The organism is Cupriavidus basilensis (genome assembly GCF_000876015.1).
Classification (GTDB): Bacteria; Pseudomonadota; Gammaproteobacteria; order Burkholderiales; family Burkholderiaceae; genus Cupriavidus; species Cupriavidus basilensis_B.
On the sequence record NZ_BBQM01000013.1, the window covers coordinates 226,778 to 283,934 of the forward strand.

The following is a 57,157-nucleotide window of genomic DNA, read 5'->3' on the forward strand; positions in this document are numbered from 1 at the left end:
CCGTCGCGCACCAGCGTCCGCAAGCTGGCCTGAGCCGCGGCTGGCGAATTGCCGAACCCGCCCGCCATCGGCCGGCGGGTTTTTGTTTTCCGGCATCGCCGGTTTCCGCTGCGACGCGTTGCCGCATGGGGTTCGGTGGCAACTGTGGGGCAATTGCATCACCCGCGGCAAGACCGGCCGCGAAAAAGAGAAAGGGCAAGCGCGGAACGCTTGCCCTTTGTCTGCTGGCCGTACCGGAATGATGGTTCCGGTGCAGCCGGCTATTTCGGCTGATTCGTGAGATCAGGCCGGCTTGATGGCGGATGCCTGCAAGCCCTTCGGACCTTGCTTCACTTCAAACGTGACGCGCTGACCATCCTTGAGCGTCTTGAAGCCCGAACCCTGGATTTCCGAGAAGTGCGCAAACAGATCCGCACCGCCATCGTCCGGGGTAATGAAGCCAAAGCCCTTGGTCTCATTGAACCATTTGACCGTACCGGTTGCCATGTGAATTTCCTTTCGAAGCAAGTTCTTGTACACAACGCAAACAACGCTAACAACCGCTCAAGCACGCTAAGTTCTCGTAGTTACCGAACGGATGCCGACGAGGTTGACACGACTTGACTCGACTGTAGCGGGCATCATAACCAGTTTGTCTAGTTGTGTCATGTGCGGCGAAAGACGCACTATGCCTAATGTAGGCGGATTCCATGCCGCATTTCAAGCGGAAATCTTTCATTTCCATAACGCGGAATGTTTCAGCTAATTTTATATTAAAAATATAAAATAAAAAAACAGTTGAGCCGGCACGTCACTTTGTCTACAGTTGCGCCTAGGGTTAATCGCGCGCTTTCAGCGCTGAAAGAGAGGTCGCAAGTGCCAGCTAAAATCATCACGGTCTTCAACCAAAAGGGCGGATGCGGCAAGACGACGGTCAGCATGCACCTCGCGGGCACGCTGGGCCTGCGCGGCGCGCGCGCCATGCTCGTGGACATGGACGAGCAGGGCACGGCAACCCGCTGGGCGGCGCAGGCCAGCGACGAACGTCCTTTTCCGGCTTCGGTGATCGGCCTGGCGCCCTCGGGCGGGGCCATGCACCGGGAAGTCCGCAAGTTTGTCCAGGATTACGACTACATCGTGGTGGACTGTCCTCCCGCCGTGCATTCGGCCGCGCCGTCGAGCGCACTGCTGATTTCCGATCTGGCGATCATTCCCGTCGTGCCCTCGCCGCCCGACCTGTGGGCAGCGGTGGCCGCCAAGACGCTGGCCCAGCATGCCCAGGTCCAGAATGAAACGCTGCGGATCCGCGTGATGGCCAATATGGTGCAGCGGCGCGTATCGATCGCGCGCCAGGCCATCGAGATCCTTGGCGACGATGCGGATGTGCCGTTGATGAATGCGATGATCGGCTCGCGCTCGGCGTTTCGGGAATGCCAGGCGATCGGTTGTACCGTGCACGGTGTGGCCGGCGCGCGCGAGTCGGTGCAGGAAGTCGACCTGATGGTCGACGAAGTATTGTCTTTGATTGAGCAATAGGTATGGCGACAAAACTGAAGAGCCTCAAGGCCGGCATGTTGGCCGGCATGGCGGCGGAGAAGACGCGGGGTGATTCCCTCGACCGCTTCGCGCGCGCCGAGGCCGCGATTTCCCAGCATCCGAACGGACTGCTGCAGGCGCGCTCGCGCGAGGTCAGCCCGATTTTCAGCGCTGAAAGTGACCCGGCGAAGGAGGGCGGCCGCGTCCTGATGAAGGTGCCGCTGGCGCAGCTTCACGACAATCCATTCAATGCGCGGCGCATCTACGACCCGGTCGTGGTGCAGGAGCGGGCCGCCTCGATCGCCACGCATGGCCAGAAAACGCCTGGCCTGGCCACGCCCGACCCGGCGCGCCCGGGGCATTACATCCTGATCGACGGGCATTATCGCAAGCGCGCGCTGGCCTCGGCCGGCAAGCTCGAGATGGAATGCTTTATCGAGAGCGACGTCAGCGATCTCGATTTCTACCGCCTCTCCTTCCTGCTCAACGAGCAGCGCTCCGACCAATCCGCGCTCGACAACGCCATTGCCTGGCGGCAACTGCTGGACGAAGGCAAAGTCCAGAAAGAGGAAGATATATGCGAATTGACGGGCATGTCCGCCGGCACCGTCAACAAGACGCTGGCGCTGCTGCGCCTGCCGGAATCGGTGCTGGGCGTGATGCGCGAGCGGCCGGCGGCGATCGGCATCGCCACCGGCTATGAACTGACGCTCTATTGCAAGATCGTCGGCGAGGACCGCACCCGGGATCTCGCCACGCGCATCATGGTGGAGGGGCTGTCGAGCCGGGAAGTGGAGGCCATCCGCAAGCAGGCCCAGGACGGCAAGTCGCGCAAGATCAAGGAAATCAGCCGCCAGTACAAGATCCGCAGCGACGCCGGCCAGTTGCTCGGCACCATCAAGGAGTGGGATTCCGGCCGCGTGATGCTCGACGTGCAGGTCGGCGACCGTGCCGCGCGCGAAGCCCTCGTCGAAGTCCTCAAGGCGCGTTTTGGCCTGGACAAAACGGCTGGCTGAGAAGCCGGCGGGGGAGGCCGCGGATGCGGGCTCCCCCGCCAGAACACCCCGCCAGAACACCCCGCCAGAACACCCCGCCAGAACACCCCGCCAGAACACCCCGCCAGAACACCCCGCCAGAACACCCCGCCAGAACACCCCGCCAGAACACCCCGCCAGAACACCCCGCCAGAACACCCCGCCAGAACACCCCGCCAGAACACCCCGCCAGAACACCCCGCCAGAACACCCCGCCCAGATTAAGCAACTCCGCCGTCAGCGGCACCATCCCCGACATCCGACGCCACCGAAGCACCACCCCCACGCGAAACCACGGGCTTCATCCGTGTCCGCCGCCCGGCCAGATCGCGAGGCGAGCGGGCCGCAAATTCTCCATCCGCTTCCGCCCGATAGCGCTCTATTGCCTGGCTGAGCAGCGCATGCAAGCCCCGGACCGAATATCCCGCGCCGGGCGAACTGTCGGCCTTGCGCCGTGCCCGCCCGGTCGGCGGCAGGCGCGGCGGTCCGACCAGGACGATGGGCTGCCCAGCGAGTGTGTCCCAGTCCAGCCCCCGGTCGTGCCAGTGGCGCACCAGCGCCGCGCGCGCCGCTTCGTCCAGATCATTTTCTGGGAAATACTTGTCCGCATCGCCCGCCGCGCCAAGCTGGTCGCGCCGGAATTCCGCGAGCTCGGCAAAGCCGATCGGCACCGCCTGCAGCACGCGCACGGCGGCTTCGGCCGCGCGGTAGCGCAGGCCGTCGTCCGCCCGTGCCTGGGCGGACAGCCAGCCCAGGAAGCGGTCCAGCGAATCGGTCTCCAGCGCCGTGCCCGGCCGCAGCGGGGCCTCGCGCCGGGTACGCGCGCGCGGTTCCGTACGCGCCCGCGGCTCCGGTTGCCAGACATGGGATGCCACATGGCCGCGAAGCTGCAGCCATTCGAACAGGGCGCCCAGGATGCGCGACGCATGCAGGACGCTGCTCTCCGAAAGCGGCCCGGTGAACGGCCGCCACGCCACCGAATCGCGCGGCGCGCGCGGGCCGACCCAAAGGCGCTCGGGGGCCGGCTGGCGCAGGAAGGCGAGGTAGTCCTGCCGGTCCTGCGCGTCGAGCGCCGCCAGCGGCTTGCGGCGCGCCGTGGCGGCCCACAGCAGAAGGCGCTCGGCTTCTTTGCGATAGGCCAGCCAGGTACTTTGCTGTGATTCATTTGCAGCCAGCCACGCGCCGACGGCAGCAAGATCGCTCGAAAAAGTGCTTTTTATCGCACTCGAAGGCTCGCCATCGGCTCCGCGAACCGGCTCCCGCATCAGCTCGAACGGCACCAGTTGCCGCAGGCCCGGCGCCAGCACGGCTTCGCCGAGCTTTCCCCGCGCCCCCACGTGATCGCGCAGCAGCGGCGCGCCATGCTCGTCCCTGACGATATCCCGATGCTCGGCAAGCCAGCGGTTGATGGCTCCGCCGGCAAGCGCGCCGATGCGCGGCACCGAGCGCCACCAGGCATTGCCGTGACGGTTGGCAAGCTCGACCAGAATATGTAGATTCGATATCTTCTGCGCGCGCAGGCGCCGCGCCAGGGCAGGGGAGAACCACAGCTCGATGCCGTGATCGGCCCGCGGCCGCGCCGTGCCCAGCCGCTCCAGCTCCGCCAGCGCCTCGACGCGGCGGTCCATGCCGCGGTTGGAGCGCCCGGGGCCCATTTCCAGCAATTCCGCCAGATCGGGGCGGCTGTGGAGGTGGGCAAGCTGCACCATGCGGTCGCGCAGGCCCAGCAGCACGCGCAGCGCGGACTCCCCGCCGGGGTCGTCGTCGCCGTCGTCGGACAGGTAGCGATCGGCCACCATCGTGGCCGGCATGCCCTGGACATAGGCCCGGACCGCGGCAAACTCACTGCGCGTGAGTGTCAGGCTGGGCACTTTGGCGGATTGCATGGCGTGAGCCCCGATTTGGGGCTAAGGTATTGATTCATAAGGCACTTGAACAGTCACCAAATGCATCCGGGTAGAAATGCATAGTGAAATCTAATGCCGATAATTATAGCCCGGATTATCCCGAAACCCGCAACGCCGGCGGGAACCCGCTGCCGAAACCGGCGCCCGCCTCTCCTGTTTGCGCCCCGTTGACCGGCCCGCGCCGGGTGTAACCCTGACTTGCAATCATGTGTTGCAGTGCATATGCTCTGACCAGAGTTAGATTTTTTTAACTCTGACTTAAGAAGTATCGAAGAAGCAACGAAAGCGTAATAACAACGCAAACGGGGCGATCCGTAGACGGCACCAAGGGACGTCAGGCACGCAGCGAACCTGGACGGGCACGCAGCGGCAGTCGGGAGCCGGGCCGGATCGTAGGGAGGCGCATCCACAGGATAGTGGGGCGTTTCCGACAGCATGTGCGGGTTGTCGCGGGGCTCGCCATGCAGCAACAAGAAAGAGAGCGGCCATGGCCACCATCCTCTTGATCGAGCCTCATCCACTCCTGCGCCTGGGTCTGCGCCATCTGCTGACGCAAGCGGGCCTGCATGGCGATCTGGTCGACATCGACCCGGGTTCCCTGCCCTATCCTGCCGAATGGCTGTGCCACGCCGATTTGATGATCTACGGCCTGTCGCCCGATCCCGCCACGCACTGGCAGGAAATGGAACAGGCCTGCCGGTCGCTGATGCCGCGCCGCGTGCTGGTGCTGGCCGATGAAGTCTGCACGCCGCCCGGCGCCGGCGAACTGCCCGGCAATGTGCGCGGCCTGTTGTCCAAGGCCTGCAGCGCGGACATGCTCGACGCCGCCATCCGGCTCGTGCTGGCCGACGGCGAATGCTTTCCCGCGCGGGCCCAGGCGGCGCGCGCTGGCGAGCAGCAGGCCTTCTCGCGGCCCGCGGCGCAGGCCGCGCCCGCGCCGGACAACCTGCACCGGTTCGGCGGCGGCATGTCGCCGGACGGCGAACGCGAGCACCCGGCGCGCGCGGTGCCGCCCGGCGGCCCCGCCGCGTCCGACCCCGAGACGCCCTCGGCCGGCTCGCACCTGCTCAACATCACCGAGCGACAATATGAAGTGCTGGCACTGCTGGCGCGCGGTTATCCCATCAAGACCGTAAGCCGGCTGCTCAATATCTCGGTGGCGACGGCCAAGACCCACGCCTGCACCCTGTACCAGCGGCTGCAGGTGCGCAACAAGGGCGAGGCGGTCTACGTCGCGCTCCAGCGCGGGGCCAAGCTGAGCTGGCCGGGGCCGGCACCGGCCCTGGCCACGCGCGGCGCCGGCCAGCCGCCGGTGGAACTGGTCAGCGTGTCCCAGGCTGCCTGACGGCACGGCACGGCACGGCGCGTCCGCCCGCGCGCATGCGCGGCGGCGCCGGCCGCCGGCGCCTCTCCATCCTCTGCGGTACGCCGCCTCATCCGAAAGCATGAGGCGGCGCCCGGCCGCGCTTGCTACGCTGGTTCCCAACTGAAGTCTCTGCGCGCGGCCGGCGCCGTGCCGGCGCGCGACCCTCCCAACCCGCTGTCACCTCTCCCGATGACAACGCTCCTGCTTGCCCACAACATGATGCTGCGCCGGGGGGTGCTGCGTCAGCTGCGCGAATTGTCGGCGCTCGCTCCGGTCCTGTCGCAGACACCCGAATGGCTGCTCGAGGCCGCGCCCGCGGACCTGCCGCGCGGCCCCATCGATTTCGCGCTGCTCGACTGCAGCGGCACCGACGCCGATCCCTTCCGGTTGCTGCATGCGCTGAGCACGCGGCTGGCGCCGCGGCGCTGGCTGGTCATGAGCGAAACCGTCGACCCCGTCTTCACCGGCCACGCGGCCTATCTCGGCGCCAGCGGCTGCCTGGCCGTGCCGGCCTCGCCCGAGCAGACACGCGCCGCGGTGGCGCTGGTGCGCGCCGGCGGCCAGTGTTTCCCGCGCCGGGGCTTCGCCATGCCGCTGTCTTCCCCCATCGGTTCAGGTGGGTCTACGGCAAGGGGATGAGGCGCCGGCTGGCACGGCCTCCTATGCTGAAAGCGCGCGGATAACGAAGCCGGGACAGCCAATGTCGATCCGGCCGGCGCGCGTTGCAGAGGGGGTCGTATGGAAAACGGGCTGGACATCCTGGTCGTGCGCGGCTTCGCCGTGCCCGAAGGCCGGGGCAAATGGGCGTGCTGCTATGAGATCAGGCTGACCACCGGGCGCGACGGGCCGCTGCTGTACCGCGGCGAGCTGCACGGCCGGCGCTACGCCTGCGAGGCCGCGGCGATTGCCGCGGCCACCTTCGCCGGCGAGCAGGAAGCGCGCCGCCGGGTGGCGGCGGTGCGCGACGGGCTGCTCGCGCGCCATGAATACTGTGTGGTGGTGGCCGGCGAGCAACCGCGCGAGCCGGCGGCCGGCTGAGCCGCCGGGCGGCTGCCGGCACGACGCGCGCGCCACCGCGGCAGTCGCGGCAGCCGCGGCCGACATGGCGGGATAACGGGAGGGCGACGACGAGCGCGTGCTCGGGGGACCGGAGCGATCCGGTGCGCAGGCCAGGCAGGCTTGCGCGCACGCGCGGTTCGGCCGCAGCGCAAGCTGCGCCGGAACTTGATGGCCACGGTCGAGCCGTCCGGCAGATACGGCACGCCGTGGCCTGTTCTTTTTCTGGCGCGGGCGAAGGCCGCCGCCGGCGGGATCGGCCTGGCGCCGCGCAAAAAAAAGAGTCCGCCGACCGGGGGACCATGCGGACTCCAAGCGGCCTGCCCGATTCCGCTCGGACAGGCCACTCTCCGACGATAGACAAAGCATGCCGGCAACTGTATCGGCCAGAAGCAGCATTCGCCGCCCGGTGCCGGCGCGCGCCGGCGAAACCCGCCGGCCCGGCGCATGCGCCGCCGCGCCGTGCTGCGCGCGGCGGCGCGGGCCGCGCCACCCTGGCCGCTTCATGCTTCCGGCTGGGTTGAGACAAGGCGGGATCAAGCCCGGACGAGCGCGGCGCCAGGGGAAACCGGCGCCGCCGGGGGCAGGGCGGCGGCCCGACCGGCACGGCGCGGATCGCGGGACGCGGCCGCGGCAATCGTGGCACCCGTAGTAACCATGAAAGGCAACTGTGATACTTTGCCCGCGTACCGAAACCAAACCTCACCACGGCCATCCCGATGCACTGGCATTTCATCTCGCGCTTCGGCGAAACCTCCCTGCTGCTGCCCTGCGCGGTGCTGATCGCCATCTGGCTGCTGTATGCGGGCGCCTACGCCGGCGCGCGCCGCTGGCTGCTGTCGTTCGGCTCCGCCGCGGCGCTGGTGCTGGCGTCGAAGCTGGCCTTCATGGGCTGGGGCATCGGCTGCGAGGCGCTCAACTTCACCGGCTTTTCCGGGCACAGCACGATGGCCGCCTCGGTGCTGCCGGTGATGCTGTACCTGGTGGTGCCCGCGCGCCATCCGCGCCTGGCGCTGGCCGCGTCCGGCGCCGGCATCCTGCTGGCGCTGCTGGTGGGCGTCTCCCGCCTGAAGCTGCAGGCGCATTCCGATTCCGAAGTCATCAGCGGGCTCGCGCTCGGCTTCGCCGCGAGCCTGTCCTTCATCGCCTGGAGCGCGCGCCCGCGCCGCTCGGCGCCCGCGCTGGCGGCGGTGATCCTGATGGCCGTGATGCTGGGCGTGCCGGTCGCCGGCGTGGCCGCGCCCACGCATCGCTGGCTGGAGATCCTGGCCACGCGCCTGGCCGGGCGCGACAAGCCGTTCCAGCGCGGCCAGTGGCGCGAATGGGCGGCCCGGCACGAGGGCGCCGCGGTGTTCGCCTGCGCGCCGCCGGACCAGGCCGCGCGCTGAGCGCTTAGGACGGCAGGGCGGGAGAGGGCGGAGCGCGCGCAGGGGACGCCACGGCGCCCCTGTGTGTGCCAGCAAACAGACGGCCGGGCCCGCGCGGCGCAACCATGATCTGCATCACTGGTCCGGCCTGCCGGATGGAGGCAAATCATGTCCGCGATCCGCGCCTTCGTGGGCGAGCGCCAGGCTGCGCTGCAGATGCTCTACCGCTTTGCCGATGCCGCCATCGTCGCCGGGTGCGGCGTGGCCGTGGGCGAGCTGCTGTTCCCGCACGGCCTGCGCAGCGCCGCCCCGGTGCACGGCTTCATCACCGTGCTGTGCTCGGTGAGCACGCTGCTGGTGTTCCCGGCCTGCGGCCTGTACAACTCCTGGCGCGGCCGCAGCCGCATGGCGCTGGCGCTGCGCACGCTGGCCGCGTGGGGCGCGGTCTGCATGCTCGGGCTGATCGCCGCCTACCTGATGCACCAGTCGGCCGCGCTGTCGCGGCTGTGGTCGATGAGCTGGCTGCTGAGCGTGGCGGCCATGCTGCTGGCCTCGCGCGTGGCGCTCTATGGCATGCTCGGCAGCGTGCGCGAGCTCGGCATCAACGCCAAGCGCGTGGTGATCCTCGGCTACGGCTCGCTCGGCCACGAGATGTACCAGCGCGTGGGCAGCAACCGCGGCGCCGGCTACAACGTCGCCGGCATCTACGACGAAGGCATGCAGCCGGTGCCCGCCGGCGTGACGCGGCTGGAGTCGCTCGAACAGGTCTGCGCCTTCGTGCGCAACAACGGCGTGCGCGAAATCTGGCTGACGCTGCCGATGGCCGCGTGCCGCGACCTGTACGACGTGGTCTCCCATTTCCGCAACGACCTGGTGGACATCCGCTGGGTGCCCGACATCATGTCGGTCGAGCTGCTCGGCCACCGCTTCAGCGACTTCCTCGGCCTGCCGGTGATCGACCTCAACAGCCCGCCGCAGTCGGGCATCACCGGCCTGCTCAAGGCCAGCTTCGACCGCGTCTTCGCGCTGGCCGCGCTGGCCGGGCTGTCGCCGCTGTTGCTGGCGATCGCCGCGGCGGTCAAGCTGTCGTCGCCGGGGCCGGTGCTGTTCCGGCAGGCGCGCCTCGGCATGGACGGCAAGCCGTTCCACGTCTACAAGTTCCGCACGATGGTGCAGCACCGGGAGCGCGGCGTGACCCAGGCCGTGCGCGGCGACGCGCGCATCACGCGCGTGGGCGCCTTCCTGCGCCGCACCAGCCTCGACGAGCTGCCGCAGTTCTTCAACGTGCTGCGCGGCGAGATGTCGGTGGTGGGCCCGCGCCCGCACGCCATCGAGCACAACGAGATCTACAAGGAAGTGATCGACCGCTACATGCTGCGCCACCGCGTCAAGCCCGGCATCACCGGCTGGGCGCAGATCAACGGCCTGCGCGGCCAGACCGACACCGTGGACAAGATGCGCCGGCGCATCGAGTTCGACATCTTCTACATCCGCAACTGGTCGTTCCGCCTGGACCTGCACATCATCCTGCGCACCGCCCTGCACGGCTGGACCGGCAAGGCCGCCTACTGAGCACCGCCGGGCATCCGCCCGGCAAGCACCGCGCGCGCCGGGTGCTCGCGTTCGCCGTCCGGCGACATGCCGCCGCCGCGGCGGCGCGAAGTTGGTGGGCCAGCGCACCGAAGCCCGATGGCGGCTGCGGCCCAATGATGAAACCCGATCATCCTCACCGAGGAGTAACAGAGATGAAGGCAACCATTCGACAAATCCTCGCCGAGGTGGCGCGGCTCGACGTATCGGTCGAGGCGCTCGACGACCAGGCCGATCTCTACGAAGCCGGCCTGTCGTCGCTGGCCACCGTGCACGTGATGCTGGCCATCGAGAATGCGTTCAACATCGAGATCCCGGATGCGATGCTGACCCGCCAGCTCTTTCGCAGCGTGAATTCGCTCGCCGCCGCGGCCGAGCAGCTCAGGCAGCAGCAGGAGGCAGCATGAGCCCCCCGCTGGCCAGCGTGGAGCTGGCGCGCCCGGCCGCGGTCCATGCCGGCACCGCCGGGCTGATGGCCGCGGCGGCCCTGGCCGCCGCCGAGGCCGCGCTGCACGCCGACCGCGTCGACTGCGACGCCGCCTTCCCGCACGAGGCCTTCGCGGTGCTGCGCCAGCATGGCCTGCTCGGTGCGATGGTGCCGGCCGCGCACGGCGGCGCGGGCGCCTCGCTCGACACCATCGCGGCGATCTGCCGCGTGCTCGCTGCGGGCTGCGCGTCGGCCGGCATGATCTACGCGATGCACCAGATCCAGGTCGCCTGCCTGATCGAGCACGGCGGCGGCAGCCCCTGGCACGAGCAACTGCTCGGGCGCATCGCCGGCGAGCAGTTGCTGCTGGCCTCGGCCACCTCGGAAGAGGCCATCGGCGGCGCGCTGCGCAACAGCGGCTGCGCGGTCAACGTCGACAACGGCCGCTTCCACCTGCTCAAGATGGCGCCGACGATCTCCTACGGCGCGCACGCCGACGCGATCCTGGCCACCGCGCGCCGCCATGCCGACGCCTCGCCCTCCGACCAGGTCATGGTGTGCCTGCTCAAGCCCGACTTCACGCTGGAAAGCCTCAGCACCTGGGACACCCTGGGCATGCGCGGCACCTGCAGCAACGGCTTTCGCCTGGAGGCGCGCGGCGCCTGCGAGCAGATCCTGCCGGTGGCGTTCGGCGAGATCGCCGACGGCACCATGACGCCGGTCTCGCACATTCTCTGGGCGTCGCTGTGGACCGGCATCGCCGGCGACGCCGTGCAGCGCGCCAAGGCCTTCTTCCAGGGCCAGGCGCGCGCGCGTCCCGGCTCGCTGCCGCCGTCGGCCACGCGCGTGGCCGACGCGGTGGCGATGGTGCAGATGATGGAAGGCCGGCTCGAACTCGCGCTGGCCCACCAGCGCCAGCGCCACGCCGGACTGTCGGTGTCCGCGCTGTTCTCGCTCGCGGCCGAGATGAACGGGCTCAAGACCAGCGTCTCCGCGCTGGCCATCGAGGCGGTGCAGCAGGCCATGATGATCTGCGGCATGGCCGGCTACAAGCACGGCACGCCCTACAGCCTCGGGCGTCATCTGCGCGATCTCTGGTCGGCGCCGCTGATGATCAACAACGACCGGATCCTGACCAACACCGCTAGCCTGCTGCTGGCCGAGCGTTCGAGCTGAGGAGCACCACATGGATGCCAACGTTAGCGTGGACAATGCCGGCGCCGCGCCCGCCACGTCCGCCGGACTCGCCGAACCCGCCGGGGATGCCACCGCGGCAACGCCCTACGGCGACCCGCAGGCCGGCCAGCGGCGCTACCAGCAGGCGCTGATCGCGGCCGGCCTGCTGATCCCCAGCGGCGTCGACGGCGTGTACGGCCGCAGCGCGGTGTTCGAAGCGATTGCCGACGGCCTCAACGTGGCCGTCAGCGCGCTCGGCGCGGACCAGCGCGCGGAAGTGATGCGCTTCCCGCCGGCCATGTCGCGCAAGGACTTCGAGGCCAGCGGCTATCTCAAGAGCTTCCCGCAGCTGGCCGGCACCGTGCACAGCTTCTGCGGCAGCGACCGCGACCACCACCGCCTGCTGGCGCGGCTCGAGGACGGCGAGGAATGGGCCGACGAACAGCGCCCCACGCGCGTGGTGCTCACGCCCGCGGCCTGCTATCCGATCTACCCGGCGGTGGCGCGGCGCGGGCCGATGCCGCCGCAGGGGCTGGTGGTGGACGTGCTGTCGTACTGCTTCCGCCACGAGCCGTCGATCGACCCGGCCCGCATGCAGATGTTCCGCCAGCGCGAGTACGTGCGCCTGGGCAACGCGGAGCAGATCATCGCGTTCCGCCAGCTGTGGATGGAGCGCGGCCAGCAGCTCGCCGGCCTGCTCGAGCTGCCGCACGAGGTCGACGTCGCCAACGACCCGTTCTTCGGCCGCGGCGGCAAGATCGTGGCCGACAGCCAGCGCGAGCTGAAGCTCAAGTTCGAGCTGCTGGTCCCCATCAACGAGGGCGCGCCGCCCACCGCCTGCATGAGCTTCAACTACCACATGGACCACTTCGGCCAGGTGTGGGAGCTGCGCACCGCCGACGGCGAGCCGGCCCACACCGGCTGCGTCGGCTTCGGCATCGAGCGCCTGACGCTGGCGCTGCTGCGCCACCACGGCTTCGACCTCTCGCAGTGGCCCCGCGGCGTGCGCGCCACGCTGGGAGGGCTGTGATGCTCGTCGCCCCCCGTACCCTGGAGCGCGTCGCCCACGTGTCGCACGCCCTGCACAGCGGCAATCCGGTCTGGCCGCAGACCAACTGCTATGTCGACCTGTGGATCGAGCTGCTGCACGGCTGGGCGCTCGATCCGGTGGCGGCGCTCGGCTTCACCGTGGCGCAGGATTTCGAGGGCGACCAGTTCACCTTCTTCAAATACCCGCACGACGACCTCGAGCGCCTGTACGGCGTGGTGGTGCAGGAACTCTCGCTGTACGAGTCGATGGAGGCGCGCGTGGCCGCGCAGACCTGCCGCGGCCACGTGGTGCTGCTCGAGGTGGACAGCTTCTACCTGCCCGACAACCGCGCCACCACCTACCGCCGCGAGCACAGCAAGACCACCATCGGCATCGACGTGATGGTGCCGGACGCGCAGTCGGTCGGCTACTACCACAACGAGGGCTACCACGTGGCCAGCGGCGAGGACTACGACGGCCTGTTCCGCCGCCTGCCGGGCCTGGCCGGCGACGTGAACCTGCTGTTTCCCTACGCCGAGGTGGTGCGACGCCGCTTCCCCGCGCTGGAAGGGGCGATGCTGGTGCGCGCCGCGCTCGCGCTGCTGCGCAGGCACCTCGCGCGGCGCCCGCGCCAGAACCCCATCGCCGCGTTCCGCACCGCGTTCCCGGCGCACCAGGAAGCGCTGATGGCCGGCGGCGAGCAGGTCTTCCATCCCTATGCGTTCTGCGTGCTGCGCCAGCTCGGCGCCAACTTCGAGCTGCTCGGGCAGTACCTGCGCTGGCTGGCCCAGCACGGCCAGCCGATGCCGGACAGCATCGCCGGCGCGTGCCAGAAGATGGCCTCCGAGGCGATGGTGATGCAGTTCCGTCTGGTGCGCTCCGTCATCAGCCGCCGCGTGGACCGCTGCCTGGACTGCCTGGACCAGCTCGAAGCCTCCTACGAGGCGGCGGTGCCCGCGCTGGCCGGCTACGTGGGCGAAGCCGAATACTGACGCGCCCGCCGGCCATGCACGCGCCGCTCGCACTCGCGCCGGTCCCCGGGCGGCCCGCCTGCCGGCAGCCGCTCGCGCACGGCTGGACCCTGCTGGAGACGCCCGCGGGCGCCGCCGCCTCGCCGGCGGCGCTGGACGCGCTAGACGCGCTGGCCGGCCGCGCGCCGTGGCTGCCGGCCAGCGTGCCCGGCACCGTGGCGCAGGCGCTGCAGGCCGCGGGCCGGTGGCAGGTCGGCGCGCCGCGCGCGCTGCACGACCACGACTACTGGTATCGCGTGCCGCTGTCCGGCAGCGGCGTGCATCGCCTGCGCCTGCATGGCCTGGCCACCATCGCCGAGGTCTGGCTCGACGAGACGCGCGTGCTCGACGCGCACAACATGTTCACCGCGCACGAGGCCGAGCTGCATCTCGACGGCAGCCACGTGCTGTACCTGTGCTTCCGCGCGCTGCACCGCTGGCTGCGCGGCCAGCGCGGGCCGGTGCGGTGGAAGCCGCGCCTGGTCACGCCGCCCTCGCTGCGGCTGGTGCGCACCACGCTGCTGGGCCACATGCCGGGCTGGTGCCCGCCGGTCCATACCGTGGGCCCGTGGCGCGGCATCGACCTGCTGCCGCTCGACGCCGCCAGCCCGCTGCTGACCGCGCGCTACGACCTGCACGCCGCGCTCGACGCCGATCTCGCGCGCGGCACGATCCGCCTGTGCCTGCGCGGCGTGGCGCCGCTGCCGCCGGGCGTGCTGCCGATGCTATGCGCGGACGGGCGCGAGGCGCCGCTGGCCGCGGTGGACGCAGGCCCGGGCGGCATCGCCTACGAAGGCGAGCTCGCCATCCCCGCGCCGCGCCTGTGGTGGCCGCACACGCATGGCACGCCCGAACGCTATGCCGTGCAACTGCGGCTGGGAGAACTGCGCATCGACTGCGCGCAGGTCGGCTTTCGCCGCATCGAAGCCGAGCGCGAGACACCGCAGGGCGACGAAGGCTTCGCGCTGCGCGTGAACGGCGAGCGCATCTTCTGCCGCGGCGCCTGCTGGACCAGCCACGATCTGACCGGCCACGCCGATGCGCCCGCGGCCGTGGAAAAATGGCTCGCGCTGGCGCACGGCGCCGGCATGAACATGGTGCGCGTGAGCGGCGTCACCTGCTACCAGGGCGAGGCCTTCTTCGATGCGTGCGACGCGCTCGGCCTGCTGGTCTGGCAGGACTTCATGTTCGCCAACTTCGACTATTCGGCCGATGCCGAAGCGGCGCGCCCGCTGATGGCGCAGGCCGCGCGCGAGGTCGGCGAATGGCTGGCCGCGCACCGCCACCACCCGAGCGTGGCGGTGCTGTGCGGCGGCAGCGAGGTCGAGCAGCAGGCCGCCATGATGGGCGTTGCCGCCGCGGCATGGCGCCAGCCGCTGTTCGACGAGATCATCCCGGCCTGCCTGGCGCGCTGGCATCCCGAGGCGGTCTACGTGCGCAATTCGCCCAGCGGCGGCGCGTGGCCGTTCCAGCCCGACAGCGGCGTGACGCACTACTACGGCGTGGGCGCCTACCAGCGCCCGCTCGACGACGCGCGCCGCGCCAGCGTGCGCTTCACCTCCGAATGCCTGGCCTTCGCCAACGTGCCGTGCGCGCGCACGCTGGCCGAGGCGCTGCCGGTGCCGCCCGCGCACGATCCGCGCTGGAAGGCGCGCGTGCCGCGCGACGCGGGCAGCGGCTGGGATTTCGAGGACGTGCGCGACTTCTACCTGCGCGAGCTGTTCAAGGTGGACCCGCCGCGCCTGCGCTACGAAGACAGCGCGCGCTACCTGCAACTGTCGCGCGCGGTGGTGGCCGAGGTCATGACCGACGTGTTCAGCGAATGGCGCCGCGCCGGCTCCACCTGCGCCGGCGCGCTGGTGTGGCAGTTGCAGGACCTGCTGCCGGGCGCGGGCTGGGGCATCGTCGACGCGCTGGCGCGGCCCAAGTCCGCGTGGCACGCGCTGCGCCAGGTGTGGCAGCCGCTGCAGGTGCTGCTCACCGACGAAGGCCTCAACGGCATCCACCTGCACCTCATCAACGAGAGCGCCGCGCCGCGCGCGGTGCGCCTGCAACTGCAATGCTGGCGCGACGGCGAGACCGCGCTGCTCGACGTCACGCGCGAGCTGTGCCTGGCGCCGCGCGCCACGCGGCGCGTGAGCGGCGCCGAGCTGGCCGGCGCGTTCTTCGATTTCACCTATGCCTACCGCTTCGGCCCGCGCCAGCACGACGTGGTGCGCGCCGCGCTGTTCGATCCCGCCGACGGCGCCTTGCTGAGCCAGGCCTGCTACCTGCCCGACCGCAGCGCGGCCGCGCTCGAGCCGCCCGAGCTGGCGGTGGCGGTGACGCGCGAGCACGGCGACTGGTGGCTCACGATATCGGCGCGGCGCTTCGCGCGCTGGGTCCACATCGAGGATGCCACCATGCGCGCCGAGCAGGACTGGTTCCACCTCGCGCCCGGCAGCCGCCGGCGCGTGCGGCTGCTGCCCGAGGCCGGCCCCGATGGCGGAGTGCGCGGTGCGGGCCCGCCCGGCGCCGCGTTCATCCCGATGGGGGAGATCCATGCGCTCAATGCGAGACGCGCGCTTGCCTACAGTGCGCCGGGCGCCTGATGCGCCGCGCTCGCACCATACTGCCCGCCGCGCCGGGGCGGCGTCCGCGCGGCATTGGCCCTGCCCCGGCAATTGCTCTCAAACCTACCGAAGGATGACCGGGTTTCAACCGTGCGGCTACTGTTGGCAGGCCCACATATAGCCCTTAATGAAGACACAGATGCCGCACGAGCCAGGGTCACGGAATAGGCGGCCGGCGCGGGTCCCGCGAAGTGCGCGGACCGGCTCCGGTGTTAAGTGTTCGTGCGGCTGGTCACGGGGAGAGGGAAATGATCAGTCAGCGTTCGGATCTGCACGTCAATCATGTGCTGGGTGCCTTGCCGCGCAAGGATTGGGAGCTGTTGTCGGCGCATCTCGAGCTGGTGCGCATGCGCGCCGGGCAACTGCTGACCGACTCCGGCCAGCGCATCCATCACGTCTACTTCCCCACCACGGCCATCGTCTCGATGCTGTCGCTGCTGGAAGACGGCGCCACGGTGGAGATCGCCGCCATCGGCAAGGAGGGGCTGGTCGGCATTCCGGTGCTCACCGGCGGCGACACCATGCCGTGCCGCGTGGAAGTGCGCACGCCGGGCTTCGCCTACCGCCTGTCCGCGGCCACGCTCAAGCAGGAGTTCCTGCATTCGCCGGCGATCCAGCGCGTCACGCTGCTGTACGTGCAGGCCGTGCTCACGCAGATCGCGCAGACCGCGGTGTGCAACCGCCACCACTCGCTCAACAAGCAACTGTGCCGCTGGCTGCTGCTGGCGCTCGACCGCATGGCTTCCAACGAGCTGGTCATCACGCAGCAGGTCATCGCCAACATGCTCGGCGTGCGCCGCGAGGGCGTGACCGAGGCCGCCGGCAAGCTCGAGGACCTCGGCCTGATCCAGCACAGCCGCGGGCACATCACCGTGCTCGACCGGCATGGCCTGGAAGCGCATTCGTGCGAGTGCTACAAGCTCGTCAAGCGCGAATTCGATCGACTGCTGCCGGCGCTGGCAACCGTCTGAAGCCGGCGCGGCCGATGGCCGACGGGCAATGGGGCGAGCATGGCCGACGGGTCGGCCGCCCAGGGAGAATGCCGTGAACAGGTTGTTCTTTGCCGGCGCGACGCCGGCTGCGAATGCGCCGGCGCAGCCGCGCGCGCGCGGGCGGCGCGCGCTGCTCGACCACCTCGGCTGGATCGTCGGGCTCGCGGTTGCCGGCGGGGTGGCCGGCGCGCTGGTGGCGCTGTCCACGCCGCCGCGCTACCGGGTCGAGGCGCTGGTGCAGATGGCGCCGCGCAATGCCGCGCAGGGCAATGTGTCCGCGGCGCAGTTCGATGCCGGCATGCTGACCAGCCGCGCGGTGGTCGGGCCGGTGGTGGAGCGTCTGCGCCTGGACGTGTCGGCCGCGCCGGTGCGCGCGCCGCTGCTGGGGGCGCTCGCCGAGCGCCTGGCCGAGCCCGGCCGCGTGCTCGCGCCGTGGCCCGAGGGCCTCGGTTACGCCTGGGGCGGCGAGCGCGCGCGGGTGGACAGCCTGTCGGTGCCCGAGCGCCTGCTCAACGTGCCGCTCACGCTGGTGGCCCAGCCCGAAGGCCGCTACCGGCTCTACGCGGGCGAGGCCATGCTGCTCGACGGCGCGGTCGGCGAGCCCGCCGCGGGCAACGACGTGGAGCTGCAGGTCGGGCAGCTCGACGCGCGGCCCGGCACGCGCTTCGAACTGATGCGGCGCGATCCGCTGTCGGTGATCGACGCCATCACCGGCGAGCTGGTGGTGGACGAGCACACGCGCGACGCCGGCACCGTGCGCATCGCGTGGCGCTACCCGGACCGCAAGCTCGCCGCCGCGCTGGTCAACGGCGTGGCGCAGTCCTACATCGACAGTCAGACCAGCCAGCGCCGCGACGACGCCGCCGGCAGCCTGGCCTTCGTCACCAGCGAGCTGCCGCGCGTGCAGCGCGAGCTCGAGCGCGCGGAGGCGGCGCTCACGCGCTACCGCGCGCGCAGCGGCACGATGGCGCCCACGCAGGAGGCGCAGTCCTACCTCAACGGCAGCATGGACTACCAGCGCCAGATCGCCGCGCTGCGCCTGGAGCGCACCCGCCTGCTGCAGCGCTTCACCACCGACAGCAACGAAGTGCGCACCGTCGACACGCAGATCCAGGAACTGGGCAAGGTGCGGCGCGACATGGATTCGCGCATGCAGAACCTGTCCGAGACCGAGCGCGAATCGGTGGCGCTCACGCGCGACGTCAAGGTCGCCGAGGACATGTACATGACGCTGCGCAACCGCGAGCAGCAGCTCTCGCTGGCGCAGTCCGACCGCTCCAGCACCATGCGCATCGTCGACCCGGCGCTGCCGCCGGCGCGCCCGGACGGCCCGGGCCCGCTGCCGCTGGCCGGCGGCGGCGCGCTGCTCGGCCTGTGCCTGAGCCTGATCGGCGTGGCCGCGCGCCAGCGCCTCAAGCCCTCGGTGGCCGACGCGGCCGACGCCGAGGCGCGGCTCGGCATGCCCATGCTCGGCGAGATCGCCTTCAGCAGCGAGCAGGCCGAGCTCGAGCAGCAGGCCGAGGTGCATCGCCGCCTGGGCATGATGATGGGGTTCGCCGGCGCGCCCGGCCCGCGGCTCTACGCCCCGGCGCCCGGCACCGCGCTGGCCGAGCCCGGCGAGTTCGCCTCCAGCGAGGGCGACCGGCTGCTGCGCTGCGGCCTGCACGACCGCTTCCTGCTGGCGCGCCGCTCGCCGCATTCGGTCGCGGTGGAAGGCCTGCGTAGCGTGCGCGCGGCGCTGCATTTCGCCGTGCGCAACGCGCCCGACTGCGTGCTCGCGGTGACGAGCCCCGCGCCCGGCGCGGGCAAGACCTTCGCCGCGGTCAACCTCGCGGTGCTGTTCGCCGAGGCCGGCCAGCGCGTGCTGCTCATCGACGCCGACCTGCGCCGCGGCAGGGTCGCGCACTGGTTCGACCAGGCGCCCGAGCCGGGGCTGGCCGACCTGCTGGCGGGGCGCGCCGATCCCGCCACGGTGGTGCGGCCCACGGTGGTGTCCGGCCTGTCGCTGATCACCGCCGGCGCCACGCCGCCCAACCCGTCCGAGCTGCTGATGATGCCCGCGCTGGCCGAGACGCTGCGCATCTGCAAGGCGCGCTTCGACCTCGTCATCATCGACACGCCGCCGGTGCTGGCGGTGGCCGACGGCACGCTGGTGGCCAACCTCGCCGGCGCCACGCTGCTGGTGGTGCGCGCCGACGTCACGCCGGCCAGCCAGGTCGACGAAGCGCTCAAGCGCCTGGCGCGCGCCGAGGCCCGCCTGGCCGGCGGCATGCTCAACGGCGTCACGCGCCGGCGCAGCAACCGCGCGGACTTCGCCGCGATGAACCCGTACCTGGGCCTGCCGCTGCCGCCCGCGCGGCCCGAAGCGCTGGCGCTGGAGGCGCGCGCCGCGCCCGCTCCGGGCGCGGACCAGCATGGCTCGATGCCGGCGGCCTGACGGCCCGCGGCATGGCGCGGCGGCCGGCAGCGTACCCGTTTCTGCGTGCCCGCGGGCAGGCCGCGAGTGGGGCGCAAACGTGGTGCTTTCCGGCCCCGCACGCGCGCCGGCAGCGGGTTTCGGCGCCGCCGCCGGCACGCGCGCGACAACAAAGCGTACCCGTTTCTGCGTGCGCAAGATGCCAGGGGCCCAAGCCCCGTTTTTCATTGGGAGAGGTGATGAAACCGGTCTTGTTCGAAGGATGCGCCGGCTGGCTGCATGAAGCCGCGGGCAGCACGGGCGTGGTGCTGTGCAACCCGCACGGCCACGAGGCGATGTGGTCCCACCGCGCGTTCCGGCACCTGGCCGACGACCTCGCCGCGGCCGGGGTGCCGGCGCTGCGCTTCGACTATCCCGGCACCGGCGACGCCGCCGGCAGCGGCGCCGAGCAAGAGCACATCGCGTGGTGCGTGCACGGCATCCTGGCCGCGGTCGGCACCCTGCGCGAGCAGGGTGGCGTGGAGCGCGTGGTGCTATGCGGCCTGCGCCTGGGCGCCGCGCTGGCGGTGCTCGCGGCCGAGGCGCTGGCCGCGCGCGATCCCGCCGTGGTGGCCGGGCTGGTGCTGCTGGCGCCGGTGGTAAACGGGCGCAACTACCTGCGCGAACTGCGCGCGCTGCATACCGGCTGGCTCAACAACGTGATCCCCGACATCGCGCAGGCGCCGCCCGCCGACGGCGCGCTCGACGTGCTCGCCTACCGCTTCCAGGCCGACACCGTGGCCGCGCTCGAAGGCCTGCGCCTGGCGCGCCGCAAGGGCTGCCCGGCGCCGCGCGTGCTGCTGCTCGACGCCTGGCCGGGCACCGCGTCGCCGGTCGCAGAAATGGGTACGCTTTACCGCGCGTCGGGCGCCGAGGTCACGCTGGACGGCTTTCCCGAGTACGCCGGCATGATGCAGGCGGCCGAGTACGCTCGCGTGCCGGAGGCCGCCTGGCAGGCCGTGCTGGCGTGGCTCGGCCCGGTGCCCAGGGCCGCCGCGCGCGCCGCGCCGGCGGCGCAGGAGCCGCGCCCGGCGCTGGAGTGGGAGGTCGACGGCGTGCGCGAGCAGCGGGTCTGGCTGGACCACGGCCGCCAGTTCGGCATCCTGTGCCAGCCGGCGCGGCGCGCGCCCAACGGCGTGGCCATCGTGTTCCCGAACACCGGCGGCAACCACCACGTCGGCGACGGGCGGCTGTTCGTCATGCTGTCGCGCGAGCTGGCGCGCCGCGGCGTGACCGCGCTGCGCCTGGACCTGTCGGCGCTCGGCGACAGCCCCGCGCCGGCGCGCCAGATGAGCATCCCCGCCGTATACGACCCCTGCGCCTGCGAGGACGCCAGCGCCGCGGTGGACTGGCTGCGCGCGCAGGGCCTGCGCCGCGTGGTGGTCTCGGGCGTATGCTCGGGCGCCTACATCAGCCTGCACGTGGCCCTGCGCAACCCCAACGTGTCAGGCGTGGTGCTGGCCAACCTCGCCAAGTTCCGCTGGGACGAGGCCGACACGGCCGCCGCCAGCGAGCGCGTGCAGTCCATGCGCGGCTACGCCGCCGCGGTGCGCCGCGTCGAGAACTGGCAGCGGCTGCTGCGCGGCGAGGTCAGGGTGGTGCCGATCCTCCACGGCTTCGTGCGGCGCGGCGCGCGCCGCCTGGGCCAGCGCGCCGCGTCCGCGCTGGCGCGCTGGCGCCGCGGCGAGGACACCACCACCGTGACCGGCTTCGCGCGCGCCGCCATGCGCGAGCTGGACCGGCGCGGCGTGCAGACCGACTTCCTGTTCGGCATGAGCGACCTCGGCCTGGAAGAAGCCAGGGACCGTTTCGGCGGCAACCTGGAGGCGCTGCAGGGGCTCGCGCACATCCGCGTGCGGACCCTGCCGAAGTTCGACCATTCGCTGTTCCTCGAGGAAAGCCGCGCGGCGCTGTGCGCCTACCTGGTGCGCTACATGGAGCAGCAGGCCGCGCGCGGCGAGGCGGCCGGCAGCGGCGAGCGCGTGGAGCTGGCCGACGCCGTGGCGGGCAGCGCGGGCGCCTGAGCCCGGCGCGGTTCAGTGGTTGTCGCCGGCAGCCGGCGCCGCCGCGCCCGCGTAGCGCTCGAGGAAGGCCGCGATCCTGGCGCGCGCGATCTGCGTGGCAAAGCCGCCCCAGTGATGGGCGAAGGCGTGGTCGGTGGCGCGCAGCAGGCAGGTCTCGTGCGGCACGCCGTGGCGGGCCAGCGCGTCGTCCAGCAGCCCGGCCTGCTCGGACGCGATCACGCGGTCGCTCAGGCCGATGAGCGTGATGGTGGGCGGGGTTTGCGCGCCGACGTGGCTCAGCGGCGACAGCAGGCGGTAGCGCTGCGGCTGCGCCGCGGGCGTGCCGCCGGCATACGCCCGCAAGGCGGCCCGTATGTGCGGCGGCGTGGCCGGCGCGTCATGCAGCCGCGCCAGGTCGGCCGGACCGAACAGGTTGACCACGCTCCTGACCGCGACCGGCCGCGCCGCGCACGACGGCGGCAGGCGCGCGTCGCCCGCGCTGTAGGCGGCCAGCGCGGCGAGGTTGCCGCCGGCGGAGCTGCCCATGATGCTGATGCGCGCGGGGTCGACGTGGTAGTCGGCCGCATGCGCGGCGACCCAGCCCAGCGCGCACTTGACGTCGCCGACCTCGTCCTGCCAGCGCGCATTCGGCGGCATGCGGTATTCCACGTCGAACACCTCGTAGCCGAGCCCGTTCAGCCAGCGGTTCCAGTCCGGCGTCATGCTGCGGTTGCCGCGCACCCAGCCGCCGCCGTGCACCTGCACGATGGCCGGGCGCAGCGGGCCGTCGCCGGGCCGGCCGCTGCGCCACACGTCCAGCACCAGCCGGGTGCCGTCGGCGGCGGTGCCGTAGACCACGCTGCGCGCCGGCTGCGCCGGGCCCTTGTTGACGTGGCGCGCATTGGCGAGATAGTCGCGCAGCGACAGCGGCACCCCGAGCGCGCGCGCCTGCTGCCACGTGGCGATGGCCGGGACCAGGCCCATCGCCGCGGTCAGGATGGCCACCACCGCGGACAGCGCCGCGGCCAGCCTGGCGCCGGCGCGCAGCGCCGCGTACCACGACACCACCGCCGCGGCCGTGACCAGCAGCAGGTGCAGCGGGAACGAGAGCGCGAGCATCGGCACCAGGTAGGACAGCACCGCCCCGGTCCTGCCCGGCCCGCCCCAGTGCCACGGGATGAGCAGGCAGAGCGCCAGCGGCGCCGTGATCGCCACCAGGGCGCAGGCCAGCAGGGTCCAGGGCCACGTCCGGGCGCGGCGCGTCCCCAGGCTTGCGGTCTTGTGCATCGTTTTGTCTCCGCGATGTCGCGTGCCGCCAGCCGGTACCCCGGCATGGCCGGCACGGCTCAGAACTTGGTCCGGATGCCGAGCGTGGCGGCGAACATGCTGTCCTTGCCGCTGGCGAGATAGTAGCCGTTGACGAAGCCGCCCGCGGCGGTGTCCAGGCCGATGCCGGCGTGCTTCGCGTAGGCGCCGAGCACGTAGACGTTGGTGCGCCTGGACAGGCTGTAGTCGGCGATGAACAGCACCTGCCAGGGGTTCTTCGCGTTGGTGGCGGGCAGCCGGTTGAGGCTGGCGTTGGCGAGCTTGATGTCGTCGTAGTAATACGCCAGCGTCAGGTTCAGCGCCGGCGTGGCGAGATAGTTGGCGCCGATCCAGTACATGTTGTCGCGCATCAGCGTGGCGCCCGCGCCGTTCTTGTCCAGGCCCCAGCGCACGCCGCCCTGCAGCGTGAGCGCGCCGTTGACGTAGTTGCCCGCGACGCCGGCGCGCCGGAAGGTGCCGCTGTCGCCGGCCGCGGTCAGGGTCGGGTTGTACTGGTCGTAGGCGACGGCGACGCCGTAGCGGCCGAGCGCGTAGTTGAGCGCCGTGCCGTAGCCGGTGTCGCGGCGGAACTGGCCCGGCACCTCGCCCGAGGAGAAGATGCCGTTGCCGAAGGACCAGTGCGCCAGCGCGATCAGCGGGCCGACCTGGGCGGCGAACTTGGCCATGTTGTCCGAGCGCGAACTGTAGCCCCCGAGCGCGCCGGCCGGCTCGTATTTCGTGTACGCGGCCGGCGCGAAGTTGGCGAAGCCGTCGTAGATGGAGGTGCTCTGGCGGCCGAAGGTCACGCGCCACGCGCCGTGGCCGCCGAGGCCGACCAGGGCCTGGCGCCCGAACAGGCGGCCGTTGAAGGCCAGCCTGCCGTCGTCGGCGGTGAAGCCGCTTTCCAGCACGAACAGGGCCTTGAGGCCGCCGCCGAGGTCTTCCTCGCCGCGCATGCCGAAGCGCGAGCCGGCCAGGTTGCCGGAGCTCATGCGCACCGTGTTGTGGCCGGCGCCGGTGGCGTAGCCGTTGGCGGCCGTGGGGACCTTGTCGGAAAAGTGGCTCAGGTATTCGATGCCGGCGTCCATCACGCCATAGAGGATCAGGTTCGACTGCGACTGCGACTGCGCCTGCGCCGATCCGGCGATCAGCGCGGTGCCGCCGGTCAAGATGGCGTTGCGCAAGTGCTTGCATGCTTGGGGCTGCTTCATCCTTGTCCACTCCTTTTTTTTCGGTTGTTGGCGACATGGATCGCCGGCCGCCGCGGCTGGCGCGCCGCGCGCCGGTCATGCGCCGCGCGGCGCGGCGCGGCGGCGGCACGTGACGCGCACGGCGCCGTCCGCGGCGGCCCAGATGCGGGCCCGCCCGCCGCGCCGGTCTTCCTCGCTGTGCCGCACCGGGCCGCTGGCGGTGATCTCCGCGCCGTGCGGAAACTGCGCGCGCGGCAGCACCAGCTCGGTCGGCGCCGGCACCGCCGCGTCGGCCTCGTACTCGACGACGAACAGGCCCGCGCCGCGCTCGAAGGACATCGCGCCCAGGCGCCCCTGCACCGCGCACGCATAGGGCCGCGCGAAGCCGGCCACCGCGCGGCCGCCGTCGCAGGCCGGGTCGGCCGGGTCGATCTGGTCGGCCGAGAAGATCGAGAGGTCTTCCTGGTTCCACTGGTCGCCGATGCGCGGGTCGTTGCGGTTGCCCGCCGTGTAGTTCCACTGCGTGGCGCTGAGCAGCAGCCGGTCCAGCGCCTCGTACATCAGCTCGAGCGCCACCGTGTGCGGCGCGAAGGCGTCGCGCCTGCCGGCGGCCCACTGCGCGTAGGCCAGGCCGTCGTCGAGATCGTAGGGAATGCCGAATTCGCCGATCAGCGTGGGCGCGCCGCCGCCGGGAAAGCGGCGCGCGGCGTCCCTGAGCGCGGCCAGTTGCCGCACGTGCCGCTCGCGCAGCGCCGCCGGCCCTTCGGCGCGCTCGCCGGTCAGCAGGTCGACGCTGGCGCCGGGGTCGAAGGTTCTGGTCATCACCAGCGCCAGGTCGTACCAGTGGCAGGTGTTGACCGACTGCGCCGGCATGCGCGCGGGATAGTCGCGCCCGGTGAGCATGCCGATCGGATCCATCTGCGCCATCAGCAGCCAGTCGGCGCGGTGGGCGCGGATGCGCGCCGCGGCCTGGGTGAAGAACGGCGCGAACACGTCCTCGGCGATGTCCAGCCCGCGGCCGTCGACGCGGTCGAAGGCGTGTTCGTCGAGCGGCACGGCGATGCCGTCGTCGAGCCGGTAGATGCCCGCGCGCTCGAACGGGCAGGCCGCGCCGTCGCGCCAGATCGGGCGGGCGGCCGCGTTGAGCACGCGGGTGGCGCGCGGCGCGGCGGCGCTCGAGGGGTCCAGCGGATTCGGCGGATTCAGCGCGACCTCGGTCGGGATGCCGCGCGCGGTCGCCAGCGCCGCGAGCGGCGTGACGACGGGCCCGGGCAGCGGCAGGCCGCGGTCGGTCGAGAGCGCCTGCCCGAGCCAGCCCAGCCCCGGCTCGTTGAGCATGTCGAAGCCGATCACGTGCGGCAGGTCGCGCACGCGCAGCGCGATCTGCTCGGCCGCGCCGAGGAAATGCTCCAGCAGATAGTCCTGCACGTTGCGCCCCGCGATGCGGAAGTCCGGCGTCAGCCGGCGGCCGGCCCAGAACAGCGTCCACATGATGCCGTTGGCCGCCAGCCGGTAGTTGAGCGGCCAGCTCATGCGCGCATAGCCGGGCTGGAGCGGGCTGGCGTCGGCGAAGTCGAAGCGGTGCTGCATGACGTGCGCCGCGTGCGCGGCATCGAACGCGCGGCAGTCGAGCCCGACCGCCTCGAGCGTCCAGCCCGGCGCGCCGTCGCCGCCGCTCATGCGCGACCACGCATCCTGGTGGAGGTCGACGAACACGTACAGGCCATGCTCGCCCGCCTTGCGGCAGATTGCCGCGAAGTAGTCCAGGTAAGCGTGGTCGTACTGTCCGGGGCCGGCATGCTCGATGGCCTCCCAGGTGGCGAGCAGCCGCAGGCAGTTGAAGCCCCAGCCGCGGATGCGCGCGAGGTGCGCGTCCGCCTCCGCCAGCGGAAACGGGCGGCCGACGAACGAGACCTCGCGGTGGTCCGCGAAGTCGGTCGGGTACTGGGTGCCGCCGCGCGGATAGGGGACCTTGCTGTCGCCGCCGAGGTTCACGCCGCGCAGCAGGATCTGCCGGCCCTGGACATCGATGAATCGTTCGGCTTCGGTATGCAGGCGTGTCAGTGTCATGTCGTTCCCTGTCGTTCCCATGTCGGAGGTCGCAAGTTATTAACTTTCCAGTAGGTTAGTTTGTTTGCGCGAAAAGTACACATGGGGTTTACAATGGCACGCGGCAATTGCCCCCAAATCCGAAATCGGAGCCATCAGTGAAGCCCAGGAGAACGCGCGAGCACAGCACGTCCAACGCCGAGATGTCCGCGCAGACCAAGGCCGGGATCCTGAACGCCGCGATCGCGTGCCTGGCCGAGCTCGGCTACGCCGGCACCACGATTTCGGAAATTGCCGATCGCGTCGGCCTGACGCGCGCGGCCCTGATTTACCATTTCGAGAGTAAACACGCGCTGATGGCGGCCGTGATCGACGCCATCTACGACGAGATGGCGGCGCGCTTCGCCGCCGCGGCGCCGCCGTTCCTGGCGCCGCGCGAGCGCCTGCTGGCCTTGCTCGACTCCGCCGGCAACCACGCCTCGTCGGTCAACCAGATCGCGCTGCTCGAGCTGCTGCTCGCGGCGCGCCGCGACCCGGGCTTCCAGGCCGAGGTGCTGCCGGCCATCGCGCAGCGCGAGGCCGCGTTCGACGGCGCCTGGCGCGAGGCCATCGGCGGCCTGCCCAACGCGCCGCGCCTGGAGATGCTGCGCGACCTCAGCGTCGCGGTGCTGCGCGGCGTCACCATCGGCCGCTCGCTCGGCCATGACGTGGTCCGCATCGACCACCAGCTCGCGGAGCTGCGCCGCCTGTTCGTCGAAGCCATCACGCCCTAGGCGGCGGGCGCGCCGTTCAGGGTTTGTCCCGGTTGTCCATGATATTTACTGATGTGATAGTAAATTATCGACGGCGCGGTGGCGCCGCCGCGACCGCAGCCGCGGCCGGCCCCGTGCCGCCGCGGTCCGCTCATGCCGGCATGGCGCCGGCGCCATGACCGGAAATGCCACATGCCCGCACGATCCTCGCGTTTTCGTCCGGTAGTCCCGATTGCCGCGCTCGCGGTGGTGGCCGCCGCCATCGGCATCGCCGGCGGCGGCGTCGCGTCGCTCGCCGGCACGCGCGCCGCGCCGGGCGGCCCGGCCGCTCCGCAAGCCATCGTCGGCGACGGTCTCCACGGCCCGCGCGGCATGGCGTGGATTCCCGGCGGCCGGTTCATGATGGGCAGCGACCACGAATTCGCGCAGGCCAACGAGCGCCCCGCGCACGAGACGCGCGTCAGCGGATTCTGGATGGACGTGCATCACGTGACCAACGCCGAGTTCCGCGCGTTCGTGGCGGCCACCGGCTACGTCACCAGCGCGGAGAAGGCGCCCGGCTGGGACGCGCTCAAGGGCCAGTTGCCGGCGGGCACGCCGCGCCCGCCGGACGGCGCGCTGGTGCCCGGCGGGCTGGTCTTCGTCGGCACCGAGCGGCCGGTGCCGCTGCACGATTATTCGCGCTGGTGGCGCTTCGTCGCCGGCGCCGACTGGCGGCACCCGGGCGGTCCCGGCAGCGCCATCGCGGGCAAGGACGACCATCCCGTGGTGCAGGTGTCCTGGCAGGACGCGCAGGCCTATGCGCGCTGGGCCGGCAAGCGCCTGCCGACCGAAGCCGAGTGGGAGTTCGCCGCGCGCGGCGGACTGGAGCAGGCCACCTACGCCTGGGGCGACCAGTTCGCGCCGGGCGGCCGGCAGATGGCCAACGTCTGGCAGGGCCGGCAGCCGCAGCCGTTCCCGGTGGTCAGCCCCAGGGCCGGCGGCGCGGCCGGCACCAGCGCGGCGGGCACGTTCCCGGCCAACGGCTACGGGCTCTACGACATGACCGGCAATGCCTGGCAATGGGTGGCCGACTGGTATCGCGCCGACCAGTTCCGGCGCGTGGCGCGCGCGGGCCGCGTCGAGGCCGACCCGCGCGGCCCGGACCATAGCTGGGATGCCGCCGGCGTGCCCGCGCGCGCGCCGAAGCGCGTGATGCGCGGCGGCTCGTTCCTCTGCAGCCAGGACTATTGCCTGAGCTACCGCCCGAGCGCGCGGCAGGGGACCGATCCGGACAGCAGCATGTCGCACCTGGGCTTCCGGCTGGCGCTGGACGAGGCCGCGTGGCAGGCGCAGCGGGCCGCGCAACAAGCGGCACCGCAAGCCGCGCCACAGTCCGCACCACAGGCTGCACGACAGTCCGCCGCCGGCGGCTGAAGCGCGCGCCGGCGCGGACCCCTCCGCCCCAACCAGCCGACACGGGAGGCATCACCGCATGAATCCACGCAACCGCATGAGGGCCGCGCGCGCCGGCCTGGCCCGCGCGCTGCGCCACGCCGCGCGCTGGGCCGCCCTGCCGCTGCTCCTGTGCGCGGGCACGCCGCACGCGCAGCCGCAGCCGCAAGCCCGGCCGAACATCCTCTGGATCACAGTGGAAGACATCACCACGCTGATCGGCGCGTATGGCGACCGCGCGGCCAGCACGCCGAACATCGACCAGCTGGCCCGCGAGGGCGTGCTCTACACCCACGCCTACCAGACCGCCGGCGTGTGCGCGCCCGCGCGCGCGGCCATGATCACCGGCACCTACCCGACCTCGGTGGGCGCGCACCACATGCGCACCGGCAGCGCGGAGCTGCCCGGCGGCGCCGCCCGGCCCAGGCCGGAAGGCATTCCCGCGAGCTATTCGGTGGTGCTGCCGCCGCAGGTCAAGGCGTTCCCCGAGCATCTGCGCAAGGCCGGCTACTACACCACCAACAACCAGAAAGAGGACTACCAGTTCGAGGCGCCCGTCACCGTGTGGGACGAAAGCGGCCCGGCCGCGTCCTACCGCAACCGCCCCGCGGGCAAGCCCTTCTTCGCGGTCTACAACTTCTTCCTGACCCACGAGGCGATGGTGGCCCTGCGCAAGGACGCGCTGCTGGCGGAGCCGGCCGCGGTGGCGGTGCCGCCGGTCTTCCCCGACACCGCGGCGGTGCGCGGCGACATCGCCCGCATGTACACCAATATCGCGCTGATGGACCGGCAGGTCGGCGAGCTGGTCCGCATGCTCAAGGACGACGGCGTGTACGACGACACCGCCATCTTCTTCCTGGCCGACAACGGCGGCAGCCTGCCGTGGATGAAGCGCGAAGTGCTCGAGCGCGGCACGCGCGTGCCGCTGATCGTGCGGCTGCCCGGCGGCCGGCGCGCCGGCACGCGCAGCGACGCGCTGGTCAGCGGCGTCGACCTCGCGCCGACCGTGCTGTCGCTGGCCGGCGTGCCGGTGCCCGGCTACATGCAGGGTCAGGCGTTCCTCGGCGGGCCGCCGGCGCAGGCGCCGCGCAAGTACGTATTCGCCGCGCGCGACCGCATGGATACCGAGTACGACCGCGTGCGCATGGTGCGCGACGCGCGCTACCGCTACCTGCGCAACTACATGCCGGACAAGCCGTATTACCAGAACCTGCGCTTTCGCCTGATGCTGCCGATGATGCAGGACATCCTGCGGCAGCGCGACGCCGGCACGCTGTCGGCCGCGCAGGCGGCGTGGTTCGGGCCCAAGCCCGCCGAGGAACTCTACGACGCCGAGCAGGACCCGTGGGAGCAGCGCAACCTGGCCGGCGACCCGCGCTACCAGGACAAGCTCGCCGAACTCCGGCAGGCCCTCGACGCCTGGACCATGCAGTACGGCGACCTCGGCGCCGTGCCGGAGCGCGACATGCTGGCGCGCATGTGGCACGGCGCGAGCGAGCCGCCCGCGACCGCCACGCCCGAGGTGATCGCGGTGGCCGACGGCGTGCGCATCGCGTGCGGCACCGACGGGGCGTCGATCGGCTACTGGATCGAGCGCGCCGCCGCGCCGCCGCCCGCCGCCCACATCGTGCAGAGCTGGGACTACGAGCGCCTGGCCGGCGAACTGTTCGGCGGCAACTTCGCCCGGCTCGGCGACAAGCGCCCGGCCGCGCCCGCGTGGACGGTCTACGGCGGCGAGGTCATCCCGCTCGCGCCGGGCGAGATCCTCCACGTCGACGCGATGCGCATCGGTTATCGCGCGGCGCGCGTCGACTACGCCGACGGCCGCGCGGTCGTGCCGCCGGCGCGCTGATGCGCGCGTCCTTATGCGCGCGTCCTTATCCGCCAACAGAGGCAAGGAGGGAAAACCCATGACAATCCGTTCGCGCATGCGCGCCGCCGCGCTGCTGGCCGCCGCGTTTGGTGCCGTGTTTGGCGCCGCGTTTGCCACCGCATCCGGCGCCGCGCCCGACGCGGCGCGGGCCGCGGCACAGACGCCCGCACGAGCGCTCGCACGAGCGCCCGCACAAGCGCCCGCACGGACAGCCGCGCCGACGCGCCCCAACATCGTCGTGCTGGTCGCCGACGACCTCGGCTGGGGCGATCTCGGCAGCTACGGCCATCCGGTGTTCCGCACGCCCAACCTGGACCGCATGGCGGCCGAGGGCCAGCGCTGGACCAATTTCTACGTGAGCTCGCCGGTCTGCTCGCCGAGCCGCGGCGCCATGCTGACCGGCCGCGTCGAAACCCGCACGGGCCTGTACGGCGTGGTCAACACGGTGCAGATCGAGGACGATCCCTACGGCTTCCCGGACCGGGAGACGACCGTCGCCAGCCTGCTGCGCGATGCCGGCTACGCCACCGCCCTGTTCGGCAAGTGGCATCTCGGCGACGCGCCGCGCGCCTACCCGACCCGCCACGGCTTCGATTCCTGGTGGGGCACGCCGATGTCGAACGACGCCTACTTCATCGGCGGCGTGTCCACCAGCGAGCTGCGGCGCCGCTACGCGGCCGGCGAGTCGCCGCTGGCGCTGTTCTCGCTGTACTACGAGCAGGCCACCGCGAGCTTCCGCCATCCCAGGAGCGAGTACTGGAACCTGCCGCTGATCCGCAGCGAGCGGATCGCGAAGGCGGGCGGGGCCGGCTATCGCGACGAGGTCATCGAGCGGCCGATCGACCAGCGGCAGTACAACCGGCGGCTGACCGACCAGGTGGTCGGCTTCGTCGGCGGGAAGCACGACAAGCCGTTCCTGGCCTGGGTCGGCTACGAGAAGCCGCACCTGCCGCACCTGCCGGCGCCGGAGTTCGCCGGCAGCAGCAAGGGCGGCCCGGTGGGCGACGCCATCGCGGAGCTCGACCACAGCGTGGGGCGCGTGCTCGATGCGCTGCGGCGCAGCGGCAACGCCAAGGACACCGTGGTCGTGTTCGTCTCCGACAACGGCCCCTGGATCCTGTATGAAGACATGGTGGGCTCGGCCGGCATCCTGCGCGACGGCAAGGCATCCACCTATGAAGGCGGCGCGCGCGTGCCGGCGCTGTTCTGGTGGCCCGGCACGATCCGCCCGGCCGTGGTCGACGGCATCGGCGCGACCTACGACTTCCTGCCGACCCTGGTCGCGCTGGCCGGGGCGAGGCTGCCCGACGCGGCCATCGACGGCGTCGACCTCGGGCCGGCCCTGCGCGGGCGCGCGCCGAGCGCGCGCCAGGTGCTGCCGTACTACTACAAGGGCCGGCTGCAGGCGTGGCGCGACGGCGACTGGAAGCTCAATCTCTACGAAACCAGCGGACGCCCGGGCGGCCCGCAGCGCAAGCTGGACAAGCCCACGCTCTATCACCTCGGCCGCGATCCCGCGGAGAAATACGATCAGGCGGCGGCCGAGCCGGCGATTGCCGAACGGCTGGCGCGCGCGGCGCTGGCCTTCGAGGCATCGATCGCCAGGGCCGAGCCGGAGTTCGACCGCGTCAATGCGGCATTCGCGGCATTCGCGCCGCCGGCGGCCGGCGGCGCGGAGCCGAAGCGGAGTTCAGACGGAGTCGAAGCGAAGTAACAGTGCAGCAGAAGTGAAATCGAAGCGCAACCGAAACGAAAAAGGAGACGAGGAACATGCAGAGGAAGATATCGCTCATGCAGTGCGCGGCCGCCCTGCTGGCATGCGCGGCCGGCGCGGCCAGCGCGGGAGACCTGAAGGTGGTGGTCCGCAACGTCCAGGGCAGCGAGGGCACGGTGCGCGTGGGACTGTTCAACAATGCCGGCGAGTTTCCGAAAGGCCCGCTGTTCCGGGGCCAGGAGCAGGCCGCCGCGCCGGGCGAGGTCGTCGTGATGTTCAAGGACCTGCCGGCCGGCGATTATGCGATCATCGCGTACCAGGACAGGAACGGCAACGGCGACCTCGACAAGAACGTCATCGGGATCCCGGTCGAGCCGCTGGGTTTTTCCCGCGGCGCGTGGATCACGAGCGGCCCGCCGGCCTTTGGCGAGGCGAAGTTTTCCTTCGACGGCGCCAGCCAGACCCAGGCCGTCGGGCTGCGCTAGGCGCGGCGGGGCGGGCCGCGCGGGGCGGCGCCGCATTGTTTCATGTTGGATCGGATCAGCAGCAGAGGAAGTTCATGACGGCAGAAATCAGCGGCCAGTGGGATTGCGTCTCGCAGACGCCCAACGGCGAGCAGCACTCGGTGCTCACCATCGTCGGCACCGGCGCCGGCACCTTCGGCGGCACCAACGCGAGCGAGAAGGCCTCGGTCGAGGTCACCGACGGCGAACTGGACGGCGACCGCGTGAGCTTCAGGATGAAGCTCACCTCGCCGCTGCCGCTGTCGCTCAAGGTGGAGGCCGTGCTGGCCGGCGACACGCTCGAAGGCACCATCGCCGCCGGCATGTTCGGGCGCTTCCCGATGCGGGCCACGCGCAGGGCCTGAGCGCGCCCGCCGTGCCCGCCGCGCGCCGGCGCGGTCAGCGGCCCTGCACCACCTCCGCGTCCTGGTAGCGGTAGCTCAGGTAGCGGTACTTGCCGAAGTTGTAGTGCGCGCGGTACCAGCGGCCCTGCACGTTCAGGCCGTTGAACAGCACGCCCCTGACCTCGCCGCCGCCCTGCCGGATCGCCTTGCCGGCCGCCTCGAGCTCGTCCATCGTGGTGGCGTCCGCGCGCGCGACCATGAACACGGCGTCGGCCTTGGTGGCCAGGATGCCGGTGTCGGACGCGGCCAGCACCGGCGGCGTGTCGATCAGCACCACGTCGTAGCTCGACTTCAGCGCGGCGAGCAGCGAGTCCATCATCGGGCTGAGCAGCAGGTCGGCGGAATGCGTGGGCAGCGTGCCGGTGGGAATGAAGTCGAGCCCGGGCACCACCTGCCGGCGCACCGTGTCCTCCACTGGCGCGCCGTGCAGCAGCTCGGTCAGGCCGGGGCCGCGCGCGGTGTCGAAGCGGTGGTTGAGGTTGCCGCGGCGCAGGTCCGCGTCGATCAGCACCACGCGCTTGCCGCCGGCCGCCAGCACCGCGGCGAAGTTGGCGCAGATGAAGGACTTGCCCACGCCCGGCGAGGGGCCCGTGACCAGCACCACCGGATGGCGCGTGCCCAGCAGCGAGAACTGCAAGGCGGTGCGGAAGCTGCGCAGGCTCTCCATCGCCGGGTCCTCCGGCATGCGGCAGGCCAGCAGCGCGTTGGGTCCGCCCTGCGCCGCCAGGCGCGACTGCTCGGGGCTGAACGGGATCGTGGAGTAGACCGTGAAGCCGGTCTGGTTCTCGATGTCGTCGGCCTCGGACACGGCGCCGTCGAGCAGGTGGCGCAGGAACACCACGATCAGCGCGCCGGCCGTGCCGAGCAGCGCGGCGAACATCACCAGCAGCTTGCGGTCGGGCCGCACCGGCTGCAGCGGCACCTCGGCCGGGTCGACCAGGCGCGCGGTGCCGACCTTGCTGGCCTTGGTCAGGCGCAGTTGCTGCGCGTCGTTGAGCAGGGTCTGGTACATCTCGGTGCTGACCTTGACGTCGCGCATCAGCCGCACCACGTTCTGCTCCACCTCGGGCAGCTTCTGGATGCGCGTGGTCACGGCGGCCAGCGCGGTGTTCAGGCTGCCGATCTGCTCGTCGATGATGCCGATGCTCGGATGGTTGCCGGTGAAGCGCGTCACCAGTTCCTGGCGCTTCTGGCGCAGCTCCTGCAGGCGGGTCTGGAGCTGCACCGACTGCGCCAGGATCAGCCGCGACTCCTCGGTCAGGTCGATGGTGCCGCGCTGGTTGCGCAGCGCGTTGTAGCGCGTCTCGGCGGTCTCCACCTGCTGCTTGACCTGCGGCAGCTGCTGCTCGAGGAAGGCCAGCGATTTCTCCGCCTCCTCCGCCCGGCGGCGCACGTTCTGGTCCACGTACTCGGTGCCGATCTCGTTGAGCGTGGCGGCGATCAGGTCGGGGTCGGGGCCTTCGAGGGTGATGCCGATCACGCCGCTGGACTTGCCGCGCTCGGAGATCTGCAGGGTCTGCTGCAGCATTGCGATCGCGTTGGCGCGCGGCACCCGCGTCACCGTGAATTCGGCGCCGGGCCGCGCGTCGAGCTCGGCCACCACGATCTCGACGTTGCCGCGCGCGGTCGGCGCCAGCAGCGGCTGGCCCACGGTGCCGGTGGCGCCCTTGTCGTCGCCGTCGACGGCCAGGCGGTAGCGCTGGCCGTCGAGCGCGGTGATCCGCATGCGCTTGCCTTCCAGGCGCGCCGGCACGTCGAGCCGCGTCACCGCGATGTGCTCGTCGCCCCAGACGAAGCCGCCCCAGCCGAGCAGCCCGGGCTCGGACAGCCCCGGGTTGTAGCGCGCCAGCGGCTGGCCGATGAGCGGGAAGTAGCGCGGCCGCGCGTCGATGAACAGGCGCAGGTTGTCCACCGCCTTGCCCACCACCATGCGCGAATGCAGCAGCTCGATTTCCGCCGACGCGGCCGGCTTGACCTCGAACACGGGCGCGATGCTGGCGGCGAGCTTGCCGCCGGCGTTGCTGTTGCCGGTGTCCTCCACCTGCACCACGATGTCGGCGCGGTAGACCGACCTGGTGAAGAACGCATAGGTCGCGCCCAGCAGGAAGATCGTGCCGGCCACCGCCACGAAGGTCCAGCGGTAGCGCACCAGGATGTCGAGATAGCCGGTCAGGTCGATCCCTTTCTCCCGGGCCGGGTGCGGCGAGCCCGGCAGTATGTCGTGCGGATTGATCGTGTTCATGCTACCTCCCCGTGGTATGGATCCCGTGCCATGGCGCGAATCCGCTCCGACCATGTGTCGACGCCCTGTCCGACGAGCCCGAGCACGATCCGGAACATGTTCTGCGAACAGCCGTAGGGGTCGGGTACGTCAGCGTGCATGAACTCGCAAAGCCGGTAGATCTTGCCGCGTGCCTGCGGAAACTGGCGCTCCAGCGCCTCTCTTTGTTCTGTGTCCATCACCAGCACCAGGTCGGCGCCGCTGACCATGCCGCCGTCCAGCGCGCGCGCGCGGTGGCCGGACAGGTCCAGCCCCTGCCCGGCGAGCAGCCGCACGGCATGCGGGTCGGCCGCGGCGCCCTCCAGCGGCGCCAGCCCGGCCGAGGCGATCGCGCATCCGGGCAGCGCGTCGCGCAGCAGGTACTGCGCCATCGGGCTGCGGCAGGTGTTGCCGATGCACACGACCAGGATCGAGCGGATCATGGCATCTACTTGATGGCCGTGGCCGAGCCGATGACCGGGCCTGTCGACGGAATCAGCAGGTTCATCACGCGGCTCCAGCGCACCAGCTCGCGCGCGTCCACGTAGACCACGTCCTTGGCCTCCAGCTCGAAGCCTTCGGCGATGGCCAGCGCCACCGGCGAGGTGCCGTCGAGGTGGTAGACCTTGGGCTTGCTGTCGGTGTCCTTGCGGATCACGAAGATCTGCTCGGCGTTGGCCGAGCCGGGGTTGACGCCGCCGGCGTCGCCGAGCGCCTCGTTGAGGGTCATGCGGCCGTTGCGCATGAGCAGCGTGGTGGGGCGCACGACTTCGCCGGTGACGAAGATCTTGCTGTCCTCGCGCTGCTCCACGCGCACGATGTCGCCGTTCCTGAGCAGGATGCGCGACGGGTCCACGCCGCGCGCCAGCAGCGCCGGGATGTTGATGCGCCAGCTGCGCTCGCCGCGCGTCAGGCGGATGCGGCTGTTGTCGCCGGTCAGGTTGACCACGCCGCCGGCGCGGTTGAGCGCCTCGATCAGCGTCATCGGCGCGTCGTCGATGGGCAGCATGCCGGGCGTGCGCACTTCGCCGTCGACGTAGACGCGCTGGCTGCGGAAGGCCAGCACGCGCACCGTCATCTGCGGGTCGCGCACCACGCGCGAGAGCACGCGCGCGATCTGGTCGCGCACCTCGTTGGCGGTCTTGCCGGCGACCTTCATCACGCCGGCGTAGGGAAACTGGATGTCGCCCTGCGCGCTGACCACGTAGCCGGGCACGTTGGCGCCGCCGCCCACCGCCGGGATCTCGTAGGCCGCGCCGATGCTGTAGGTCTGGTTGGGGAACACCAGTTCGGGGTGGTCCCACACCACCACCGAGACGATGTCGCCGGGGCCGATGCGGTAGGGCTCGGGCGTGGCGAACAGTTCGTCGATCTTGTCGAGCTCGCGCTGGGCCACGTTGCGCTGGTTGCGCACCAGGTCGAGCGTGATCGGCGTGATGTCCGGCGTCGCGTCGGGGCCGACCGCGGTCACTGGCGCCTTGGCGTCGAAGTGCATGCCCGGCGAACTCGCGCACGCGCCCGCCAGCAGCGCCGCGCACAGCATGGCGAACGCGGCCAGCGGGCGCCCCGCGCGGCGCCGGCCATGCGCCTGTCCGCTCCGTGGTTCATCCCGCTGTTCGTCCGTGCCCCGCGCTTCCTGGTCGATGGTCTCGTTCACGGCAGCCTCCCCGCTCTGACGGGCCCGGCGCAACGACTGCGACAGTCCCCCGTGTTGTCATCCTAGGACGCCCGGCACCTCCCATCGGTGCGCTGTCCCACATTGGCGGGGGCTCGCGGAACCGGCGCAAAGCGGCGCCGGGCAAGGCGCGGCGGGCCGCGCGGGGGGACGCCGGCGGGCGGCTGGCGATGATCGATTGGCGGCTCGCGACGACAGAATGGCGAGGCCCAGAAGCACGGCGGGAAGCGCCGCCGGACAGACCCGGCCGCGCTTCCCGCGCGGGCGGCGCGGCGCGGGCGCTAGCGCATCGCCGAGGCGCCGGCGCCATACTCGGCGGCGGCGCGCACCGTGGCGCGCGGCGCGGCGTCGTCGCCGCTGACCCACTCCAGCGAGGCGCCGCGCTGGAGCGCCGCGTAGACCGCCTCGCCCTTGTTGCGCACCTTGAGCCGCTGGTACAGCGTGCAGGCGTGGCTCTTCACCGTGGCCACCGAGATATTGAGCATGCGGCTGACGGTCTTGATCGGGTGGCCGCGCGCGAGCAGCACCAGCACCTCGTACTGGCGCGGCGTGATCTGCAGCATCTCGGCCTCGTCGTAGGCGGTCTCGCCGTGGCTGCCGGCGTCGCCCGCCGGCGCGCCCTGGCGCGCCACGGCGGCCAGCGAGTCGCGCGAGCACGGCGTGGCCTGGATGCGCCCGCCCGCCGGGCCGCAGGCGGCGCCCTCGGCCAGCGGCGCCAGCACCGGCACGCGCCCGCCCGGCGGATAGCCGCCGACCGGCACGCCGGCCTGGCGGCCGCCGACGCCGCGCACGTGCTGGCCGCCCACCATCGCCAGCCGGATGCCAGCCTCGAGCACGGCCAGCGAAGCGGACTTGGGCAGGCAGCCGCAGATGCCCTGCGCCATCGCCAGCGCCGGGATCTGCAAGGGCAGGACGTCGGCGAGCAGCAGCAGGCGCTCGGCGCTGAGCACGGTGCGCACCTTGTTGAGAAGCTGCCAGCCGGTATCGGTGTCGGCCGGCATGCCGAACACGAGGAGGTCGCAGTGATTGCCGTCGAGCAGGGCGACGTCGGCCGGGTCGACGGTGATGACGTGGTCCACGCCGTGGATGCGTTCGAGCATCTGCAACAGGCCCAGACGCAACAGAGGATGACCCTCGATGAGCAGCGCGTTCATGTTCTTATTCCCCCGTTTGATTGCGGCAGGAAACAGGTTGAACGCAGCGGAATATGGACCTGCACGACCCAAGCTGCTGGCTTGCGTCGCCCCGATTTATCCCCGTACTACCGTCAGGCCGGTCCCGCTCGTCTTTATTTGTCGGAACCTGACTGCATGCCGGAAGGCTGACCCCCTGAACCCACCCCAAATGCCATTCGTCTTAAAACGAATTAAGGTCATCTTATGGTCTGCTTTGCGTTAAATCAAGTTGCTTTGCCGGCGCCCGGAAGGGGGTGGAGGCATTTCCTTTCATCATCCGGAAAGCCTTGGTGGAAGCCGGATGGCGGGGTACCCGAAAGGGTGAGGCATATTCAAAAAGATTAAGTTTCAGCGGTGAAACAGTAATTCCGCGATTATGTTTCACCGCTGCAACGGATAGACCGCCGGAACGGGATTTTCAAAGCGCGCGGCGCGGCCGCGGCGGTGGCCTGACACAGATCTGAAACTTGTCCCCGGGGTGGAGCGTGGCGCATCCGCGCCCCCGCGGCGGGCTCCGCGCCCGTGCCGCCGCGCGACGCACGGATGAGAGTCATATCAGCCATCAGGATGAGGGGGATGGCCGCGCTTCCCCGGCGTCGGCGTGCTCGCGGACCGCCGTGCCGGCGCGGCCCGCGCATGCGGCGGCGCCGCTACCCGCGCTCCCCGCACTCCCCGCGCCGCGTCGCGGCATGCCGCACCGCAGCGTGTGTGCCAACGAACAGAACCCGCCCCACCGCCCCGGCATCCTCGATGCAACGCAGGCCGCTGGCCCCGCCGCCGGCGGCGGGACACGGCGGCGCATCCGTTCGCGGCGGCTTTTTCCTTTCCCGAGGTTCCCATGACAGCAGACACGGTGCAGGACCGCATCAACCGGCACGCCTGGCGCAGCTGGGGCGCGCGGCGGTGGTTCGGCACCGCCAGCGACTGGACCGATCCCGGCGAGGCCGCCGCCATCGCCTGGGTGGCCGACCAGGTGCGCGGCCAGCCGATCCTCGACGTGGGCGTGGGCGGCGGACGCACGGTGCCGCCGCTGCGCGCGCTCAGCAGCGACTACACCGCGGTCGACTACATGCCCGAGATGGTCGCGATCTGCCGGCGCAACCACCCGGGCGTGCGCGTCGAGCAGATGGACGCGCGCGACATGGCGGCGCTGCCCGACGGCCATTTCGCGCTGGTGATGTTCAGCTTCAACGGCATCGACGCGGTGGACCACGCGGGCCGCGAGGCCATCCTGCGCGAGTTCGCGCGCGTGCTGCGCCCGGGCGGGCTGGTGCTGTTCTCCACGCACAATCTGCGCGGGCCCAGCTACCGCGAGAATCTCTCCAAGTTCCTGCGCCTGCCGCGCCTGTCGGCCAACCCGGTCGCGGTGGGCGTCGACGCCGCGCGGGTGCTGTGCAACCTGCCGCTGGCCACCTTCAACTACCTGCGCCACTCGCGCCTGAACCGCGAGTTCGACGGCTACGCGATCCGCGTGTGCGCCGCGCACAAGTTCGGCATCGTGATCTTCTACACCGAGCTCGAGGCGCAGCGCCGCGCGCTGGCGCGGCTCGGCCTGCACACCGAAGTGGTGTTCGGCAACGTGGACGCGGCGCCGCTGCGCGACGGCCAGGATCTCGGCGAGGTCTACTGGTTCCACTTCATCGCGCGCAAGGCGGCCGGCGCCGTGCGGCAACCGGCGGGCAATGAGCGGGCGGTGAACGAGCAATGAGCCGGCCATGAAGCTCCTGCACGTCATCTCGTCGATCGATCCCGGCGGCGGCGGCCCCATCGAGGGCGTGCGCCAGTTGCGCGCGCCGCTGCGCGAGCGCGGCGTGCAGGTGCAGGTGTGCTGCGGCGACGCGCCCGATGCCGCCTGCGTGCGCGACAGCGAGCTCGACGTGATCGCGCTGGGGCCGTCCACGCTCAAGTACGGCTTCAACCGCCGCATGGTGGCGTGGCTGCGCGCGCACGCCCGCGACTACGACGCGGTGGTGGTCGAGGGGCTGTGGCAGTTCCACGCGCTCGCCGTGTGCCTGGCGCTGCGCGGCCAGCCGGTGCCGTACTTCGTCTTCGCGCACGGCATGCTGGACCCGTGGTTCCGCCAGCACTATCCGCTCAAGCACCTGAAGAAAAGCCTCTACTGGCTGCTTGGCGACTACTGGGTGCTGCGCGGCGCGCGCGCCGTGCTGTTTACCTCCGGCGAGGAGCGGCTGCGCGCCAGCGGCGCGTTCTGGCCCTACCGCTGCCATGAAGTGGTGGCCACCTACGGCACCGCGCGGCCGCCGCAGGATGCCGCGCGGCTGCGCGCGGCGTTCTTCGCCGCCTTTCCCGCCGCGCGCGGCAGGCGCAACGTGCTGTTCCTCGGCCGCATCCACGAGAAGAAGGGCTGCGACCTGCTGGTCGAGGCGTTCGCCGGCGTGGCCGCGCAGCACCCGGCGCTGCACCTGGTGATGGCCGGCCCGCAGGACGCGGCCCTGCGCGCCGCGCTGGAGCGGCGCATCGCCGCGCGCGGGCTGGCGGCGCGCGTGACGTGGACCGGCATGCTCGCCGGCGACCTCAAGTGGGGCGCGTTCCACGCCGCCGAAGTCTTCTGCCTGCCCTCGCACCAGGAGAACTTCGGCGTGGCGGTGGCCGAGGCGCTCGGCTGCGGCGTGCCGGTGCTGATCTCCGACAAGGTCAACATCTGGCGCGAGATCGTCGGGGAGGGCGCGGGCCTGGCCGGCCCCGACACCGAAGCAGGCACCCGCGCCTGCCTGCAGCAGTGGCTGCGCATGGACGCGGCCGCGCAGGCCGGCATGCGCGCGGCCGCGTCGCGGGCCTTCTGCGGGCATTTCCAGGCCGAGCGCGCGGTGCAGCGCCTGCTCGAGATCATCGGCAGCGAGGCCGCCGGCATTCCCGCGGCGGCCTCCGCGGTGGCGGGCTGACGCCATGCAGCCCGGCACCCACTTCCGCTTCGCGCCCGGCCGCCTGGCAAGCCTCTTCCACGTGGTGTGGGGCCAGGTGCTGCTGGCCTTCGTCGCCATCGCCGGGGTCCGCGTCTACACCGAGCTGCTGGCTACTACGGAGTTCGGTTACGTCATGCTGGCCCTCGGCGGCTACACGCTGCTGGACGGCCTGGTCGTCATGGCGTTCAGCCAGACCCTGGCGCTGTACTGCAGCCGCCAGAAGGAGGCCGAGGCGCGCCGCAGCCTCGCCGCCGGCCTGTACCTGGCATGCCTGCGGTGGTGGCTGATGCTGTCGCCGGTGGTGGTCGCGGGCGTCGCGGCCTTCTGCCTGCTCACCGGCCGGGGCGGCATTTCCGCCATCCTGCTGAGCCTGTCCACCTGCCTGTACCTGGCCGCCGAAACCGCCAAGGCGGCCATGACCACCCTGCTGAACGTCGACAGCGAGCATGCGCGGTTTTCCGCGTGGATCGTGGCGGAGGCCTGCGTCTGTTTCGCCGCCGTGACCGGCGCGCTGTGGTTCGGGCCGCGCGACGCAGCCACGTTCATCCACGCCTACGTCATCGCCAAGATCGCCACCACGGTTTTCTTCCACCATCGCTTCCACGGCGGCAGGTTCTTCCTTTCGGTCGACCGGAGCGTGCTGTCGGCGTGCCGCGCCGAGGCCTTGCGCTACGGCCTGCCGTTCAGCGTGATGGCCGTCATCGGCTGGCTCGGCAGCTACGTCGACCGCTACATCCTGAACTTCGCCGCGGCGCCCGGCACGGTCGGCGTCTATGCGGCGGCGGCCGGCACCATCGGCCGCCCGTTCGCCATCAGCGGCGCGATCCTGTCCAACTATTTCCGGCCGATCCTGTTTCGCCTTACCTCGCAGGACAACGCCGCGCAGGCGCAGGCGGTATTCCGCGCGTGGTGCGCGGCCGCCGCCTTCACCGGCGTCATGGGCATGCTCGGCGTCCATTACCTGGGCCCCCATCTGCTGCCGTTCCTGCTGGCCAGGCCGTACCGCGAAGGGGCGGTCACGATCATGCTGATCCTGTCGCTGGGGTTCTCCGCGACCATCGTCTGCCATGCGCTCGACAACATGATCTTCGCCGGCGGGACGAGCCGTTCGCTGGTGATGCCGCAGGTCGGCTCGGTGGTGGTCGGGGTAGTGGCGGTCGTGATCCTCGCGGGCCTGCATGGCGCGGTCGGCGCGGCGATCGGCAAGGTGGTGGGCGACGTGGCCAAGGTGCTGCTCACGGCGCTGCTGCTGGCGGCGCGCCGGCGCCAGGCCGGCAAGGCCGAAGCCTGCGGAGTGGCGCCATGAAGATCGCCATCGCGACCACCACGGGATTCCATCTCGTCCACCTGGCGCGCGAGCTGATCGCGCGCGGCAACGACGTGACCTACTACTCGTCCCATCCCCTCTACCGCATCGTCAGGGATGGCGTTCCGCGGCGCCATGCCCGCGCCCAGTTCGCGGCGCTCCAGCCCTTCGCCACCGGCGCGCTGCAGCGCGTGCTGCCCGCGCTCCAGGGGCGCTGCGTGGAGTCGATGCTGGAGCGGATGGACGAGCAGGTCGCGCGCCGGCTGGAGCCCTGCGACGTGTTCATCGGCCTGTCGGCGATGATGGACAAGTCGGGCGAGGCCGCGCGGCGCATGTACGGCGCGCGGGTGGTCGCCGACCGCGGCGCCATGCACGTGCTGACCCAGCGCGCGCTGACCGCGCACAACGGCGTGTCGACGCTGTCCGAGCGCTACGTGCGGCGCGAGCTGCGCAGCTACGAGGTGGCCGACTATGTCGCGCTGCCCTCGAGGAACTGCGTGCGCAGCTTCGTCGAGCACGGCGTGCCCGAGCGCAAGCTGTTCCTCAACCTGTACGGCGTCGACCTGGCGCGCTTCATGCCGACGCCGCGGCCCGCCGGCGACTTCACCGCGATCTTCGTCGGCAACTGGTCGCGCACCAAGGCCGTGGACATCATCTGCGCCGCCGCGCGGCGGCTGCCCGACGTGACCTTCCTGCACGCCGGCACCGCCGGCGACTGCCACATGCCGCAGATGAAGAACCTGCGCTCGCTCGGACACGTTCCCAACGGCATGCTGCGCGAGACCTACGCGAAGGCGCACGCCTTGCTGCTGCCGTCGCGGCAGGACGGGTTCGGCATGGTCATGCTCGAGGCGCTGGCCTCGGGGCTGAGCGTGATCGCGAGCGAGAAGACCGGCGCGCCGGACATACGCCAGAGAATATCGAACAAGCACGCCGTGGAGATCGTCGAGGCGGAGTCGGTCGAGAGCCTGGTCGGCGCGATCACGCGCACGCGGCAGCGGGTCTGCGCGCAGCCGGCGCATGAACCGCGCCACCTGATGAGCGACGCGGACATCGCCTACTTCGGCTGGCAGGCCTACGCGCGGCGCTATGCGGCATTCATCGCCGCGATCGGCGGCGCCGGGGAGGGGGCGTGATGCCGCCGGTCGCCATCATCGCCGTGTACTTCGGCCGGCTTCCCTCGTATTTCGATCTGTGGCTGACCTCCTGCCGCTTCAATCCGGGGTTCGACTGGCTGGTGTTTACGGACTGCGACTGGCGCGCGTTCGACATCCCCGCCAACGTGCACATGCACGCGCTCACGCTGGACGAGTTCAGGCGGGTGGCGGCCGACGCCCTGGGCATACCGGTGCGGTTCGGCTCGCCGTACAAGGTGTGCGATTTCCGGCCGGCCTACTGGATGCTGCTGCCGCTCGCGGGCCGGCCATACGCGTACTGGGGGCATTGCGACCTGGACATGATCTTCGGGCGGCTCGACCGCTTCATCTGCGCCGACATCCTCGACGGCGCCGAGAAGATCTTCTCGGTCGGCCACCTGACGCTCTACCGGAACTGTCCCGAGGCGAACTTCATGTTCCGGCGCCATCACCCCGAGCTGAACTGGGTCGAGATTCTCTCGGACGAGCGCCACCGCGGCTTCGACGAGCACATCGGCGTCAACCGGATCTGGCGCTATCACGGCGGCCGGACCTACGTGGACGAAACCATCATCGCCGACCTCGATCCCCACGTCAGGCGGCTCGAGTTCGTCAACGCGCTGCGCAACCGGCGGCAGCAGCTTTTCTATTTCGACCAGGGCAAGGTCCTGTGCGGCGTCTACTCGGGAGGGCGGTGGAGCACCAGCGAATACATGTACGTGCATTTCCAGAAGCGCGCGATGGCCAGGCGCAGCTGCGACCCCTACGCAAGCCGCTTCGCCATCGCGAGCGACGGCTTCGGCGGGCTCGCGGCGGTGCCGCCGGGCAAGGACCTGATCCGCGAGTACAACCCGGCGCGTCTCGCGGATCTTTCGAAGGAGCTGCCGCACCGGGTCAGGCGGCTGATCAGGAGCGTCAGGGGCAAGATCGCCTGAGGACGGGCGCGCCGTGCCGAGGGCGGCAGGGAACCGCCAGCGGGCATCCGCCGCGCCCGGCGATATGAATCGACATCACAATGACAGGTGTCCCATGAGAATGGATGCGAAATTCATCAGTGTCGTCATGCCGGTGCACAACGGCGCCCGCTATCTCGCCGAGGCGGTCGACAGCGTGCTCGGGCAGTCGTATGCCAACTTCGAGCTGATCGTCGTCGACGACGGCAGCAACGACGAGACCAGCCAGATCCTGGCGGGCTACCGCGATCCGCGGCTCGTCGTCGCCAGGCGGGAGCGGCTGGGCCTGGTCGGCGCCCTGAACGAGGGGCTGCGGCTGACCCGCGGCGCCTACATCGCGCGCATGGATGCCGACGACATCTGCGAGAACACGCGCCTGGAGGTCCAGGCCGGGTTTCTCGACAGCCACCCGGACATCCACCTGATCTGCACCGACATCACCACCATCGACATGAACGGCCGCGTCATCGGCAAGGAAACCGAGCGCGGCCTGACCAGCCGGGCGCTGGCCAACGCCCTGCTGTTCCGGGGCAAGATCAAGCCGATCATCCATCCGTCGGTGATGATGCGGCGCGAGGTGTATCTGCGCGTGGGCGGCTACCGCAATTTCGTCGGCGCCGAGGACTCGGACTACTGGCTGCGCTGCGTCGACGATTTCGAGTTCGCGCGCCTGCCGGAGCCGCTGCTGCGCTATCGCATCAACGTCGACGGCATCTCGTTCAAGCGGACCAGCCAGCAGGTGCTCAGCGCGATGCTCTGCGCCGTCACGCACAGGGTGAGCTCGACGACCGGGGTGGACATCTACGAGACGCGGTCCGACCTGTGGTCGCTGGCCGAGACCCTGCTGTCCGCGGAGGATCTCCTGCCGCCGACGATCAGGTCGATCGACCACTTCCGCGACTTCAAGTGGGCCCTGCGGCGCGGCTCGCCGGCGGCGGCCTACCGCGCCTTGCTGCGCGGCATGCTGGACAGCGGCCTGCTGCTGATTCCCTACGTGCACATGAAGCGCCTGACCGGCGCGGTGGACGCTGTCACCGGCATCATCGAAGCCAAGGTGCTGAAGGCCTGACCATGCTTCGTCAACGCTGACGCGGAGGTAACGATGGACATCGCCATTGGCTCGCTGTATTTCGCGGTCTGTATCACCCTGCTGGTCCGCATGCTCTCCCGGGGCTCGCTGCTGTCGATCCATCTCGGCCTGCTGGCGCTGTTCTCGATCGGCTACATGATCGTGCCGCTGCTGATGAAGACGGAGTCGCTGCTCGCGCCGTTCGACCCCGAGACCATCGCGGTGGCGCTGTCCATCCACTTCCTCTACTTCCTGGCCCTCCTGCTGGGGTTCGCCTGCGTGGCCGCGGCGCGCAACATCCGCACCTTCTCGGCGCCGCGCCTCGATACGCTGATCGACACCCACCGCGGGCTGCTCTTTTGCGCATGCTTCGTCATCTATGTGATCTATTTCTTCACCAACGACCTGACCAGCTATTCGTCGGACGATTTCGAGCGGTTCTTCCACGAGCGCAGCCCCTACTCCGCGCTGATCGCGGCGGTGGCGGGCTATGCCCAGGCGCTGATGGCCGTGACCTTCGCGCTGAGCGCGCAGCGCTCGTCCCGCCTGGCGCGGCTCGCGATGGGGGCCGGCTTCGCCGTCATACTCGTCCTGCTGCTGTCCGCGGGGCAGCGGCTGGCCGTGCTGGCGCCCTGCATCATGCTGTTCGTGGCATTCGCCAACTTCGGCCAGAAGCGCAAGGCCTTCAAGATCCTGGCCGGCTCGGTGGCGATCCTGCTGCTGCTCAGCCCGTTCGCGGTCTATCTGCGCGAAGCCAGCACGCTGGCCACCGGCAAGGCCAAGATCCTGGAGGCCGCCTCGGGCTTCAGCTACGGCGACAGCACCGCGGGCACGGCGCTCAAGTCGATCGCGGAGCGGGCCGACCTGCTGGTCAATACCATCCACCTGAAGACATACATCGACCATCACGACTACGTCGGCCCCGAGTACTACTATTCGGTGCTGATCAGTCCCGTTCCCCGCCTGCTGCTCGGGGAAAAGCCCTATCCGGTCAGCTCCGACGGCACCATAGACGGCGAGATATCCAATCTGGCGTGGCGCATCATCGTCGGCTGGTCCACCGGCAGCCTGACCGCGTTCGGCGCGATCACGGCGTACCGGCAGGGCGGCTGGCTGGTGCTGATCATCGACGGCCTGCTGGCCGGCGCGCTGGGCGCCTACCTGTGCCGGAAGCTGGCGGGAGGCGGCGGCGTCGGCGGGATGTTCTACGTCATCATCCTGCCGATCATCGCCGTCAAGCGGGTGCCCGCCAGCCTGATGGAGGCGCTCGCGGACATCCTGCCGATGCTGCCGGTATTCCTCCTGCTCGTGGTGCTGGACCGGGTGCTTCAGGGGCGGGCCCGGCGGCGCGCCCGCCGGTACGGGTACAAGGCGGCGCCCGGCTTCGGCGCGCGGCCCGGCCCGGCCGCGGCCATCCCGGTCGCGCCGGCCAGCGCCGCGGCGCGCGAACCGACCCTGCCGGCGGGGCAGTGAGCCCCGGCGGGCCGGCATCGCGCGCGGCGCGGTGCGATGTCGTGAGTCGGCGTGAGTCGGCGTGGGCCGGCGTGAGTTGGCGTGAGCCGATGCTATTCCTGGCTCACGCGCGCGGCCGCGGAAGTCTGCGCGGGCTGCGGCCGCGCCAGCGCGAACAGCGCCTTCTCCAGTTCGCCGAGCACCATGTCGCGGTCCAGGTGCTGCTCGGCCCAGCGGCGCCCGGCCGCGCCCAGGTGCGCGCGCAGCGCGGGCTGCGCCGCCAGCGTGCCGATCGCGCCGGCCAGAGCCGGCGCGTCGCCGGGCGGCACCAGCACGCCGCACTGCGCCAGCGCGCGGCCAAGCTCGGTGGCCGGCTGCGCCGTGGCGACGACGGGCCGCGCGCTGGCCAGCATGCCGGTCAGCTTGGACGGCATCACGAGGTCGGCGGCGCCAGCGCGCTGCGGCAGCAGGTGGATGTCGGCGGCGCACAGCAGCGCGGCGAACATGGCGGCCGGCTGCAGCGGCAGGAAGCGCACGCGCGGCAGCCCGGCGCAGTCCGCCTCCAGCGCGGCGCGTCCGGCGCCGTCGCCGCAGAAGACGAAGTGCAGCGTGTCGTGGTCCTTCAGCAGGCGCGCGGCCGCGGCCATGACGTCGAGCCCCTGCTTGGCGCCCATGTTGCCGGCGTAGAGCGCGAGCACGGCGCCGGGCGGCAGTTCGAGCATGCGCCGCGCCAGCGTGGCGTCGGCGCCGCCGGCGGCGCCGATCTCGCGCAGGTTGACCCAGTTGGGCAGCAGCGCGGCGCGCTGCGCCGCGGCGCCCTTGCCGCGCGCCAGCGCGACCATCGCCTGCGAGATCGACGAGACCCGGTCGAAGCGCGCCATCAGGCGCTGCTCCACGCGCCGCGCCAGGCGCTGCAGCCAGGGCCGGCGCAGCAGCCCCAGCGCGAAGGCGGCGTCGACCTCGTAGTCCTGCACGTGCAGCCAGGTCTTGCAGCCGCTCCAGCGCGCGAACAGCAGCGCGGCCGGCGCGCACATCAGCGGCGGCTCCACCACAAACAGCACGTCGGGGCGCCAGCGCAGCTGCAGCATCAGGCTGGGCAGGCTGGACACGGCGAAGCTGGCCAGGTGCAGCAGGCGCGCGAGGCCGGTGGGCCGGGCCGGCACCCACAGCGGCGCGCGGAACACCTCCACCCAGCGGCGGCGCTCGCGCCGGTACCGCCAGGCGCGGTAGCCCTCGGCCACGCGCCACGCCGGGTAGTACGGCGGCGCCGTGACCACGCGCACCTCATGGCCGCGCGCGGCCAGCCATTCGGCCTGCTCGCAGGTGTACTTGCCGATGCCGGTCAGCTCGGGCGCGTAGTTGAGGCAGTACATCAGTATCTTCATGGCGCGGCGTCCCCGGCATGGTGATGTGGCAGCGCGCGTCAGCCGGCCGTGTCCATGATCCGCACGCAGCCCGCGGCGATGGCGCGGCCCGCCGCGCCGGGCGAGTGGGCCAGCGCGGCGGCCTGGCAGCGCGCGGCGCTGGCGGCGTCGCCGAAGTGCGCGGGCACCTGCGCCAGGCGCCGGGCCAGCGCGGCGGCGTCGCCGGGCTTGAAGTACAGGCCGGTGACGCCGTCGCGCACCAGCTCGCCGGCGTCGTCGTTGTTGACGCTCACCACCACCGGGCAACCGTAGCTCAGCGCCTCGCGCACCAGCGGGTGCCAGCGCTGGTCCGCCTCGGGCAGCACCAGGCAGCTCGCCTTGCGGTACTCGACCGCGACGTCGGCCGGCGCCATCGCGCCGAGAAAGCGCACCGAGGCGCCCAGCCCGAGCGCGTTGGCGGCCGCGCGCAGGGCGCCGTAGCCGGCGCCCCTGCCGACCAGCGACAGCGTGGCCGCGGGCCACTGCGCGCGCGCCGCGGCGAACGCGCGCAGCAGCAGCGTCATGGCGGCGCTGTGCACCAGCGCGCCCACGTACAGGTAGTGCGGCGCGTGCGGCGGCGGCGCCAGCTCGGCGCGCGCGCGCAGCTCGGCGGCGGCGTCGAAGCCCTCGGGCAGCACCGCCGGCGGGCGGCAGGCGAAGATCCGGCGCGGCGGCACGTCGGCGGCGATGGCGCGCGCGCAGCCGCGGTCGGTGCCGACGAACACGCCGTGGCAGCGGCGCAGCAGCACCGCGTCGGCGAACGCGCCCAGGCGCCCGGGCATGCTGGCGAAGGCCGCGCCGTGGAAGAACGCCGCGCGCCGCCGCTGCATCGCCATGCTGGCCAGCAGCATGGTCCAGTTCTCGATGCGGGTCTGCCCGGCCAGGATCACCAGCGCGCCGGGGCTCAGCGCGATGGCGCGCACCTGCTGCAGGCAGCGCCGCCACAGCCCCGCGCCCGCCGCGCCGGCGGGAAACACGATCTGGCCCGGCCACAGGCCGCCGGCGCCCGGCGCCGCGGCGGGGGTCGCGCTTGCCGGGGCGACGCGCGCGGGCGCCGGCTTGTCGGGGTTGCGGAACAGCGGCTTCATGTCAGGCCTCCACACGTTGTGCGGGCGCGGTGCCGTGCGGCAGCCTCCCGCTCTGCAATGCATCCAGGTACGCCAGCCGCAGGCCGTCGCGCAGCGCCACCGCCGGCTGCCAGCCGGTGGCGGCGAGCGCCGTGCAGTCCAGCCGCTTGCGCGGCGTGCCGTCGGGCTTGCGGTGGTCGAAGACGATGCCGCCGCGAAAGCTCACGGTCTGCGCCACCAGCGTGGCCAGCTCGCGGATGCTGACCTCCTCGCTGCTGCCGACGTTGAGGAAGCCGGCCGGCGCGGTGCGGCGGTACACCTCGCGCGGCAGCGCCATCACGTGCAGGCAGGCCGCGGCGAGATCGTCGGCATAGAGGAATTCGCGCAGCGGCGCGCCGCTGCCCCACACCGGCACGTGCTCGGCGTGCGCCATGCCGGCTTCGTGGAAGCGCCGCAGCAGGCCCGGGATGACGTGGCTGTTGTCGGGGTGGTAGTTGTCGCCGGGGCCGTACAGGTTGGTCGGCATCACGCAGCGGTAGTCGGTGCCGTACTGGCGGTTGTAGCTCTCGCACAGCGCGATGCCGGCGATCTTGGCCAGCGCGTAGGGCGCGTTGGTGGGCTCCAGCGGCCCGGTCAGCAGCGCGGCCTCGCCGATCGGCTGCGGCGCGAACTTCGGGTAGATGCAGCTCGAGCCGAGGAACAGCAGGCGTGTCACGCCCGCGCGCCAGGCCTCGTGGATGACGTTGGCCGCGATCATCAGGTTCTGCTGGATGAACTCGGCCGGATAGGTGTGGTTGGCGTGGATGCCGCCCACGCGCGCGGCCGCCAGGTAGACCTCGTCGAGCGCCTCGGCGGCGAAGAACGCGCGCACCTGCTGCTGGTCGGTCAGGTCGAGCTCGGCATGCGCGCGCGTGACGGCCTCGGCCTCGGCGCGCGCCTGCAGCGCGCGCACGATGGCCGAGCCGGCCATGCCGCGGTGGCCCGCGACGAAGACGCGCGGCGGCCGCGCGGCGCGCTCACTCATGATGGTCGTAGGCCCGGAAGCCGGCCAGCTTGACGAAGGCGTCGCGGCGCGCGGCGGCGAAGTCGGCCTGCACCATCTCGCGCACCAGCTCGGCGAAGCGCGTGCGCGGCGCCCAGCCGAGCCGCTCGCGCGCCTTGCCGGCGTCGCCCAGCAGGGTCTGCACTTCGGTCGGGCGGAAATAGCGCGGGTCCACGCGCACGATCACGTCGCCGACCTTGCAGCGCGCCGCCACCGGCGCCGCGTGGCGGTCGATGGCGGCCACCACGCCGGTCTCCGCCTCGCCCTCGCCCTCGAAGCGCACCGCGATGCCCAGCTCGGCCGCCGCGCACTGCACGAACTCGCGCACGCTGTGCTGCTCGCCGCTGGCGATCACGTAGTCCTCGGGCTGGTCCTGCTGCAGCATCAGCCACTGCATTTCCACGTAGTCGCGCGCGTGGCCCCAGTCGCGCAGCGCCGACAGGTTGCCCAGGTACAGCGTGTCCTGCAGCCCCAGCGCGATGCGCGCCACCGCGCGCGTGATCTTGCGCGTGACGAAGGTCTCGCCGCGCTCGGGGCTTTCGTGGTTGAACAGGATGCCGTTGCAGGCATACATGCCGTAGGCCTCGCGGTAGTTCACCGTGATCCAGTAGGCGTAGAGCTTGGCCGCGGCGTAGGGGCTGCGCGGATAGAACGGCGTGGTCTCGCGCTGCGGGGTCTCCTGCACCAGCCCGTACAGCTCCGAGGTGGAGGCCTGGTAGAAGCGCGCGTGCTTTTCCATGCCGAGGATGCGCACCGCCTCGAGCAGGCGCAGCGTGCCCAGCGCATCGGTGTTGGCGGTGTACTCCGGCTCCTCGAACGACACCTGCACGTGGCTTTGCGCGGCCAGGTTGTAGATCTCGTCGGGCTGCGACTGCTGCACCACGCGCACCAGGCTGGCGGTGTCGGTCATGTCGCCGTGGTGCAGGATCAGGCTGCGCCCGGGCGCCTGCGGGTCCTGGTACAGGTGGTCGATGCGCTCGGTGTTGAACAGCGAACTGCGGCGCTTGACGCCGTGCACCTCGTAGCCCTTGGCGAGCAGCAGTTCGCACAGGTAGGCGCCATCCTGGCCGGTGATGCCGGTGATCAGCGCGCGCCGCGCGCGCGGCGGCGTGCCGGTGCCGGGCTCGGGCAGCGTTTCGCGCGCCGCGAGTCGGCCGAGGGGATCGAGTTCATGTGCGCCCATAGATGTCTGCCATGCGGATGATGTCGTCTTCGCCGAGGTAGGAGCCGGACTGGATCTCGATCAGTTCGAGCGGGATGCGGCCGGGGTTTTCGAGGCTGTGGGTCTCGCCGATCGGGATGTAGGTGGACTGGTCCTCGGTCAGCAGGTATTCGACGTCGCCGCGCCGTACGCGCGCGGTGCCCGACACCACCACCCAGTGCTCGGCGCGGTGGTGGTGCATCTGCAGCGAGAGCTTGGCGCCGGGTTTGACCGAGATGCGCTTGACCTGGTAGCGCGCGCCGTGGTCCACCGCGTCGTACGAGCCCCACGGCCGGTACACCTGCCGGTGCCGGGTGGCCTCGGGGCGGCCCTGGCCGCGCACCAGCTCCACCAGCTGCTTGACGTCCTGGCAGTGGTTCTTGTGCACCACCAGCACCACGTCGGGCGTCTCCACCACCATCACGTCGTCCAGGCCGGCCACCGCCACCAGCCGGTGCGAGGCATGCACCAGGCAGCCCTGCGCGCGGTGCGTGACCACGTCGCCGATCGCCACGTTGCCGTCGGCGGTCTTGTCCGCGGCCTGCCACACCGCGTCCCACGAACCGACGTCGCTCCAGTCGGACGCCAGCGGCGCCATCTGCGCGTTGCGCAGGTGCTCCATCACGGCGTAGTCGATCGAGTCCGCGCGGCAGGCGGCGAACGATTCGGCGTCGAGCCGGAAGAAGTCGAGGTCGCGCTGGCCGCGCACCATCGCCTCCTGCGCGGCCAGCAGGATGTCCGGCGCGAACTGCTCGAGCGCGGCGAGATAGGTCGAGGCGCGGAACAGGAAGATGCCGCTGTTCCAGAAGCAGTTGCCTTCCTGCAGGTAGGCCGTGGCGACGTCCAGCGAAGGCTTCTCGACGAAGCGCGTGACCGCCATCAGCGCGGCGGCATTGCTGGGCACGGCCTTGATGTAGCCGTAGCCGGTGGCGGGAAAGGTGGGCGCCACGCCGAGCGTGACCACCACGCCGGTGGCGGCCACCGCGCCGGCCTCGCACACGGTGCGCGCGAACGCGGCGCGGTCGTGGATCAGGTGGTCCGAGGGCAGCACCAGCAGCACCGGGTCGGCGCCGCCCGTGCGCGCGTGCAGCGCGGCCACGGCCGCGGCCGGCGCGGTATTGCGCGGGTGCGGCTCGAGCATGATGGCGCCCAGCTCGCAGCCGGCCTCGCGCGCCTGCTCGGCCACCACGAAACGGTGCGCCTCGTTGCTGACCAGGATGGGACACTGCGCGCCGGGAATCTCGCGCACGCGCAGCAGCGTGTCCTGCAGCAGCGAGTCGCGCCCGAGCAGGCGCAGGAACTGCTTGGGATGGCCGTCGCGCGACAGCGGCCACAGGCGCGAGCCGGCGCCGCCACACAGGATGACAGGCACGATCCGGTTGTCGTCAGGCATGGCACGCTCCTTCACGCAACACGAAGTCCGGCGCGCGCGGCGGGCCGGGTGGCGGGTAGTGAGCAGACTGTATGCCGCGCCCCGGACGGGGACTGTTGGCTAGCACACACAGGGGCGGGGGCCCCGAAAGCAACGTCCCCGCCGGGGCGGGGACGTTCGTTGCGAAGGTACTGCGACGGATATTGCGACAATATGCGGCGCGCGCGTCAGCGCGCCCAGTAGCCGGGCCGCATGGTCCAGCCGCGCGGCCCCTGCACCCAGCGCTCGGGCACGTAGCGCTGGCCCGCGCGGGCGCGGGTCCAGTAGCCGCCGCGCCAGTCGTAGCGGCCGCCGGCGGCGACCCAGTGGCCGGGCACCCAGGCCTGGCCGGGACGCGCGCCCGGGCGCGGCTCGTAGCGCGGCGGCGGCGGGGCCGGGCGCACGTAGGCCGGCCCGCCGTGGTAGCCCGGCGGATAGGCCTGCGCCTGCGCCGGCGAGATGATGCCAAGCGCGGCGCCGGCGGCGATGGTGGTGAGGGCGAGCAGCAATTGGCGTTTCATGATTCGGCTCCCAGTGATGCGGTTGGTGCGTATGGTGCGTATGGTGCGGGTGGTACGGCCGCGGCGGTGCCGGCCGCGCGGCGCTCAGTAGCGGTCGTGGTAGCGGTAGGGCGGCGGGCCGCCGCGCGGCGGCACCACGATGCAGGCGGACAGCAGCGCGGCCGTGGTGGAAAGCAGGACGACGAGGGCGATGGCGCGTTTCATGTCGGGGGCTCCGTGACTGGCGTGGGGTTGAACACGGCTTCACTGTAGCCAGCGGCATGGCGCCGGTGTGCTTGCACTTGTAAGGGGTGTTCACATTTGCGCGGGCCCGCGCGGGGCGCGCGCGGCGCTTTCGCGCGAGTCCCGCGGCGGCTCGCCAGGCCTTGCCGGCATTGGGCGCGCGGCCCGCGCCGCGTACCTCGCGCGGCACCCGCCGCGCCGGCGCGAAGTCCCGCGCAGGCGTAATGTGGCGTTACATCGGAAATAATTCGCGCAAGGTTTTGCGCGTGCAGGCGGCGCGTTCCGAGCCTGTCGCCGCGTGTCCGCCGGCGCGCGCGGCGGCGCTGCACTGCTTGGGGGCGCGGCGGCCGGCGGCGGGTGCGCACTGCCGCCGGCGATCCCCGCGGCAGTGCGCCGGCGCCGCGCACGCCACGCCGGCCAGTGGCATGAACCTTGCGCGGTGCGCTTCGTCACGGGAGAACGCCATGCCCATCCTCGTCGTCGTACTCGCGCTGCAGGCCCTGGTGCCGGGCGCCACCACGTTCGTCGCGATCGCGCGCTACGACAGCGCGCGCATTGCCGCCAGCGCCGGGCCGGGCGGGCTGCCCTGACCTCATCCCAACCGCCGACAGGAGGCCTGTGAAATGAACCGTAGCGACGTAACCGACCTGATCATCGAAGCCAAGGTGACAAAGGGCATCCGCTGGGCCGACGTGGCCGCCAAGGTCGGCAAGAGCAAGGAGTGGACGACCGCGGCCTGCCTCGGCCAGATGGCCTTCGACGCGCCGGGCGCGCAGGCGGTGATGGAGATCTTCGGCCTGCCGCCCGAGGCCGGGCCCTGGCTGCGCGAGGTGCCGTACAAGGGCTCGCTGCCCACGGCCGTGCCGGCCGATCCGCTGATCTACCGCTTCTACGAACTCGTCAGCGTATACGGCACCACCTTCAAGGCGCTGATCCACGAGGAGTTCGGCGACGGCATCATGAGCGCGATCGACTTCCGCATGGACCTGCGGCGCGAGCCCGACCCCAACGGCGACCGTGTGCGCATCGAGATGTCGGGCAAGTTCCTGCCTTACAAGACCTACTGAAGCCCGCCGGGCATCCGGCGGCGCATCGCGCAGAAACGGGTACGCCCGCAGGGATTTCGCAAGAAAACCTCCGCAGAAACGGGTACGCACCCGGTGCCGGGAACGGGACCGGGGTGCGTTTTTTCGCGCAATCCGGCTGCCCCGACCGGCCCAGGGAGGCTGGCGCGCGCGTGAAACCGCCTGCGCGGTGGCTTTTCGGGGGGGCTGGCGGCCTGCCGGCACGGCCGCCGCGATCACGCAGAAACGGGTACGCAACCGGGTTTTCGCTGCCCGCAGAAACGGGTACGCTGCGCGCCGCAGGCGCTGCGGGGGACGCTGCGGAGGACATCTCGGGGGACACCACGGAGGTGCGCCGCGCAGGCGGGCGGCAGCGCTCGGGCGCAAGACCAATTGCGTAAATATGAAAATGCGTGCTGGCGGCTAGATGAAAAAAATGATATACAATACCCGCGCTGATTTCCGCCGGCGCGCCGGGGTCTAGGCGGGCGTGCCCGGGCTGACCTGCAAGGTCACCACCAGCGACTGCAACACCGACATCGGGATCGGTTTCGAGAACACGCGGATATGGGGCGGGACGCCCCCGCGGTCGGCGATCGCGTGCTTGTCCAGCGACGTGACCACCGCGATGCGGGTGGCGGCGAATTCCTGCTGCGCGTCGATGGTGCGGCACAGGCGGAAGCCGTCGATGCCGGGCATGATCAGGTCCAGCACGACCAGGTCGGGCTTGCTGCTGCCGATCAGCAGCAGGCCGTCGTAGCCGTTGGTGGCTTCGAGGATCTCGACCGGCGGATCGAGCGTCTCGAGCGCCATGCGGTAGATCTGCAGCAGATGTTCGTCGTCTTCCACCAACAGCACGCGAAACGGCCTGGCGGGCGGCGCCGGTGCCCTGCGCGCGGGCGCGGACTGGTGGCGCTGCTCCGCCACCATGCGGTCCACCGCGTCGGCCGGGATCCGGCGATGCCCGCCGTCGGTCTTCCACGCGGGCAGCCGGCCGTTCTCGACCCACAGCTGGACCGTGCGCAGGGAGACGCCAAGCATCTCGGCCGCGGTCTTGGTGGAATAAAAGCGCAGATCGGTCATAGAGCCTCTTCAACTGCCGCAGCGTGCACGGGGCGAATGTGCGGCGTTGCATATCGTATTTTTTTCATTATTCTTCGGAAAGCGGCCAAAACGCAACTTAATGCCAGAAAAGCGCGCAACGATGATAAGGCATCGCTAAATGAGACCGGAGGAAATGGCGCGCGCAGCACCGGGGCCGGCAGTGCCGCGCGGCCTCTCCCGCGGGCCCGGGCCGGCTTGCCGGTGCCGCCCGATGGATCATACTGTGAAGCTTTGCCACAAGGAGAGACTGCCCGGAACGCCCAAGGGCAGCGGCACCGGGGGAGCGCACGGACCGCAGCCGCGCGCGGATAGGTGCGCAGGGTCATAGGAGTGGCGCGAGCCGGTTCCGGTTATCCGGCGCACGCGCGTATCGAAGGCTGGGATTCACGGCTGTGACGAACAATATTCTGGTTTTTTGGTAGCTTTCCCATGAGCCTGGAAATCTACCGACAGGCACTGGCAAGCCCGCATCGTTCCGCGCGACATCCGTTCTGGTCAGGTGTGGTCATCGTCGTCGGCATCTGGGCCGCGCTGGGCGCCTGGGCGCTGTGGGACCGCGCCACCGAGATGCGCCATGTCCATGCCAGCCTGGCGCGCGTGGCCGCCATGCTGGGCGAACAGGCCGAGCGCACCCTGGCCGAGGCCGATCACGTCGCCTCCCTGATCGGCGGCACCGTGGCCGAACGCGGCCGCGCGCCGCCGCTGGCGCATTGGGCGCGCAGCGGCACCCTCGTGATCGAGCCCTTCAGCGAAGTCTCCGTGTTCGACCGCGCCGGCACCCTGCGGGCCTCGACCAGCGCGAGCCTCGCGCCGCCCGACCCGGGCGACCCCCAACTCTTCGACCTGCACCGCCAACGCTTGCCGCCCGCGCTCTACGTGGGCGTGCCGCTGCCCGGGCGCATCGGCGGCCCGTGGTCGATCCAGCTTTCCAAGGGCATCGTGTCCCGGGCCACGGGCCGCTTTCTCGGCGTGGTGGTGGTGTCGCTCGATCCGGGCTACCTGTCGCAGGCCTACGCGCGCGCCGGGCTGGGCGCGTCCGGCGCGGTGCTGCTGGCCGGCACCGACGACTACGTGGTGCGCGCGCGCTGGAGCGAGCAGGGTCGGCAGCCGGGCCAGGTGCTGATGCCCGGCTCGGCGCTGCGCCGGGCGCTGGCCGCCACCGGCGAGAGCCAGGTCACGAGCATCGGCGCGGGCGGCGTGCGCGACCGCGTGGCCGCCGGCACGCCCGACGGCGCCGAGCGCATCTACGCCATCCGGCGCCTGCCGGGCTACGACCTCGCGCTGCTGGTCGGCGTGAGCCGCCGCGCGGCGATGGCCAGCTACCACGACCGTCTGTGCGCCGCGTTCGGCATCGCCGCGCTGGTCACGGTGCTGGTGCTGTTCTTCCAGGTGCGCCAGCTCGCGGCGC

At 71.3% G+C, this 57,157-nt stretch carries 48 protein-coding genes (2 of these 48 cut by a window edge); 32 read left to right on the top strand and 16 right to left on the bottom strand.

Annotated elements, in window-relative coordinates; genetic code table 11:
• Positions 1-33 carry the 3' portion of a replication protein RepA gene (locus KF708C_RS12365; protein ID WP_231401657.1) on the top strand. 1,011 nt of this gene lie to the left of the window's left edge, so only the last 33 of its 1,044 coding nucleotides appear in the window; the start codon falls outside the window, past its left edge; its stop codon occupies positions 31-33.
• 249 nt (positions 34-282) lie between these two features.
• On the opposite strand, the gene KF708C_RS12370 is transcribed toward KF708C_RS12365, so the two are convergent.
• Complete coding sequence (locus KF708C_RS12370; protein ID WP_006159056.1) at positions 283-486, bottom strand: cold-shock protein; 204 nt, start codon at positions 484-486, stop codon at positions 283-285.
• Between the two features lie 369 nt (positions 487-855).
• On the opposite strand from KF708C_RS12370, the gene KF708C_RS12375 reads away from it, so the two are divergent.
• A complete protein-coding gene (locus KF708C_RS12375) occupies positions 856-1,515 on the top strand; it encodes a ParA family protein (protein WP_020204770.1) in 660 nt (219 codons plus the stop codon).
• A gap of 2 nt (positions 1,516-1,517) precedes the next feature.
• On the top strand, positions 1,518-2,531 hold the full coding sequence (locus KF708C_RS12380) for a ParB/RepB/Spo0J family partition protein (RefSeq protein ID WP_059411996.1): 1,014 nt from the start codon (positions 1,518-1,520) through the stop codon (positions 2,529-2,531).
• A gap of 239 nt (positions 2,532-2,770) precedes the next feature.
• Here the strand turns inward: KF708C_RS12380 and KF708C_RS12385 are convergent, their stop codons facing one another.
• Positions 2,771-4,435, bottom strand: a complete 1,665-nt coding sequence (locus KF708C_RS12385) for a phage integrase family protein (protein WP_059411997.1) — start codon at positions 4,433-4,435, stop codon at positions 2,771-2,773.
• Between the two features lie 508 nt (positions 4,436-4,943).
• Here KF708C_RS12385 and KF708C_RS12390 point away from each other — a divergent pair.
• From KF708C_RS12390 to KF708C_RS12450, 13 genes are all read left to right on the top strand, one after another.
• Positions 4,944-5,801, top strand: a complete 858-nt coding sequence (locus tag KF708C_RS12390; RefSeq protein WP_059411998.1) for a helix-turn-helix transcriptional regulator — start codon at positions 4,944-4,946, stop codon at positions 5,799-5,801.
• A gap of 210 nt (positions 5,802-6,011) precedes the next feature.
• The gene (locus KF708C_RS12395; RefSeq protein ID WP_020203277.1) at positions 6,012-6,461 is read left to right on the top strand and encodes a response regulator transcription factor; all 450 of its coding nucleotides are present in this window, start codon (positions 6,012-6,014) and stop codon (positions 6,459-6,461) included.
• A gap of 99 nt (positions 6,462-6,560) precedes the next feature.
• Complete coding sequence (locus KF708C_RS12400) at positions 6,561-6,860, top strand: hypothetical protein (protein ID WP_020203278.1); 300 nt, start codon at positions 6,561-6,563, stop codon at positions 6,858-6,860.
• A 737-nt stretch (positions 6,861-7,597) separates the two neighbouring features.
• Positions 7,598-8,266: a phosphatase PAP2 family protein gene (locus KF708C_RS12405; protein WP_043366677.1), complete on the top strand. Its 669-nt coding sequence runs from the start codon at positions 7,598-7,600 to the stop codon at positions 8,264-8,266.
• Positions 8,267-8,413: 147 nt separating this feature from the next.
• Positions 8,414-9,817 carry an undecaprenyl-phosphate glucose phosphotransferase gene (locus KF708C_RS12410; RefSeq protein WP_059411999.1) on the top strand — a complete coding sequence of 468 codons (1,404 nt, stop codon included), beginning with the start codon at positions 8,414-8,416 and terminating at the stop codon, positions 9,815-9,817.
• Positions 9,818-9,990: 173 nt separating this feature from the next.
• Positions 9,991-10,242, top strand: a complete 252-nt coding sequence (locus KF708C_RS12415) for an acyl carrier protein (protein WP_020203280.1) — start codon at positions 9,991-9,993, stop codon at positions 10,240-10,242.
• The gene (locus KF708C_RS12420) at positions 10,239-11,438 is read left to right on the top strand and encodes an acyl-CoA dehydrogenase family protein (protein WP_059412000.1); all 1,200 of its coding nucleotides are present in this window, start codon (positions 10,239-10,241) and stop codon (positions 11,436-11,438) included. The genes KF708C_RS12415 and KF708C_RS12420 overlap by 4 nt, the downstream gene beginning before the upstream one ends.
• Positions 11,439-11,448: 10 nt before the next feature.
• On the top strand, positions 11,449-12,468 hold the full coding sequence (locus KF708C_RS12425) for an amino acid--[acyl-carrier-protein] ligase (protein ID WP_059412001.1): 1,020 nt from the start codon (positions 11,449-11,451) through the stop codon (positions 12,466-12,468).
• Positions 12,468-13,460, top strand: a complete 993-nt coding sequence (locus KF708C_RS12430) for a DUF1839 family protein (RefSeq protein ID WP_029043676.1) — start codon at positions 12,468-12,470, stop codon at positions 13,458-13,460. Before KF708C_RS12425 ends, KF708C_RS12430 begins: the two co-directional genes overlap by 1 nt.
• Positions 13,461-13,474: 14 nt before the next feature.
• The gene (locus tag KF708C_RS12435) at positions 13,475-16,069 is read left to right on the top strand and encodes a glycosyl hydrolase 2 galactose-binding domain-containing protein (RefSeq protein WP_059412002.1); all 2,595 of its coding nucleotides are present in this window, start codon (positions 13,475-13,477) and stop codon (positions 16,067-16,069) included.
• 269 nt (positions 16,070-16,338) lie between these two features.
• Positions 16,339-17,061 (top strand): Crp/Fnr family transcriptional regulator, encoded by a 723-nt coding sequence (locus KF708C_RS12440; RefSeq protein WP_020423794.1) that lies wholly within the window; start codon positions 16,339-16,341, stop codon positions 17,059-17,061.
• A gap of 82 nt (positions 17,062-17,143) precedes the next feature.
• Positions 17,144-19,519, top strand: a complete 2,376-nt coding sequence (locus tag KF708C_RS12445; RefSeq protein WP_082079528.1) for a polysaccharide biosynthesis tyrosine autokinase — start codon at positions 17,144-17,146, stop codon at positions 19,517-19,519.
• A gap of 218 nt (positions 19,520-19,737) precedes the next feature.
• Entirely contained in the window at positions 19,738-21,561 is a 1,824-nt protein-coding gene (locus KF708C_RS12450) for an alpha/beta fold hydrolase (protein ID WP_059412004.1), read from the top strand.
• A 12-nt stretch (positions 21,562-21,573) separates the two neighbouring features.
• Here KF708C_RS12450 and KF708C_RS12455 read toward each other — a convergent pair whose 3' ends face one another.
• The 3 genes from KF708C_RS12455 to KF708C_RS12465 all read right to left on the bottom strand — a co-directional run bounded on the left by KF708C_RS12455 (position 21,574) and on the right by KF708C_RS12465 (position 26,105).
• On the bottom strand, positions 21,574-22,827 hold the full coding sequence (locus tag KF708C_RS12455; RefSeq protein WP_059412005.1) for an alpha/beta hydrolase: 1,254 nt from the start codon (positions 22,825-22,827) through the stop codon (positions 21,574-21,576).
• Between the two features lie 59 nt (positions 22,828-22,886).
• Entirely contained in the window at positions 22,887-24,056 is a 1,170-nt protein-coding gene (locus KF708C_RS12460; RefSeq protein ID WP_082079530.1) for a porin, read from the bottom strand.
• A 75-nt stretch (positions 24,057-24,131) separates the two neighbouring features.
• Positions 24,132-26,105: a glycoside hydrolase family 5 protein gene (locus KF708C_RS12465; protein ID WP_059412006.1), complete on the bottom strand. Its 1,974-nt coding sequence runs from the start codon at positions 26,103-26,105 to the stop codon at positions 24,132-24,134.
• A gap of 137 nt (positions 26,106-26,242) precedes the next feature.
• Between KF708C_RS12465 and KF708C_RS12470 the strand changes: the two genes are divergently transcribed.
• The 6 genes from KF708C_RS12470 (at position 26,243) to KF708C_RS12495 (ending at position 32,725) form a co-directional block, all read left to right on the top strand.
• On the top strand, positions 26,243-26,857 hold the full coding sequence (locus KF708C_RS12470; protein WP_231401609.1) for a TetR/AcrR family transcriptional regulator: 615 nt from the start codon (positions 26,243-26,245) through the stop codon (positions 26,855-26,857).
• 171 nt (positions 26,858-27,028) lie between these two features.
• On the top strand, positions 27,029-28,252 hold the full coding sequence (locus tag KF708C_RS12475; RefSeq protein ID WP_059412007.1) for a formylglycine-generating enzyme family protein: 1,224 nt from the start codon (positions 27,029-27,031) through the stop codon (positions 28,250-28,252).
• A 58-nt stretch (positions 28,253-28,310) separates the two neighbouring features.
• The gene (locus KF708C_RS12480; protein WP_059412008.1) at positions 28,311-30,122 is read left to right on the top strand and encodes a sulfatase family protein; all 1,812 of its coding nucleotides are present in this window, start codon (positions 28,311-28,313) and stop codon (positions 30,120-30,122) included.
• A 58-nt stretch (positions 30,123-30,180) separates the two neighbouring features.
• Entirely contained in the window at positions 30,181-31,857 is a 1,677-nt protein-coding gene (locus KF708C_RS12485; RefSeq protein WP_231586463.1) for a sulfatase-like hydrolase/transferase, read from the top strand.
• Positions 31,858-31,913: 56 nt separating this feature from the next.
• The gene (locus tag KF708C_RS12490) at positions 31,914-32,342 is read left to right on the top strand and encodes a DUF2141 domain-containing protein (protein ID WP_155888084.1); all 429 of its coding nucleotides are present in this window, start codon (positions 31,914-31,916) and stop codon (positions 32,340-32,342) included.
• A 74-nt stretch (positions 32,343-32,416) separates the two neighbouring features.
• Positions 32,417-32,725: a hypothetical protein gene (locus KF708C_RS12495; protein ID WP_059412010.1), complete on the top strand. Its 309-nt coding sequence runs from the start codon at positions 32,417-32,419 to the stop codon at positions 32,723-32,725.
• A gap of 34 nt (positions 32,726-32,759) precedes the next feature.
• Here KF708C_RS12495 and KF708C_RS12500 read toward each other — a convergent pair whose 3' ends face one another.
• The 4 genes from KF708C_RS12500 to KF708C_RS12515 all read right to left on the bottom strand — a co-directional run bounded on the left by KF708C_RS12500 (position 32,760) and on the right by KF708C_RS12515 (position 37,853).
• Positions 32,760-35,006 carry a polysaccharide biosynthesis tyrosine autokinase gene (locus KF708C_RS12500; RefSeq protein WP_059412011.1) on the bottom strand — a complete coding sequence of 749 codons (2,247 nt, stop codon included), beginning with the start codon at positions 35,004-35,006 and terminating at the stop codon, positions 32,760-32,762.
• The gene (locus tag KF708C_RS12505) at positions 35,003-35,467 is read right to left on the bottom strand and encodes an arsenate reductase/protein-tyrosine-phosphatase family protein (RefSeq protein WP_059412012.1); all 465 of its coding nucleotides are present in this window, start codon (positions 35,465-35,467) and stop codon (positions 35,003-35,005) included. The genes KF708C_RS12500 and KF708C_RS12505 overlap by 4 nt, the downstream gene beginning before the upstream one ends.
• Positions 35,468-35,472: 5 nt before the next feature.
• Positions 35,473-36,567 (bottom strand): polysaccharide biosynthesis/export family protein, encoded by a 1,095-nt coding sequence (locus KF708C_RS12510; RefSeq protein WP_029043679.1) that lies wholly within the window; start codon positions 36,565-36,567, stop codon positions 35,473-35,475.
• 413 nt (positions 36,568-36,980) lie between these two features.
• A complete protein-coding gene (locus KF708C_RS12515) occupies positions 36,981-37,853 on the bottom strand; it encodes a helix-turn-helix transcriptional regulator (protein WP_020203300.1) in 873 nt (290 codons plus the stop codon).
• An 859-nt stretch (positions 37,854-38,712) separates the two neighbouring features.
• On the opposite strand from KF708C_RS12515, the gene KF708C_RS12520 reads away from it, so the two are divergent.
• The 7 genes from KF708C_RS12520 to KF708C_RS12550 all read left to right on the top strand — a co-directional run bounded on the left by KF708C_RS12520 (position 38,713) and on the right by KF708C_RS12550 (position 46,735).
• A complete protein-coding gene (locus KF708C_RS12520; protein ID WP_059412013.1) occupies positions 38,713-39,582 on the top strand; it encodes a class I SAM-dependent methyltransferase in 870 nt (289 codons plus the stop codon).
• Positions 39,583-39,589: 7 nt separating this feature from the next.
• A complete protein-coding gene (locus KF708C_RS12525; RefSeq protein ID WP_059412014.1) occupies positions 39,590-40,777 on the top strand; it encodes a glycosyltransferase in 1,188 nt (395 codons plus the stop codon).
• 4 nt (positions 40,778-40,781) lie between these two features.
• A complete protein-coding gene (locus KF708C_RS35620) occupies positions 40,782-42,104 on the top strand; it encodes a lipopolysaccharide biosynthesis protein (RefSeq protein WP_059412015.1) in 1,323 nt (440 codons plus the stop codon).
• Positions 42,101-43,240 (top strand): glycosyltransferase family 4 protein, encoded by a 1,140-nt coding sequence (locus tag KF708C_RS35625; RefSeq protein WP_059412016.1) that lies wholly within the window; start codon positions 42,101-42,103, stop codon positions 43,238-43,240. The genes KF708C_RS35620 and KF708C_RS35625 overlap by 4 nt, the downstream gene beginning before the upstream one ends.
• Positions 43,240-44,175: a DUF6625 family protein gene (locus KF708C_RS12540; protein ID WP_059412017.1), complete on the top strand. Its 936-nt coding sequence runs from the start codon at positions 43,240-43,242 to the stop codon at positions 44,173-44,175. Before KF708C_RS35625 ends, KF708C_RS12540 begins: the two co-directional genes overlap by 1 nt.
• Before the next feature lie 100 nt (positions 44,176-44,275).
• The gene (locus tag KF708C_RS12545) at positions 44,276-45,262 is read left to right on the top strand and encodes a glycosyltransferase family 2 protein (protein ID WP_020203306.1); all 987 of its coding nucleotides are present in this window, start codon (positions 44,276-44,278) and stop codon (positions 45,260-45,262) included.
• A 33-nt stretch (positions 45,263-45,295) separates the two neighbouring features.
• Positions 45,296-46,735 carry an O-antigen polysaccharide polymerase Wzy gene (locus tag KF708C_RS12550; RefSeq protein WP_059412018.1) on the top strand — a complete coding sequence of 480 codons (1,440 nt, stop codon included), beginning with the start codon at positions 45,296-45,298 and terminating at the stop codon, positions 46,733-46,735.
• Between the two features lie 92 nt (positions 46,736-46,827).
• Here KF708C_RS12550 and KF708C_RS12555 read toward each other — a convergent pair whose 3' ends face one another.
• From KF708C_RS12555 to KF708C_RS12580, 6 genes are all read right to left on the bottom strand, one after another.
• Entirely contained in the window at positions 46,828-48,099 is a 1,272-nt protein-coding gene (locus tag KF708C_RS12555) for a glycosyltransferase WbuB (RefSeq protein WP_059412019.1), read from the bottom strand.
• 38 nt (positions 48,100-48,137) lie between these two features.
• The gene (locus KF708C_RS12560; protein WP_020203308.1) at positions 48,138-49,205 is read right to left on the bottom strand and encodes a glycosyltransferase; all 1,068 of its coding nucleotides are present in this window, start codon (positions 49,203-49,205) and stop codon (positions 48,138-48,140) included.
• Between the two features lies 1 nt (position 49,206).
• Positions 49,207-50,208: a GDP-L-fucose synthase family protein gene (locus tag KF708C_RS12565; protein ID WP_059412020.1), complete on the bottom strand. Its 1,002-nt coding sequence runs from the start codon at positions 50,206-50,208 to the stop codon at positions 49,207-49,209.
• Positions 50,201-51,409: a GDP-mannose 4,6-dehydratase gene (gene gmd / locus KF708C_RS12570; protein WP_059412021.1), complete on the bottom strand. Its 1,209-nt coding sequence runs from the start codon at positions 51,407-51,409 to the stop codon at positions 50,201-50,203. Before gmd ends, KF708C_RS12565 begins: the two co-directional genes overlap by 8 nt.
• Positions 51,396-52,820: a mannose-1-phosphate guanylyltransferase/mannose-6-phosphate isomerase gene (locus KF708C_RS12575; protein ID WP_059412022.1), complete on the bottom strand. Its 1,425-nt coding sequence runs from the start codon at positions 52,818-52,820 to the stop codon at positions 51,396-51,398. The genes gmd and KF708C_RS12575 overlap by 14 nt, the downstream gene beginning before the upstream one ends.
• A 206-nt stretch (positions 52,821-53,026) precedes the next feature.
• A complete protein-coding gene (locus KF708C_RS12580) occupies positions 53,027-53,359 on the bottom strand; it encodes a YXWGXW repeat-containing protein (protein ID WP_029043682.1) in 333 nt (110 codons plus the stop codon).
• A gap of 686 nt (positions 53,360-54,045) precedes the next feature.
• On the opposite strand from KF708C_RS12580, the gene KF708C_RS36895 reads away from it, so the two are divergent.
• Both KF708C_RS36895 and cynS read left to right on the top strand, forming a co-directional pair.
• The gene (locus KF708C_RS36895) at positions 54,046-54,171 is read left to right on the top strand and encodes a hypothetical protein (protein WP_020203314.1); all 126 of its coding nucleotides are present in this window, start codon (positions 54,046-54,048) and stop codon (positions 54,169-54,171) included.
• A 33-nt stretch (positions 54,172-54,204) separates the two neighbouring features.
• On the top strand, positions 54,205-54,648 hold the full coding sequence (cynS, locus tag KF708C_RS12585) for a cyanase (RefSeq protein WP_020203315.1): 444 nt from the start codon (positions 54,205-54,207) through the stop codon (positions 54,646-54,648).
• A gap of 477 nt (positions 54,649-55,125) precedes the next feature.
• Here the strand turns inward: cynS and KF708C_RS12590 are convergent, their stop codons facing one another.
• A complete protein-coding gene (locus tag KF708C_RS12590) occupies positions 55,126-55,728 on the bottom strand; it encodes a response regulator (RefSeq protein WP_020203316.1) in 603 nt (200 codons plus the stop codon).
• Between the two features lie 450 nt (positions 55,729-56,178).
• On the opposite strand from KF708C_RS12590, the gene KF708C_RS12595 reads away from it, so the two are divergent.
• Positions 56,179-57,157, top strand: the start of a protein-coding gene (locus KF708C_RS12595) for an ATP-binding protein (RefSeq protein ID WP_081651415.1). Its footprint extends 1,115 nt past the window's final position; the window shows 979 of its 2,094 coding nt (coding positions 1-979); the start codon lies at positions 56,179-56,181; the stop codon falls past the right edge of the window.

Coding starts and splice junctions, on each gene's coding strand:
- KF708C_RS12370 (WP_006159056.1), bottom strand. CDS start 486: ATGGCAACCGGTACGGTCAAATGGTTCAATGAGACCAAGGGCTTTGGC.
- KF708C_RS12380 (WP_059411996.1), top strand. CDS start 1,518: ATGGCGACAAAACTGAAGAGCCTCAAGGCCGGCATGTTGGCCGGCATG.
- KF708C_RS12385 (WP_059411997.1), bottom strand. CDS start 4,435: ATGCAATCCGCCAAAGTGCCCAGCCTGACACTCACGCGCAGTGAGTTT.
- KF708C_RS12390 (WP_059411998.1), top strand. CDS start 4,944: ATGGCCACCATCCTCTTGATCGAGCCTCATCCACTCCTGCGCCTGGGT.
- KF708C_RS12395 (WP_020203277.1), top strand. CDS start 6,012: ATGACAACGCTCCTGCTTGCCCACAACATGATGCTGCGCCGGGGGGTG.
- KF708C_RS12400 (WP_020203278.1), top strand. CDS start 6,561: ATGGAAAACGGGCTGGACATCCTGGTCGTGCGCGGCTTCGCCGTGCCC.
- KF708C_RS12405 (WP_043366677.1), top strand. CDS start 7,598: ATGCACTGGCATTTCATCTCGCGCTTCGGCGAAACCTCCCTGCTGCTG.
- KF708C_RS12410 (WP_059411999.1), top strand. CDS start 8,414: ATGTCCGCGATCCGCGCCTTCGTGGGCGAGCGCCAGGCTGCGCTGCAG.
- KF708C_RS12415 (WP_020203280.1), top strand. CDS start 9,991: ATGAAGGCAACCATTCGACAAATCCTCGCCGAGGTGGCGCGGCTCGAC.
- KF708C_RS12420 (WP_059412000.1), top strand. CDS start 10,239: ATGAGCCCCCCGCTGGCCAGCGTGGAGCTGGCGCGCCCGGCCGCGGTC.
- KF708C_RS12425 (WP_059412001.1), top strand. CDS start 11,449: ATGGATGCCAACGTTAGCGTGGACAATGCCGGCGCCGCGCCCGCCACG.
- KF708C_RS12430 (WP_029043676.1), top strand. CDS start 12,468: ATGCTCGTCGCCCCCCGTACCCTGGAGCGCGTCGCCCACGTGTCGCAC.
- KF708C_RS12435 (WP_059412002.1), top strand. CDS start 13,475: ATGCACGCGCCGCTCGCACTCGCGCCGGTCCCCGGGCGGCCCGCCTGC.
- KF708C_RS12440 (WP_020423794.1), top strand. CDS start 16,339: ATGATCAGTCAGCGTTCGGATCTGCACGTCAATCATGTGCTGGGTGCC.
- KF708C_RS12450 (WP_059412004.1), top strand. CDS start 19,738: ATGAAACCGGTCTTGTTCGAAGGATGCGCCGGCTGGCTGCATGAAGCC.
- KF708C_RS12455 (WP_059412005.1), bottom strand. CDS start 22,827: ATGCACAAGACCGCAAGCCTGGGGACGCGCCGCGCCCGGACGTGGCCC.
- KF708C_RS12460 (WP_082079530.1), bottom strand. CDS start 24,056: ATGAAGCAGCCCCAAGCATGCAAGCACTTGCGCAACGCCATCTTGACC.
- KF708C_RS12465 (WP_059412006.1), bottom strand. CDS start 26,105: ATGACACTGACACGCCTGCATACCGAAGCCGAACGATTCATCGATGTC.
- KF708C_RS12475 (WP_059412007.1), top strand. CDS start 27,029: ATGCCCGCACGATCCTCGCGTTTTCGTCCGGTAGTCCCGATTGCCGCG.
- KF708C_RS12480 (WP_059412008.1), top strand. CDS start 28,311: ATGAATCCACGCAACCGCATGAGGGCCGCGCGCGCCGGCCTGGCCCGC.
- KF708C_RS12485 (WP_231586463.1), top strand. CDS start 30,181: ATGACAATCCGTTCGCGCATGCGCGCCGCCGCGCTGCTGGCCGCCGCG.
- KF708C_RS12490 (WP_155888084.1), top strand. CDS start 31,914: ATGCAGAGGAAGATATCGCTCATGCAGTGCGCGGCCGCCCTGCTGGCA.
- KF708C_RS12495 (WP_059412010.1), top strand. CDS start 32,417: ATGACGGCAGAAATCAGCGGCCAGTGGGATTGCGTCTCGCAGACGCCC.
- KF708C_RS12500 (WP_059412011.1), bottom strand. CDS start 35,006: ATGAACACGATCAATCCGCACGACATACTGCCGGGCTCGCCGCACCCG.
- KF708C_RS12505 (WP_059412012.1), bottom strand. CDS start 35,467: ATGATCCGCTCGATCCTGGTCGTGTGCATCGGCAACACCTGCCGCAGC.
- KF708C_RS12510 (WP_029043679.1), bottom strand. CDS start 36,567: ATGCTGTGCGCGGCGCTGCTGGCGGGCGCGTGCGCGAGTTCGCCGGGC.
- KF708C_RS12515 (WP_020203300.1), bottom strand. CDS start 37,853: ATGAACGCGCTGCTCATCGAGGGTCATCCTCTGTTGCGTCTGGGCCTG.
- KF708C_RS12520 (WP_059412013.1), top strand. CDS start 38,713: ATGACAGCAGACACGGTGCAGGACCGCATCAACCGGCACGCCTGGCGC.
- KF708C_RS12525 (WP_059412014.1), top strand. CDS start 39,590: ATGAAGCTCCTGCACGTCATCTCGTCGATCGATCCCGGCGGCGGCGGC.
- KF708C_RS35620 (WP_059412015.1), top strand. CDS start 40,782: ATGCAGCCCGGCACCCACTTCCGCTTCGCGCCCGGCCGCCTGGCAAGC.
- KF708C_RS35625 (WP_059412016.1), top strand. CDS start 42,101: ATGAAGATCGCCATCGCGACCACCACGGGATTCCATCTCGTCCACCTG.
- KF708C_RS12540 (WP_059412017.1), top strand. CDS start 43,240: ATGCCGCCGGTCGCCATCATCGCCGTGTACTTCGGCCGGCTTCCCTCG.
- KF708C_RS12545 (WP_020203306.1), top strand. CDS start 44,276: ATGGATGCGAAATTCATCAGTGTCGTCATGCCGGTGCACAACGGCGCC.
- KF708C_RS12550 (WP_059412018.1), top strand. CDS start 45,296: ATGGACATCGCCATTGGCTCGCTGTATTTCGCGGTCTGTATCACCCTG.
- KF708C_RS12555 (WP_059412019.1), bottom strand. CDS start 48,099: ATGAAGATACTGATGTACTGCCTCAACTACGCGCCCGAGCTGACCGGC.
- KF708C_RS12560 (WP_020203308.1), bottom strand. CDS start 49,205: ATGAAGCCGCTGTTCCGCAACCCCGACAAGCCGGCGCCCGCGCGCGTC.
- KF708C_RS12565 (WP_059412020.1), bottom strand. CDS start 50,208: ATGAGTGAGCGCGCCGCGCGGCCGCCGCGCGTCTTCGTCGCGGGCCAC.
- gmd (WP_059412021.1), bottom strand. CDS start 51,409: ATGGGCGCACATGAACTCGATCCCCTCGGCCGACTCGCGGCGCGCGAA.
- KF708C_RS12575 (WP_059412022.1), bottom strand. CDS start 52,820: ATGCCTGACGACAACCGGATCGTGCCTGTCATCCTGTGTGGCGGCGCC.
- KF708C_RS12580 (WP_029043682.1), bottom strand. CDS start 53,359: ATGAAACGCCAATTGCTGCTCGCCCTCACCACCATCGCCGCCGGCGCC.
- KF708C_RS36895 (WP_020203314.1), top strand. CDS start 54,046: ATGCCCATCCTCGTCGTCGTACTCGCGCTGCAGGCCCTGGTGCCGGGC.
- cynS (WP_020203315.1), top strand. CDS start 54,205: ATGAACCGTAGCGACGTAACCGACCTGATCATCGAAGCCAAGGTGACA.
- KF708C_RS12590 (WP_020203316.1), bottom strand. CDS start 55,728: ATGACCGATCTGCGCTTTTATTCCACCAAGACCGCGGCCGAGATGCTT.